Genomic DNA, 56,020 nt, shown 5'->3' on the forward strand with positions numbered 1-56,020 from the left:
AATTGGCGCGGTCGTCGTGATTGCCGAGACAGGGATAGACCGGGAACCGACAGGCGCCGAGCGCTTCGGCGAGGCGGGCATAGCTTTCGGCATCGCCGCGATCGGCCAGGTCGCCGGTCGCGACCATCAGGTCAGGGCGATTCCGGCCTGTCGTCAGTTCGGCCAGCACCCGGTCGAGGCGCTGGCGGTTGGTCTCGTCCGGATTGCCCGGATCGAAACCGAGATGGATGTCGGTGATCTGCGCGATCAGCATGATCCCCTCTCCCTGGTTGTTATGGCGGACCCGACGCAGGTACGGCGACCGGCAGCGTGCGGATGCGGGCCCTGATTGTCGAGGGCATCCAGGGCGCGCCGGCTTTGGCGTGATAGCTGTGGCACATGGCGCAGCCCGACGGCACCTTGGCCGCGGCGCCCTCGCCGGCGTGGCAGGTGCGGCAGGTCCTGATGCCCGGCAGGAGCAGATCGTCGGCCGAGCTGGATTGCCGGGCGGTGTGGCAGCTCTCGCATTTTTCGGTGCGGTGCGCGGCGTGATCGAACCAGCCGTGCATCATGTAGCGCATCGGCTGATGCACCGGCAGCACTGTCCAGTCGGCCGCCCCGCCCGCCCCTGGTGGCGTGACGACATGGCAGTCGAAACAGGCGCCGTTCTTCGTGAACACTGCCCTGATCGCGGCGTCGGCATTGCTCGGCCGGCCGCCCGGGCCGAAATAGGCGTGATAGACCTGGCCCGGGGCATAGACGCCGGGGCGGCGGCGATCGCCCGGGCCGGGCGCGCTGGGCGGGTTCGCGCGGTAGGTCGCGCGCAGATCGGCGATCATCTGCGGGACGTCGCCGTGGCGCAGGGTGCGTACCGTTCCGCCGATCCGGTCGAAGCCGAGGCTGTGGCACATCTGGCAGCTCTGCTCCATCCGGACGGGCAAGAAACGGACCCCGTCCGCGCTGGGCTTGTGGCAATCGGCGCAGACCAGCGCGTCGCCGAAGCCGTTCCGTGCCTTCATCGTCTGCGCCATGCGCGCGACGCCGCCGCGCGTGTCGAGGTGGAGATTGTGGGGGAATTTCAGGCCGTTGTGCTCGGTCGGCAGGCGATCGAGCGACGCACGCGCCAGCACGGGGGTGGCACCCGGCACGGTCGCGATCAGCGGCTGGAATTGCGGATGGCTGGTGCCGAAATCGCCGGCATCGCCGATTTTCGTGTCGGTCAACCGGATCTTCAGCGAACCATGGCAGTCAGCGCAAAAGGCCTGAGGCGTCGGCGGCATCGGCCCGGCGCCTTCATGTTCGGTGTGGCAATCGACACAGGCGCCGGGGCCGGGCTTGCCGAAGGTCCGGGCGACCTTGGCGAGCATCCGTCCGGTGAAGTCGGGCGCGGCGCGGGCGCCGGCGAGGCGCGCGGGCGGCGCATGATCGTGCACGTCCTTGTGGCAGGCCCTGCAGCTGTCGTCGCGCACCGAGACGAACGCCTTGACGTGGCAGGCCTCGCACTTGCCCTCCAGCGCATGATGCGCCTGACTGAGCGGGCCGCTCGACCAGCTATGGTCGGCCCTGAGCGCATAGGTGCTGCGCGTGTCGCCGCGGTCGCGGTTGAGATAGCTCCAGACCGGCCAGGCGAGGAAGCCGAGCAACACCGCCGCGACGAGTAGCCAGGCGGTCGAGCGCTTGCCCGGGAGCAGGCCCTTGAGCGAATAGGCGTTCGCTTCCTCGCGCTCTTCCGCGGTGTCGGAGATCGCCCCGACCCGCGCGACGGTCAGCACGATCTGCCCCCCGGCATCGCGCGTCACGGTGATGCGGTGGCCGCCGAAACCGAGCTCGGCGCCCCTGGCGGCGTTGATCTCGCCGCGCCGTACGGTGCGGCCGTCGATCTCGAAGCCCAGGGTGCCCAGCGCGACGACGGCGACATAACGGTCGTCGCGGCGCTCGATCCGGGCGTGGCGCGGATCGACGGCGAGATCGGGCAGCGCAATGTCGTTCTCGGCGCCGCGGCCGATCGTCACGGCATCGCTGTCGATCTGGGTCGAGCGCACGATCTCGCGGTGATCCGCGGTGAAGCTGATCTGGCGGAGCAGGAAGGTCACGCCGCCGTCACCAGTAGAAGAACACGCTGACGATATGCGCGGTGAGCGCGGCGATCAGCGCGAACGTGAAGGGCACATGCACATAGAGCCAGATCTCCAGCATCGCCTTCAACCGCAAATGCCGCCGGACTTGCGCCAGCATCGCCATTTTGCGGTCGAGCAGGGCATCGACCCGCTCGAGCGGGTCGTCGCCCATATCAGGGCGTGGGCCGGTGCGTTCGCGAATGGTGTCGAAGGTGCGCTGGGTGGCGCAGCGCGGATAGCGGCCCGACAGGCGCGCGATCAGACCGCCGCCGAACGGGTCCTGTTCGAGCGAGTGGCGGACGAGTTCGGCCTGGCGCTGGCCGAGCGGCTGGGCGGCGTCGTGGAGCTGGCGGTCGATCGCGCGGAGCGCGTCGAGCATCTGGGTCTGAGTCATCTCCTCGCGATTGGTGCTGAGATAGCCCGGGATCGCGGCATAGACGGTGATGCCGTAGAGGCCCGACAGGATGACCAGCATCATCAGCGCATAAGCGAGGGTGTGCACGTTCCAGCCGAACTGGAAGCCGGTGTGCAGGGTCGCGATGACGATCAGGCTGAGCCCGAGATAGACATGCGCGCTGGTCCAGGCCTTTAACGACCATCGGCCGCTGGTCATCGCGCGTTTGCGCACCCCCAGCAGACTGAGCCAGAGGATCAGCAGCACGCCGATCGTGCCGAGCGTATAGCCATAGGGCGAGCCGCCATTGGGGCGCGGCGTCACGTCGATCAGGGCATAGCCGAGGATCGCGATCAGGCTGATGACGAGCGCGATCTTGAGCCAGCGGAAGCTCTTGTGGCGCAAGAATCCCTCGTGCAGCGCGACCTTGCCCGGGCGCGTCGCTCCACGGGAGGCGCGGCTGGCTATGACTGAGTCCCCTGTTCGAGCCGCGCGACGGTGAGGAACTCCTCGGGCGCGACGCGGATCGCGGCGCCGGTCGGGCAGGCACGGACGCAGGCCGGGCCGCCATCGATGCCCGAGCACATGTCGCACTTGATGGCTTTCTTCGGCTTCTCTACGCCCGGTTTGGCGTGTTTGTTGCGCCATTTCTTGGTCGGCTCGCCCGGGCCGGGGCCGATGCCGAGGAACATCCAGCTGAGCAGGCTCGGTTTCTTCGGCGGCACGCTGTCCATGCGGATCACGCCATAGGGGCAGTTGCGCTGGCAATTGCCGCAGCCGATGCAGGTGTCGTCGATCACCACCTCGCCGTCCGGCCCGCGATGGATCGCGTTGGGCGGGCAATCGGCCATGCAATGCGGATGCTCGCAATGCCGGCAGCTGGTCGGCACATGGAGATGGGCATAGGTGCGTCCCGCCTCGCGATCGAGCCGCGACAGGCCCTCATGACTGTCGGCACAGGCCTTTTCGCAATTGTCGCAGCCGACGCACAGATTCTCGTCGATCAGCAGCACGTCGGTCGCCTCGCCGATGCCGTTTTCGACCAGGAAGGTCGCGGTCTGCGAATACATGTCGACCACGCCGGAGAAGCTGTCCTTGCGGCTCTCGACAAAGGCGTTGACGTTCTGGCGCTGCGCCATGTCGGCACGGGCCTTTTCGAGCAGGCGCGGCTTGGCCTCCATCAGCCGGCGGAAGGCAGCGCCGGGGAGCTTGATCACTTCGGACTTGATCGCGGCCTTGACCGTCGCGGTGCGCCTGCCACCGCCGATCAGCGCCATTTCGCCGACATAGGAGCCGGCGGGGAGATAGGAGAGGAAGACGGGTTTGCCGCCGACATTCTTCTCGACGATCATGCTGCCCACACGAATGACGAAGATGTCCTCGCCCGCCTCCCCTTCGGTGATGATCGGCTCGCCGGCGCGCACCGTCTGGATTTCCGACGCGTCGAGAAGCTCGGCGATATCGGACGAGGTGAGGCCCGAGCCGAACAACTGAAGCAATTGGCGCTCGACCGAGATGCGGGTGACCGCGCGCTTGGCGGCAGGGACCGATGCCATCAGCTTGAGCGCGGCGGTGCGCGAGACCTCGACCGCGATCATGTCGGTGCCGGCGCGCACCGTGGCGCCGCGGCGGCGGCCGGAGATCAGGCCGACCTCGCCGAAGATCGAACCCTGTTCGATCGGGACGGTGATCGAGGGATCGCCCCTGTCGACCTGAACCAGCGCGGTACCCTCAGCGATCGCGAACAGCGAGGAGCCGGGATCGGCGCGTTCGACGATCACTTCGCCCGCCTTGTAGGAGCGCACTTCGGAATCGAGCATGAACTCGCGCATCTGCAGCGGCGACAGGTCGTGAAGAATGGTGATGTTGGCGCGCAGCATCTCCAGCCAGTCGTCGACCGAGCGCTTCGCCTTCAAGCGGGCGAACTTGGCCTGGAGGATCGGCTCGTCAGCGGGTTTCAGGCTGCTGTTGCCGTTGATGAACTCGACGACGTCATAGCCCTGGTTCATGCAATGCTTGATCAGCGGATAGCCGGCGAGCGCGCCGATCACGAAGATGCCGGGCTTGGTCGATTCGAACACGGGCGAGAGCCTGGGAAAAGCCTCGCGGTCGGCGCTGCTGAACTCGATGCCGCAGCTTTCGACAAAAGCGCGGGGTGCGGCCGAGCCCATGCGAGCGATGATCCGGTCGCAGCGGATCGTCTCCTGCCCGTCGCGGGTTTCGAGCACCAGCTCGCCTGGGCGTACCTCGGCGGGGGTGGTTTCCAGCCGGATCGAGATGCGCCCGGCGTCCGCCGCCTCATTGAGCAATTTGACGTTGGCGGCCTTTGACCGGGCGAAATCGGCGGAGCGGTTGAGGATGGTGACGATATTGCCCTGCGCCATATCGGCCGCGAGCCCGAGCGCATTCTCGATGCCCGCATCGCCCGAGCCGATTACGGTGATATGCTCGTCGACATATTCGCCGGGATCGTCGAGCTGATACTGGACGTGCGGCAGGGTCGATCCGGTGCAGCGCATCAAATTGGGATTGCCCTGTGTGCCGATCGCCAGCACGATCGTCTCGGCATTGACGGTCGACCCGTCCGTGAGCGCGATGCGGAAATCGCCGCGCTCGCCTTCGATCGCCTTCACCTCGCTGCGGTAGCGGACATTGATGCCATGGCTCGCGGCGAGCTTGTCCCAGATGCCGAGGATGACCTCACGCTTGCCCGCGTCGAAGTCCATGTCGGAGCGGAGCACGAGCTGGCTGGGCGTCGCCATGACGTGCTTGCCCTTCTGGTATTTGAAGATCGTGTCCGAGAGGTGGTCGGTCTTTTCCAGCAGGACATGGCTGAGCTTGAGCTGGGCGGCGCGCGCGGCGGCGCTCAGCCCCGCGGGACCCGAGCCGATGATCGCGATGCGGACCCGGTCCGTCACGCACACTCCCCCAAAGCACCGGCCGCGGAGGATGCAGGCCCGTTCAGGATTGCATTTGCCGCTGGCCGGTACACACTAGCATGATGCGCGCTCGGCGCCAGCCTCAACAAGGTAAAGCCAAAGGATAGCGATGGAACCGGGCAAGCAAAAGTCGAGGACCGGACTGATCCTGCTGGTATTCGCGGTGGTGATTCTGGTCGTCGCGATAGGCTGGTCGGTGTTGGGCAGCGGCGGTCTCGAGAAAAAAGGCCCTTCTTCCGTGGCTTCGCCTGCGCTCGGCGGGCCGCCAACACTTGCCGCGATCGAGGAACGGACACGAACGACGCCGAATGATCCTGAGGCATGGCTCGCGCTCGGGCAGGCGCAGACCGATCTCGGCCGCCATGCCGAGGCGGCACAGGCCTATGAGCGCGGCACCCGGATCGCCGCAGGACGCGCCGATCTGTGGTCGGCGCTGGGCGAAGCGCGAGTGATGGCCAGCGCCGACAGCCCGATGCCGGCGCCGGCGCTCGACGCGTTCCGCAAGGCAGCGGCGATCGACCCGAAGGACCCGCGCGCGCGTTATTTCCTGGCGGTGGCGCGCGACCTGGCGGGCGACCACAAAGGCGCGATCAATGACTGGTTCGCCCTGTTGCAGGACACGCCGCCGGGCGCGCCCTGGGAGCGCGACCTGCGCCGGACGATCGAGCAGGTCGGCAAGATCAACGGGATCGACGTGGCCGGCCGGCTGGCGGCAGTGAAGCAGCCGGCGCCGCATCCGCTGGTGCCGGGCAGCGCGACCGCTACGGCGCCGATCCCCGGGCCGAACGCCGAGCAGATGCGCGCCGCCGCCGCGCTGCCGCCGCACGAGCAGGATGCGATGGTGCAGAACATGGTCGCGGGGCTGGAGGCAAAGCTCCAGGCCAATCCGGACAATGTCGATGGCTGGATCATGCTGATGCGCAGCCGGATGACCCTGGGCGAACCGGCCAGGGCAAGCGCGGCGCTGAAGGCGGCGGTGGCGGCCAATCCGGGGGCGACGGCGCGGTTGCAGGCCGAAGCGACGGCGCTCGGGGTACCGGGCGCTTGAAGCGCGGAGATGGGAAAAAGGGGTCAGAGGGGAAAAAGGGGTCAGAGTGATTTATCGGTTGCGGGCGGCCGGAAATTCACTCCGACCCCTTTTTTGCGCCCCTATTTCTCGGTCGCCGAGAACACCCCATCCCAAGCCTCACCCGGCGGATTGGCCGCGAAATGGGCGATCCGATCGCGGATCAGCAGATAGAATTTGCGCAGGCCATAGCTGGTCGCGGACCCCTGCCCCGTTTCGGCCAGCGCGTCGGCCTTTGCCCAGTCCTGCGCTCGATAGGCTTCGAGCATGGCCTGATGGCGTAGCGCGAAGTTGCGGAAGCTTGCCTCCTGCTCCAGGCTTTCGTCGCCGAGCAGGGCGAAGATCTCCTCGGGCGCGTCACGGCCGACGACGCGGACATGATCGAGTGCGACGATGGCGAACTGGGGCAGATGGCGACGCAGGTCCTCGCCGATCGCGATCTGCACGCCGTAATATTTGGTCAGCCCCTCGATGCGCGAGGCGAGATTCACCGTGTCGCCGATCAGCGAATAATTGAGCCGCTGCGCCGAGCCCATATTGCCGACGCAGCAGGGCCCGGCGTTGAGGCCGATGCCGATGCAAACCTCGCCCGGCCATACGCCCCCGGTCTGGCCGCGCATCGCGAGATTGATCTCGCGCAGCCGCCTGGTCATGCCGAGCGCGCCGCGGGCGGCATTGGCATATTGATCGGGGTCGTCGAGCGGGGCGTTCCAGAAAGCCAGCACCGCATCGCCGATGAACTTGTCGATCGTCGCCTTGCGGGCGAGCAGGATGTCGCACATCGGCGTCAGGAACGCGATCAGGAACTGGATGATCTCCTGCGGAGTCAGCTTCTCCGACAGCCTGGAGAAGCCGCGGATGTCGCAGAACAGCACGGTCATCTCGCGCTCCTCGCCGCCAAGCTCGAGGCTGCCGGGATCGGCGACGATGCGCTTCACCATGTCGGGCGAGAGATAGCGGTCGAACGCCTGGTGAATGTACGCGCGCTGCCGTTCCTCCCGGTAATAGGTCAGCGCCGTCTCGATGACATAGACCAGGGTAAGGCCGAGCACCGGCCAGGTCGGATCGAGCAGCAGCTGGTCGCGGCTGAACGCCATCCAGCTGCCGCCGGCCAGGCCTCCCACCATCACCATGCCGAGGACCGCGCCGCGCGTCGCGCCCAGCCAGGGCAACGAGAAAGCCATGACCAGGCCGAGGACGAGCAGTGCCGCGCGCTCGGCACCCCGCGCCCAGTCGGGCTGGCGCAGGAAGCTCTTCGTGATGATCTGCTCGAGCGCCTGGGCATGGATCACCACGCCCAGCTCCGTCTCGGCGAGCGGAGTCGATTTCAGGTCGTAGAGGCCCTGCGCGCTGGTACCGACAAAGACCACCTGCCCCGCGAAGTTGCGCTGCATCTCGGCCGCCGACATCCGGCCCGTCATGACCTTCCACGCCGGCACGATCCGTTCGGGATGCGGCGCCGTGTAATACATTACGAGCTGGCCTGACCGAGTCGTCGGCACCTCCGAATCGCCGACCTTGAGCGACACGACGTTCGGGCCGCCGCTTCCCAATTCGCCGCTGGCATCGCTGGATTTCACGATCACCGACTGAGTCCGATAGGCAGTGCGGAGCGCCTCGAGCGAGAGCGCGGGCAGCAGCTGGCCGTTCTGAGTCGAGATCAACGGCGCCTTGCGCACGATGCCGTCGCTATCGGGTGGCAGGCTGACGAAACCCAGGCCGGCGGCCGCGTCGCGCAGCACGGGCAATGGCTGGATCGCGCCCGTATAGGTCGCCTTGCCAGTGCTCGGCGGCGAGCCGGCAACCGCGAAGCCCATCTTCGGCTCGACCTGACCGCCCTTCTTCTCGCCGGTCAGGAAAAAGGCCAGCGCGACGGTCGACTTCCTGAAGGTATCGGCGAGCACGGCATCATTGTCGGGCAGCGTGTCGAGCGCCGCGACGACTCGCGCATCGCCGCCCTGCCGCTTCACGCGCTCGGCCAGCTGAGTCGGCGAGGTGCGGTCGGGTTCCGAAAAGACGATGTCGAAGGCCACCGTGGCGGCGCCGGCATCGGTCAGGCGCCTGGTCAGCTCAGCAATGTCAGTGCGGGGCCAAGGCCATTGGCCCAGCCGGCGCAGGGTCTCGTCATCGATATCGACGATACGGACGCCGGCATCCTGCCAGGGTCGCGGCTTGGCGCGCTGATAACTGTCGAACAGCAAGGACCCGATTCGGTCGATCGCCGGCACCCCGACCATCTGCAGGCCCAGCATGACCGCGAGCACGGCAAGCCCGGGCAGAATCACCCAGGCCTTTGCCCGCAGGCCCTTGAGCAAAGGCCGTCCCGCCATTCTCCCTCCCCCGGGGGTTCGCCCGCCTGTGTGTATCACAGAATACGGATCGGCCCCAGTTTCGGACGCCTTGCTCAGACCAGCGCCATCAGCCGCCCAATCAGCGGCAGGTCAGCGGGCGGCATGTCGAGATCGTGCAATGCCTCCGGCAGGCACCATAAAAGTTCCTCCGCATGCAGCGCGCGCGGCGTGCCGTGCCAGGCCCGGCAGATATAGAGCAGCAGCAGCAGGTGACGGCCGGCAAGGGGCTCGCTGGCAAAGGCAGCGGGTTCGAGCTGAGCCGGGTTCACGACGATGCCCAGTTCCTCGGCGAGTTCGCGGATGAGTGCCGCTTCCGGCGTCTCGTCCGGCTCGACCTTGCCGCCGGGGAACTCCCAAAGGCCCGCCATCATCTTGCCCATGGGTCGCTTCTGCACCAGCACCCGGCCTTCACGATCGATCAGCGCCACCGCGACGACCGGAAAAAGCCCTGCCATGACAACATCTTCCATGGCCTTCGCCATTCATTAACGCTCCTACATTAACGTTCGGGGGATTTTTCCAGCCGGGACCAACCATCAATGGCGCGCAACATGATCAGGACGCTGGTGAAGAACCGCAAGGGCGCCACCGCAATCGAATATGGCCTGATCGCGGCGCTCGTCGTCATCACCATGATCGCGTCCTTCACCCAGGTCGCGCGGACCACGACCGACATGTGGGGCAACGTCAACACGAAAATGGAAAACGCGCGCTCGGGCCGCTGACCGGCCCCGTAAAATTTCCTGGAGCGGCTTAAATGTTTCTCAACCTTGCGATTCTAGTTTGAGCTTGCTGGCCCGGTTCACCGGATCAGCCGGGTACTGAAGCTTTAGACCATTGGAGACCGGAATCATGCAGACCATCCGCAAGTTCATCAAGAACAGCAAGGGCGCCACCGCAATCGAATACGGCCTGATCGCCGCACTGATCGCCGTCGCCGCGATCGCCGCGATGCAGGGCCTGGGCAACCAGCTGCGCACCACCTTCGAGAACGTCTCGTCGAACATGAAGGCTTCGTAAGCTCTTACCAGCTTGACGAAATGGGGGCGGCGGAACTTCGGTTCCGCCGCCCTTTTCGTGGTGCCATCGAAAATATACTTCTTTCCTTCAGCTCCCGCTCGCGGAAAGAGGGGGGGATTTTAGAGCCTGCCGATCGCCAGGAATTTGTCGCGTCGCCCACGGCGCAGCTGATCGGCACCCTGATTGCCCAATTCAGCCAACGCGCCATCGAGCGCATCGCCCAGGCTGGCGATGGCAAGCGCGGGATCGCGGTGCGCGCCGCCCAGCGGCTCGGGCACGATCGTGTCGATCACGCCCAGTTCCTTCAGGTCCTGCGCCGTCACCTTCATCGCCTCGGCCGCCTCGGCCGCCTTGTCGGCGGTGCGCCACAGGATCGAGGCACAGCCCTCGGGCGAGATCACTGAATAGACCGCGTGCTCGAACATCAGCACCTTGTTGCCGGCGGCGAGCGCGATCGCGCCGCCCGAGCCGCCCTCCCCCACCACCGCCGAGATCAGCGGCACACCGAGCGCGAGGCATTGTTCGGTCGAGCGGGCGATCGCTTCGGCCTGGCCGCGTTCCTCGGCCTGGACGCCGGGAAAGGCACCCGAGGTATCGACCAGGGTCAGCACCGGCAGGCCGAACCGGTCAGCGAGCTGCATCAGGCGGATCGCCTTGCGATAGCCCTCGGGCTTGCCCATGCCGAAATTGTGGCGGAGGCGGCTGGCGGTATCGTCACCCTTTTCATGGCCGATCACCATGACCTTGCGCCCGCGGAAGTTCGCGAAGCCGCCAAGGATCGCCTGATCGTCGCCGAACGCGCGGTCTCCGGCGAGCAGCATGAAATCGTCGAACAGCCCGGCGACATAGTCCCTGAAGTGCGGACGCTCGCCGTGACGGGCGACCAGCGTCTTCTGCCAGGGCGTCAGCCGGGAATAGGTGTCGCGCAGGAGCTTGTCGGATTTCGCCTGGAGCCGGGCGACCTCCGAATCGATATCGACCGCGCCATCGGCGGCGGTCTCACGGAGTTGGTCGATCCGGCCCTGAAGCTCGGCGATCGGTTTCTCGAAATCGAGGAAGCTTGCCATCGGCCGCGTCGGTTAGGCCCCGCGCCTCTTCACGTCAACGAGGGGATGGCGGGTGTTAACCAACTCTACCAGCCGACTGGCATCGACATGGGTATAGATTTCCGTCGTGGCGATATCGGCATGGCCCAGCATCGACTGAAGCGCGCGCAGATCGGCGCCACCCGCGAGCAGATGAGTCGCAAAGGCATGGCGCAGGACGTGAGGGCTGACCCGGTCGGGCGGGATGCCCGCCTCCGCCGCGAGCCCCTTGAGCAGCTGGTAGAGCCGAACGCGCGACAGGAAGCTCTTGCCCGAGGGGAAGAGCCACGGGCGATCGGTCGCGACATGAGCGCGCCACGCCGCCACCGCGGCACGGGCGCGATCCGAGATCGGCACCAGCCGTTCGCGACCGCCCTTGCCGCGCAGGATGAGATAGGGGCGATCGGGCGCTATCGCGTTGCGCGGGAGCGAGACCAGTTCCGTGGCGCGCAGGCCCGAGCCGTAGAGCAGCTCGACCAGCGCGGAGAGCCGGAGATCGTTGGGATCGGGCGGCACGCGCTCGATCCGCTCAGCGATCGCCGCGAACAGCCGGTCGACATCGTCATGACCGAGCACCTTGGGCAAAGCGCGCTGCGCCCCCGGCCGGGGCAAGGCGGCGCCGGGATCGTCGGTGCGGTGGCCTTCATCGGCAAGAAAGGCGAAGAAACGGCGAAGCGCGGCCGATTTGCGCGCGACGCTCGATCGGGACAGATCGAGCCACTGATCACCGAGACGGGCGAGATCGGCCGCCGAGGCGGCCGCGAGACCGCCCGCCAGGAAGGAGGACGCAAGCGCCAGGTCGCTGCGATAGGCAGCGATGGTGTTCTTCGCGGCCCCGGCCTCGGCGGCCATCATCTCGAGGAAGCGCTCGATCAGCGCTCGGTCGCTGCCCGGGCCGGGCGTGCCGGTCAAAGTCGCGCCAGCGCCTCGGCGGCGATCATCCGTGCCTCCGCCTCGAGCCCCACCACCCTCAGCGCGGTGACGATATGATAGAGCGCCTCGGGCGGCACCCCCCGCCACAGCCGGGTCTGCATGCCGACCGCGGCCAGCAGCAGCACCGTTCCGGGCTCACGCCCGCGCGCGGCACGGCTGAGCGCGCGAGTCCAGGCATTGTCGACCCCGATCGCCACATCGAGCGAGCGCGCACCGCGCTCCACGTCGTCCGCCGACAGGCGGCCCAGCCCCGCCATGCCGGCGAAGAACAGGCGCTTCTTCAGGCCGCTCGACTCGCCAGCACCCGCGTAGCGGTTGACGTCCGACCAGCTCGACGAGGCCGATGCCGGATCGGCCAGGGCAAGCATCGCCCAGGCATCGCCGCCGGCAGGCACGCTCGCCCGCCAGCGCATCGCACCACGATCGATTCCGGCCGTGAGCATCGAGGCGACGATACGGTCGGCGTCAGCGCCCTGCGTGCCGGCGGGGATCCGCGCCGCGGCGCGCGCGGTCAGGATCAGGCGAGCGAAACGCGCGTCCGCCGTCTTCGGCTGATCCCAGAGCTGCTTCAGCGCGTCGAGCCGGCCCTGCATGTCGGCCGCGGAATAGGCGCTGCGCAGATCCCGGGCGACGCCATTCTCGGCTGAGGACTGATCGTCCTCGTCGATCTCGCCGTAGAGGTCGACCAGCGCCGCATTCGAGAAGACGCCGCGCACCGCGGCCTGCTCGGCGGGCGCCGCGCGCATGCGGGCCACCAGCACAGGGGATTGCGCGCGCCACGCCTGGACGTTGGGGGAGACGGTGGCGAACAAGGCTTCGGGGATCTCGACCGCCGTCGCGCTGGCGAGGCCGTAGCGCCACGCGGTAAGGCGATCGACACTGTCCCATTCGATCGTCACCGCCTGCTGCCCGCGCGCGCCGGTGCCGGCGACCTTCTGGGCCAGGAACAGGTCGATTCCGTTGACGAGACCGTTGTTGCGCGCCGCCTTCATCAGTGCCTCGGCCTTGCGCGGTTCGCCAGCGAGACCGGCACAGATTGCCTGCGCCACGACCCAGGCGCGCTCGCGGCGCAGCTGGGCGCCGCCGTCAGCGACTGGACACAGGGCGCCGGGATCGCCCGTCGCCAGCGCGGCCTGCATCGCGATTTCGTAGAGTTTGGGCGTGAAGTTGTCGCCATCGACGCTCTGCACCACGCCGCGTGCCGCGACCGATTCGCCCATGCGCAGCAACAGCCAGGCGCGCTCGGCGGCGAAATCGGCGCCATTGATGCCGCGCGGCGTGTCGACGCGCGAAACCAGCGCGCGCCTGAGGGCAATCGACAGCCAGCGCGACGCGATCGGCACATCGAGACGGCGCATCAGCGTTTCGAGATAAGGACCATCGGCATTGCCGAAGGCGCGCGGCGTCAGGCCCCCGCCATCGGGGCCGACCGGACCGACCGATGCCAGCGACCGGCGCGCATAATCGGGCATGTCGTAGCGCGCGAGCAATGCCGGATCGACCGGCGCGGGAACACCCGGCGTGGCGGACGGTGTCGGACTTGGTGTGACACCGTCCTCCGGCGTCAGCGTCGTCGCCGCAGGGCGCGGCGTGGCAGACCCCGAAGGCGTGGCCGCGGGGGTCGGCGCGGGCGCCGCGACGGGATCGCCGAAGCCGGGCGGCAACAGCGATTCGGGCTTGTCCTGACCCAGCGCGGGAAGCCCCACGCCGACAAGTACCGCGGCGATCGCGCCGAGCGCGACGCTAGTTCGAGAGATTCGCAAGCGGCACTACCTTCTCGACGCGGGTCAGCGGCTTTTCGTTCGTACGCCCGGCCAGGAAAAACAGGCCCCCAACCACGACGACCAGGATGACGATGAGCGCTATCAGCGAACGGGACATGAGCGAACCTTGTACAGACGCGTTATTACGGACGTGAGAAAATCTACTGCGCGCGGCCTTTTGCCCGAGACGCGGGCTCGCTGTATAGCCCCCGCTTCCATGTTGCAAAGACACACCCCTCTCCCGGACTGGACCGGCCAGCCGATTGTCCTCGTAGGGCTGATGGGTGCCGGCAAGTCCACCGTCGGCCGCCGCCTGGCGACGCGCCTGCGTCTGCCCTTTGTCGACGCCGATTCGGAGATCGAGGCCGCCGCCGGCATGTCGATCACCGAGATCTTCGAGCGATTCGGCGAAGCGCATTTCCGCGACGGCGAACGGCGCGTGATCGCCCGGCTGATCGACGGCACGCCGAAGGTGATCGCGACCGGCGGCGGCGCGTTCATCAACGACGACACCCGCACCCTGATCCTGAACCAGGCGCTGGCGATCTGGCTCGACGCGAATCCGGCCGTGCTGGCCGACCGGGTGGGCCGCCGCGACACGCGGCCGCTGCTGCGCGACCGCGATCCGCGCCAGGTGCTCGACGAACTGGCCAGGATCCGCAATCCGATCTACGCGCTCGCCCATATCCGTGTGCCGAGCCATCACGCGCCGCACGAATCGACCGTGAACTCGATCCTGAAAGCCCTGCGTTTATGACCAGCATCACCGTTTCCCTCGGCGCGCGCAGCTATGAGGTGGTGATCGAGGACGGGGTGCTGGCACGGGCGGGAGAGCGCCTCGCGCCTTTGTCACGCGGGCGGACCATGGCGATCGTCACCGACGAGAATGTCCTGCCGCACCTCGCCACCTTGCAGGCGTCGCTGACAGAGGCGGGCGTGGCGAGCGAGGCGATCGTGCTGGCGCCGGGCGAAGGCTCGAAGAGTTGGGCGACGCTCGAGCAGCTTACAGACCGGCTGCTCGACCTCGGCGTGGAGCGGGGCGACCATGTGATCGCGCTGGGCGGCGGCGTGATCGGCGATCTGGTCGGCTTCGCCACCGCGATCGTCAAGCGTGGCTGCGGGTTCGTGCAGATCCCGACCACCTTGCTGGCGCAGGTCGATTCCTCGGTCGGCGGCAAGACGGCGATCAATGCGCGCGCCGGCAAGAACCTGATCGGGGCCTTCCATCAACCGGCCGTGGTGCTGATCGACCCGCAGGTGCTCGATACGCTGCCGCTGCGCCAGGTCCGCGCGGGATATGCCGAAGTGGTGAAATATGGGCTGATCGACGATTTTGCCTTTTTCGAGTGGTGCGAGGCCAATGCGGCGGCGCTGCTCGCCGGCGACCCGGCGGCGCGCGAACATGCCATTGCCCATTCGGTCGCGGCCAAGGCGCGCATCGTCGCCGCCGACGAGCGCGAGACGACCGGCGTCCGCGCGTTGCTTAATCTCGGCCACACCTTCGGCCATGCGCTGGAAGCCGAGGCCGGTTTTTCGGACCGGTTGCTTCACGGCGAGGCAGTCGCGGCGGGCATGGCACTGGCGTTCGGCTATTCGGCGGCAAGGGGCCTCGCGCCGGGCCAGGACGCGGAACGGGTAGCGGCGCACCTTCGCGCTGTCGGCCTGCCCGACAGCGTCGCGGCGGCCGGCATTAGCGCCCACAGCGACACGCTGGTCGGGCATATGCTCCATGACAAGAAGATGGATGCGGGCACCCTGCCCTTCCTGCTCGCGCGCGGGATCGGCCGGACTTTTCTCGACAAATCGGTGGACCTGAAGGACGTCGCCGCGTTCCTCGATGCGGACGCAGGCCGGGCCGGATGAGCACGAAAGTGCGATGCCGGCCATGATGATGATCCTGGCGCTGGCGCTTGCGGCCCAGGAGGGTTCACCCTCCTGCTCGACCCGGGTGGGATGCGATGCGGCAATGACCGCCGTCATCCGCGCGTCCGACTCCGATCGCGACGGTCGGCTGAGCCGGGCCGAATGGACCGCCATGGGCGAACGTGCGCTGGCGCCGCTGCCGGCCATTCCGGGTGAGATCGCGCGCCTGAGAGGCGATATCGCGGCGGATTTCCGCGCCGAGGATGCGGATAACGACGGCTATCTCACGCATGACGAGATGCTGAAGGTGCGGCTGGCGGCCTTTGCCTGCATCGACGCCGATGGCGACGGAACCCTTTCGAACGAAGAACGGGAGCGCGTTTCGCTATGCGCGCCCGAAGCGCGCCGCTAGCCGGCTCGCGACGGTGCTGCCGAATCGGCGCGGCGATGGATCGCGAAACAAGGGAGATATGGGACACCAGCTTGTCCCATATCCCTTGTCCCACCGATGCGGATGATTCAAAATATCTTATAAATCAAATACTTGAAGAAATACCGGCAACCCAAATTGGGTCGGCTGGCGGGACATGCGAGACGGGCGTGAGCCTCAGACCCTGCGCGTGGCCAGCCAGGCGAGCCATAGCCAGCCGGCGATCAGCAGGGCGCCGCCGATCGGGGTGATCGCGCCCAGCCAGCGCGGCAGGCCGAGCGCCATCAGGTAGAGCGTGCCGGCAAAAATTGCCCCGCCTGCGAGGAAAAGGACTGCCGGCCCCTTTGCGTCGAGACGGAGGATCGCGAGCGCGGCAATGGCGTGAAGCAGCTGATATTGCGCGCCGGTCTTCAGCCAGTCGGCCGCCGCCCCGCTTGCACCATGGGCGCCGAACGCCCCCGCGGCGACGGCGAGCGCCCCGGACAGCGCCGCGAAAAGGACGATCGGGTTCATGGCATTTCCTTCAACTTTCCAGCGCGAGCAAATGCGCCCAGACATAGGCGGCTCCAAGCACGATCGCCCCGAATAGCGCGGCGCAGCTGACCGCCAGCACGGCACCCGCCAGCATGTCCTTGATGATCTTGATCTCCGGATGGACCCCGGGATGGAGCAGGTCGATCAGCGCCTCGACCGCGCTGTTGATCAGTTCGAGCGCGAGCACGAGGGCACAGGCGAGCATGACGAACGCCCACCAGATCGGCGGCGGCTGAAGCAGGAACAGGGCGAGCAGGGCGAGCAGCGCGCACCATGACTGAGTCCGGAAGCTCCGCTCGCGCGCCCAGGCCGCCTTCCAGCCCGCCAGGGCGAAACCGACGCGCGCGGCGAGCGACCGGTTCTTCATCCGGCGTCTTCCGCGCCGCGCAGCGGCTGAGTGATGACCTTCTCGACCGCGGCGCGAAGATCGCCGGCCTCGACCTGGGCCTTCAACCGCTCCTTGTCGCGCGCCCGGTACATGTCCTCGGCGCGGGAAATCTCCTCATCCTCGATGCCGAGGCTGGACAGCGCCATGCGCGCCATCTTGATCGCGGATTCGAGCACTTCGCGCACCACGCCGCGCACCGGCGCACCCTTGAGCTTGATCAGCGAGCGCCGATCATAGGCGCGCACGAAGATCGCCGCCTGGGGGAAAGCCTCATGCACGGCCTCGATCATCTCGGGCGTGATCTGGTCGCCGTCCGTGCAGAACAGGATCAGTTCCGCATCGGCGCCGCCTGCCTGGCGCAGCATGTCCAGCCTGGTGCCGTCGCCATAATAGACCTTGGCGCCGAAGCTGCCGGCGATATCGATCATCTCGATATCGGTATCGATCAGGGTCACGGGCACGCCCTGCGCGATCAGCATCTGGCCGACCGTCTGGCCGAAACGGCCGTAACCGACGATCAACGCATTCGCGCCGTCCGACATCGGGCCTTCGCGGGTGCCGCCGTCGGTCTGCGGCTCGGTGCGGATCCGCTCGGTCGCCTTCATCAGGAACGGCGTGGTCGCCATGGACAGCGTAACGATCGCGCCGAACAGGCTGGCGGCCTCGGGCGCGATCAGCATCGCATTCTGCGCCTGGGCGAACAGCACGAAGCCGAATTCCCCGCCCTGGCTGAGCAGCAGGCCGAGCGCGAGCGCACCGCGCCAGGTCATCTTGAAGATCAGGCCGATGCCCATGATGATCACGAGCTTGGTGACGATCAGCGCCACCGCCATGCCGAGCACGAAGAGGGGCCGCTCCGCAATGGCATGAAGATCGAGCATCATGCCGACCGCGAGGAAGAACAGGCCGAGCAGGATCGAGCGGAACGGCTCGACATCCGCCTCCAGCTCGTGCCGGTACGGGCTGTCCGCGAGCATCACGCCCGCCACGAACGCACCGAGCGCGGTCGACAGATGCAGCGCCTCCATGAGCGCGGCGGCGGCGATGACGGTGAACAGGCCGGCGAACACGAACATCTCGCGCTCACCGAGATTGCCGATGGTCCGGAACAGCGGGCGGAGCGCATAGCGGCCGATCAGCACCAGTCCCACCACCGCGAGCACGGTGTAGAGAAACAGCTGCCAGCCGGGAGGCCCCGCGGCGTCGGCCGGGTTGCGCGACATCACCGCGACGATGGTGATCAGCGGGACGATCGACAGATCCTGGAACAGCAGGATCGAGAAGGCGCGCTCGCCGAAGGGCGTGCGCAGGCGGCCGGCCGATTGCAGCATCGGCAGCACCTGCGCGGTCGAGGACAAAGCGAGCGGCAGACCGAGCGCGAGCGCGGCGGCGGGCGAGAATTGAGTGATGACCCACACCACACCCGACACCGCGATACCGCACAGCACGACCTGCATCAGGCCGAGCCCGAAAATCTCCTTCTTCAGCTGCCATAGCCGCTGCGGATTGAGCTCGAGCCCGACGATGAACAGGAGGAGGGTGATGCCGAGCTCGGCGACGCCGATCTTCGACTCCGCGCCGCCGACCAGGCCGAGCGCCTGCGGCCCGACCACCGCGCCCGCGACGAGATAGCCAAGGGTCGCGCCGAGCCCGAAGCGACGGAAGATCAGCACGAAGACGAGCCCGAAGCCGAGCAGGACGACCGCGTCGAACAGCAGCGATTCGCTCATGCGTGGAGCCTTGCGCGCGCGGCCTCGGCGGCGTCGGCGGCGGCCTCGAACGCGAGGCGGATCGAGGCGTGGCGCGCGCTATGCGGCAGCGCGGGCGTGAACAGCTCGAAACCGGGCCAATCGGGCAAGGGCCCCTCCCCCGCGAGCCAGGCGGCCAGCGCGTCGCGGGCGGTGGCCAGTTCCTCGGGTGTCTTGCCGATCACGCTGGCACCCATCAGCGACGAGGATGCCTGGCCAAGCGCGCAGGCGCGCACCAGCAGGCCGACCTCGCTGACTCGGCCGGATTCGTCGACATTGACGTCCACGGTCACGCGGCTGCCGCACACCGGCGAACGCTTCTCCGCGCTGCCCATCGGATCGGACAGGCGATCATGATACGGGATGGTCGCGGCGAGGCGCAGGATTTCGGCATTATAGAGTGGCGCGTTCATGGCCGCTCCTCGCTGCTATTGGTGGGTGTGGCGGCATTGTCCGCCGGGCCGAACACCGGTTTTCCCTTGCGCCTGCGGTCGACGAAGTCGGCGATGCTCGCGCTGGTCGTGTTGAGCAGCGGGTAGGTTCGGGCGGCGGTCAGCCACTCGGGCCGATGACTCGGGCCGCCGCTCATCGTGTCGGTCACCAGCGCGACGAGCAGGAAGCCGAGGCTGGCAAGGATCAGGCCTTTCACCGCGCCGAAGCCGAAGCCCAGCGCGCGATCGACCGGGCCGAGGATCGAATCGCGCGTGCGCGAGCCCAGCGCATTGGCCACCGCGCGTCCGGCGAAATAGGTGATGCCGGCGATGAGCGCGAAAGACAGCACCGCAGCGCCGGTGACCGTCCCGACCGACCCCGACAGGAGCAGGGTGAGCGGCGCGTGGAACAGCTTGATCGCGAAGACGATCGCGACCCAGGCGAACAGCGACAGGATCTCGGTCACGAAGCCGCGCATCAGGCCGAGGATGGCGGCGCCGCCGACCGCGATCAGTACGAGGATGTCGAGTGCGGTCAGTCCCATCAGCGTCCGTTACCTGCCCATTCCGTTCGTCCTGAGTAGCCGTTGAGCTTGTCGAAATGGCGTATCGAAGGACAATGCCCCAAGCGAGGGCGCTTCGATACGGGTCTTCGACAAGCTCAGCCCCTACTCAGCACGAACGGGGTTTTGGTTGGCCGCCTATGTGGCGACGATTTGCACCGTCGCTAGCCGCGCCCCAGCATATGGTCAACGAACTGACCGAGCGTGCGGAATCCCGACAGCTTGAGCGGGGTCTTCTCGCTGGTGATCGCGGCCGGCACCAGCGCGCGTTCGAAGCCGAGCTTGCCTGATTCCTTGAGCCTGAGCGCGCCGTGCGCCACCGGCCTGATTTCGCCCGACAGCGCGATCTCGCCGAATGCCACCGCATCGGGCGGCACCGGACGCTCGGACAACGCGGAGACGAGCGCCGCCGCCACGGCCAGGTCGGCCGCGGGATCCTGCACCCGGTAGCCCCCGGCGATGTTGAGATAGACTTCGCAGGACGAGAAGCTGAGGCCACAGCGCGCCTCCAGCACTGCGAGCACCATCGCCAGCCGGCCCGAATCCCAGCCGACCACCGCGCGCCGCGGCGTGGCGCCGCTGGCGAGGCGGACAACCAGCGCCTGGATCTCGACCAGCACCGGGCGCGTGCCCTCCAGCGCGGGAAACACCGTCGTGCCGGTCACGCCTTCGTCGCGCTGCGTAAGGAACAGCGCGCTGGGGTTGGAGATTTCGGCCAGCCCCTCCGCCACCATCGCGAACACGCCGATCTCGTCCGTGCCGCCGAAGCGGTTCTTGATCGCGCGGAGGATGCGGTACTGGTGGCTGCGCTCGCCTTCGAAGCTGAGCACCGTATCGACCATATGTTCGAGCACGCGCGGGCCGGCGATGCTGCCGTCCTTGGTGACATGGCCGACCAGCACCACCGCGGTGCCGCGTTCCTTGGCGAAGCGGATCAGTTCCTGCGCCGACGCGCGGACCTGGCTGACGGTGCCGGGGGCGCCCTCGATCAGGTCGGAATGCATGGTCTGGATCGAATCGATCACGAGCAGCGCGGGCGCGGGCCCCTGGCGCATGGTCGTCAGGATATCGCGCGTAGAGGTGGCAGCGGCCAGCTGCACGGGCGCATGGCCCAGGCCGAGACGCCGCGCGCGCAAGCGAACCTGATCGGCGGCCTCTTCGCCGGAGACATAGGCGACCGAAAGACCGGCCAGCGCCATTTTTGCCGCCGCCTGAAGCAGCAGGGTGGACTTGCCGATACCGGGATCGCCGCCGATCAGCGTTGCCGAACCCTCGACGAAACCACCGCCCAACGCCCGATCGAATTCAGCGATGCCGCTCGGCAGGCGTTCGGGCAAGGCGACTTCAGCGTCGAGGCCGACCATCGTCATCGCGCGGCCGCCGGACTGGAGGTTATGCTTGGCCTGGAAGGGCGTAACGGTACCGCCCACCTCCTCGACCAGCGTGTTCCATTCCGCGCAATCGGCGCACTGCCCCGCCCAGCGGTTCGCGACCGATCCGCAGGCCTGGCAGACATAGCGTTTCTGGGGTTTCGCCATGTGCGAGGCCTTAGCGGGAAAAGAACGGGAGGGGAACAAACTTTTCTTTTTTCCGACCGCCGGCGACGCTGGTGGTGGAGGGGCATGCCACGACCGCCAACGCCTGTGGCCTTCCCCTCCACCACTCGCTGAAGAAGCGAGTGGTCCCCCTCCCCATGTTCCATGGGGAGGAAAAGAGGGTCAGGCCGGTTTTGCCGGAATAGTCAGTCCGCGTTGCACCGCGGGGCGGGCGAGGCCGCGCTCAAGCCAGGCCGCGACGTTCTCGAAGTCATCGAAGCCAACCAGATCGCGCGCTTCGTAGAAACCGATCAGGTTGCGGACCCAGCCGAGCATCGAGATGTCGGCGATGGTATAGTCGTCGCCCAGGAACCAGTCCTTGCCCGCCAGCGCGGCATCCATCACGCCGAGCAGGCGCTTCGATTCATCGACGTAGCGGCCGAGCGGGCGCTTGTCCTCCCAGTCCTTGCCGGCGAATTTGTTGAAGAAGCCGAGCTGGCCGAACATCGGCCCGACGCCGCCCATCTGGAACATCACCCATTGCGTCGCCTCCCAGCGGCCGGTGGGATTGTTGGGGATGAACTTGCCCGTCTTGCCCGCGAGATAGAGCAGGATCGCCCCGCTTTCGAACAGGCCGAGCGGCTTGCCGCCCGGCCCGTTGGGATCGATCATCGCCGGAATCTTGCCATTGGGATTGAGCGAGACGAATTCCGGCGATTTCTGATCATTGGTGGCGAAATCGACGAAGTGCGGCTCATAGGCCAGTCCGGTTTCCTCGAGCATGATCGATGCCTTCACGCCATTGGGCGTTGGCAGCGAATAAAGCTGGATGCGGTCGAGATGCTGCGCAGGCCAGCGTTTGGTGATCGGGAAATCGGACAGATCGGTCATGAAGGTCTCCTTTGCGGATGAACGTAGGGGCCTGCGGCCACGATGCACCTCTCGCCATGAACTGAATTTAACGCGAATGCGACCAGAGCAGAGATTGGCGTTTGGCTCCGGGGGGTCTATGCGCCCGCCATGCAAGCGAAAGACCTCCGCGTCGCGCTGTTCAGCGGCAATTACAATTATACGCGCGATGGCGCGAACCAGGCGCTCAATCTCCTCGTCGGCCACCTCCTGAAACAGGGGACGACGGTGCGCGTCTACTCCCCGACCAGCCGCCGCCCAGCCTTTGCCCCGACCGGCGATCTGGTCAGCGTACCCTCGATCAAGCTTCCCGCCGGGCGCGCCGAGTACAAGCTCGCGCGCGGCATGCCGGCGAAGACCCGGGCCGATGTCGACGCCTTCGCACCGAACCTGATCCATGTCTCGGCGCCCGACTTGCTGGGGCATGCCGCCGTGCGTTATGCCGAGCGGAATAATATCGCCTCGGTCGCGTCGTACCATACGCGGTTCGAGACCTATGTCCGTTATTACGGCATCGGTTTCCTCGAACCGATCATCATCAACGCCCAGCGCAAATTCTATTCGCGCGTGGACGAGGTGCTGGCGCCGAGCCAGATGATGGGTGAGATCCTGCGCGACTGGGGCGTGACGGCGCATATCTCGCGCTGGTCACGCGGGGTGAACCACGACCGATTCAATCCCGGTCGCCGCGACATGCAATGGCGACGCGGCCTGGGCATCGCGGACGACGAGATCGCGGTCGGCTTTCTCGGTCGGCTGGTGAAGGAAAAAGGCCTCGACGTATTCGCCCAGGCGATGCACGCGCTTGATGCGCGGGGTGTGCGGCACAAGACTTTGGTGGTGGGCGAAGGCCCGGCGCGCGACTGGTTCGCGCAGGAAATCCCGGATGCGGTGTTCGCCGGATTCCAGTCGGGCGACGATCTGGGCCGGGCGGTCGCTTCGATGGACGTGTTCTTCAATCCCAGCGTGACCGAAACGTTCGGCAACGTCACGCTGGAGGCAATGGCGGCAAAGGTGCCGGTGGTCGCGGCGCGAGCATCGGGCGCGGTCGGGCTGATCGATGACGGCGTGACCGGGCTGATCGTCGATCCAACCGATATCCAGGGTTATGCCGATGCCCTGCAGCGTTTCTGCGAGGATGATGATTTCCGCCATTCAGCCGGGGAAGCCGGACACGCCAAGGCCGCCGGTTATCGTTGGGAGACGATCAACCAGGCGGTGCTGGATACGTATCTGGCGGTGCTGGAGCGGCGGGGGAAATAGCCCCAGCCCGGGTTACTTCCAGTCGAACGTGAGAGGCGCTTCGCGGAAGGCGAAGCGATCGAGGTGCCGGGCGACGGCGCCCTTCAGGCCTTCGAGCTGTTCCGGCGAGGTCGCATCGATCCGGACGTCGAGTGCCTCGGCACGCGCATCGAAGGTGACCAGCCCGTCGCCGGGATGATCGGCACCGCGCGCGTCTTTCGGGAACACGACGGTGCCGTGTTCGGGCGTAAACTCGACGGTCAGGTTGTGCTGCCAGTGCTTGCACAGCTGCTGGAGATATTTGCTGCCGCTTGTGGTGGGCACGCTGGCGGTTGCGCTGTCCATGAGCGCTGTCCTTTCTTCATTCGGTCGTCGGTGCCGGCGGCCGGGCCGATGCCCAGCCGCCGGCGCAGGAGTTGCAAACGCGTCACGCGTTATTTCAGCCGCTCGATATTCTGCGCGGCTTCGTCGATCAGCGCCGCGATATGGTGCAGCGTGTCGCCATCGACCTCGCCGGCACCGAGCTTCTGCTGGAGCACTGCCTTGAGGTTGCCCATGGCACGGCGGACCGGGCCGCCGCTGGTGCGCTCGCGCATCGAGCCGAGGTCCTCGAGCCGGGCGAACAGCGCCTCGACCTCTTCCTCGCGCTCCGTGAGCAGCGCCTGGCCCGCATTGGTGATCGCGAAGAGCTTCTTCGCGCCTTCTGACTTCTGCTCCTCGATCAGGCCCATATCGTCGAGCATGGTCAGGGTCGGGTAGATCACGCCGGGGCTCGGCGCATAGGCGCCGCCGGTCCGCTCCTCGATGTCGCGGATCAGGTCGTAGCCGTGACGCGGCTGCTCCTCGATCAGCTTGAGCAGGACGAGCCGCAGCTCGCTGCCATCGAACATCCGGCGGCTCCGGCCGCCGCGTTCGCCATGGCCGTGCACTTCCCATTGGAAGGAGAAGGGACCGCGCGTGAAGCGTCCGCCCCGGGGACCGCAATCGCGGCCGCGCATATGATGAAACATGAGTCTTCCTTTGTGTGTATCACGATGCGTCTAAGATATATCTTGAGTCGGTTTTGACAAGAGGGAATTTTTCACGGGGTGCAGCGCGCCATGGCGGGGTGGCACCTTCCGGCCGTCCACCCTATGTTCCGGGCATGGCCGACCTTTTTGCCACCTATGATCCCCCTGCCCGCGAAGCGGTTTCCGAGAATGCGCCGCTGGCCGACCGGCTGCGGCCGCAACGGCTGGAGGAGGTCGTCGGGCAGGAGCATCTGACCGGGCCCGAAGGCGCGATCGGGCGGATGGTCGCGGCGGGGCGGCTGTCGTCGATGATCCTGTGGGGACCGCCGGGCACGGGCAAGACGACCATCGCGCGGTTGCTCGCCGATGCGGTGGATTTGCGGTTCGTGGCGATCTCGGCGGTGTTCTCGGGCGTGGCGGACCTCAAAAAGGCGTTCGCCGAGGCGCGCGAGCATGCCCGGATCGGCAAGCGCACCCTGTTGTTCGTGGACGAGATCCACCGCTTCAACCGCGCGCAGCAGGACGGTTTCCTGCCTTATGTCGAGGACGGCACGGTGACGCTGGTCGGCGCGACGACGGAGAATCCGAGCTTCGAACTCAACGCCGCGGTGCTCAGCCGGGCGCAGGTGCTCATCCTCCATCGCCTCGACGCGGCAGCGCTCGGCAAACTGCTCGACCGTGCCGAGGAGACGATGGGGCACCCCCTGCCCCTCACCCCCGAAGCGCGCGACGCGATGATCGCCAGCGCGGACGGCGACGGCCGTTTCCTGCTCAACCAGGCCGAGACGCTGTTTTCGGTGAACCTGCCCGAACTGCTCGACCCGGCCGGTCTCTCGGCGTTCCTGCAACGGCGTGTCGCCGTCTACGACAAGGATCGCGAGGGGCATTACAACCTCATCTCCGCCCTGCACAAATCGATGCGCGGGTCCGACCCGCAGGCCTCGCTTTATTATCTCGCGCGCATGCTGACCGCTGGTGAAGAGCCGCTTTATGTGCTCCGGCGCATCACGCGTTTCGCCAGCGAGGATATCGGGCTGGCCGATCCCAATGCGCTGGTGCAGTGCCTCGCCGCCAAGGATGCCTATGATTTCCTCGGGTCGCCCGAGGGCGAACTCGCGATCGCGCAGGCCTGCCTCTATTGCGCCGTCGCGCCCAAATCCAACGCGGCCTATGCGGCACAAAAGGCCGCCTGGCGCAGCGCGAAGGAAACCGGATCACTGATGCCGCCGCAGAACATCCTCAATGCGCCGACCAAGCTGATGAAGGATATCGGGTACGGCAAGGGCTATGCCTATGACCACGACACGTCGGAAGGGTTCTCCGGGTCCAATTACTGGCCGGCCGAGATGAGCCCCCAGACCTTCTACACCCCGACCGAGCGTGGCGTTGAGAAAAGGATCGCGGAACGCATGGCCTATTGGCAGGAGCTGAAGGAGCGCGGCGAATGAGTTTCGACTGGAACAGCATCACCGCGTTCGCGCTCGGCCTGCCCGACACGGAAATGTCGACCAGTTATGGCAGCCCGGCGGTCAAGATCGTGTCGAACGGCCGTGCCTTTCTCCATCCCAGCCGGGAAGCGGATTCCTTCGTGCTCGCGATCGACCAGGACACCAAGGAAATGCTCATGGAAACCGATCCGGAGACCTTCTGGCAGACGCCGCATTACCAGGGCTGGCCCGGAGTGCTGGTGCGTTATGACAGCGCCGATCCCGAGCGAGTCCAGGCGATGATCGAACGATCCCGCGACTGGAGCGCCGCGCGGCCGCGATCGAAGCCGCGCAAAGCCAAGGCATGAGCTTCAGCTGGGACGAGGCGGTGGCCTTCGCCCTGACCTTGCCGGGCGTGTCGATGGGTGCGGGCGCGCGGGGATCGGCCTCGCCACAGGTGCGCGGGCGACAGATCGTCTCGCAGGGGCGGACACCGGGTGATTTCGTGCTGCGCGCGACGCGCGAGGAAATCGGGGTGCTGATCGGGACCGACCCCGAATGCTTCTGGCAGACGCCGCAATATGAGGGCTGGCCTTGCGTGCTGGTGCGATCGGCGGCGGCCGACCCGGAGCGACTGTGCTTGCTGATCGAGCGCGCCTGGTGGGACCGCGCTTCCGGTGCGCAGCGAGCGAGGCGTGGTGGCGCGCGCCCCTGACCATTTCACCCGTTTCGCCGCGATCGACTGGTCGGGCGCCAAAGGCCAGTCCCATCCCGGCATCGCGCTGGCGCTGTGCGAGGCGGGCGACGCCGCGCCGGTGATCGTCGATCCGCCGGGCAAGGCCTGGTCGCGCACCGAAATCCTCGAATGGCTGCGCGCCCGTGCCGACGAACCGTTGCTGGCCGGCTTCGATTTCAGCTTCTCGCCGCCGATCATCGAACGCGGCGCCTATCTGCCCGGCGAGGAAACGCCGGTCACCTCCCGCGCCTTCTGGGGTTATGTCGACGCCTCCAGCCCCGACATGGACCTGGGCGCCGCCTCGTTCCTGGAGAGCCGGCGGGGACGGCATTTCTATCTCGGCGCGGCGGACGGGGCGAAGGCGGGCTTCATCCATCTGCGCCGCAGCGAGATGCACTACAAGGCCGGGGGCGGACACAAACCCTCGTCGCTCTATGATGCGATCGGGGCGGCGCAGGTGGCGAAGGCGAGCTTCGCCGGCATGCGATTGCTGCACCATCTCGGCACGGCAATTCCCGTCTGGCCGTTCGACCCGGTGCCCGACAAGGGCGCGATGATCGTCGAGATCTACACCTCGATCGCCGCGCGCGCGGCGGGCAAGCGCAAGGGCCTGAGCAAGTTCCGCGATGGCGAGACGCTGGACGTGGCGCTGGCCATGATGGGCTCGAAACCGCATGCGCCGCTCGTCCGCTATACCGATCACGCGACCGACGCGATCCTCACCGCGGCCTGGCTGCGCGCCAATGCAGGACGCGCCGATCTGTGGAATCCGCCTGATCTGACGCCCGATATCGCACGGCGCGAGGGCTGGACGTTCGGTGTGGTTTGACGCATGGAGCGCCCGGACGCCGGTTTAGCTCAGCTGGTAGAGCAGCGGTTTTGTAAACCGAAGGTCGCGGGTTCGATTCCTGCAACCGGCACCACATACGAGTCCTCGTGTTCTCATGGCCGATCGACCACCGGCGCTCTCGAACGGTTGCAGCAATGCGACGAGCGCCAGTTCACGGTCGCCTGTCTCACACCACCATGAGGACGTCGGTCGCCAGTTGGCAGCCTGAAGAGCAATTATATGCGACTAAAGGTGCTTGCATTAAATCAGAGCCACCACCACCCGTTCGTCCTGAGTAGCCATCGAGTAGCCGCGCAGCGGCGTATCGAAGGACAGGTTCCGCGCGACAACCTGTCCTTCGATACGGGCTCTCGATACGCCTTCGGCACCTCGATCCCTACTCAGGACGAACGGATCAGATTTAACGCTCGCCGCTCTAAGGGCCACGAGCCTACCACGCCGCCCCCATAGGCTTCGAAGCCCGTACCGGCGGCGTCTTTTGCTGCCAGCAATGTCGTCGATCGATGACAGCACCGCTCACCCAATATGAGTCACAAACGGCCGCGAATCCCGAAGAAAAAGGAACGACCCGAATATTCGTAGAAATTGGGTACGTTGCTATAGGTGTTGAAGCGCTTGATCGCCGAACCGAGCAGGTTCGAGCCTTGCACGTAAACCGACACATTGTCGGTCAGGTCATAGGACAGGCTGGCCGACATCTCGTGATAGCCGTCTTCCTTGACCGGCAAATAGCCCAGGTTGCCCGACTGGGCGTAGGTGTAACGCGACTGAAAGCTGTACGAGACCTGTGCGCTGATGCCGTTCTTCTCATAGAAGAGCTTGGTGTTGGCCGAGAAAGGAATCGCGCCGGGCAGGCCAGTCGTCACCTCCCCGGATGTCGCGCGCGAATGGTTGTAGGTCAGGTTCGCCTGGACGCCGAAACCATTGTCGAGGAAATATTGACCGCCAACCTCCAGGCCATACACCTTGGCGCTGTCGCCGTTGATCACCTGATACTCGACGAAGTCGAAATTCTGCTGCTGGTTGGCGGGCTGCGCCGTCGGCGTGATCACGACATCGACCGGAACGGTCGAGACGAAACTGGTGATGTGCTTGTAAAACGCCGCCGCGGTAAGCGCGAGGCGGTTGGACGGGTAATATTCGAACGACACGTCGAACTGATCGGCGCTGGTCGGCTTCAGATTGGGATTGCCGGCATCGTAGATGATGAAGGTGCCCGACTGCGCCGAGGTCGCGTCCTTGGCTGGGGACAGTTCACCGAAGCTCGGCCGCGAGATCGCCCTCGATGCGGCAAGCCGGACACGGAAGCCGTCCGCGATGTCATAGGCGAAATTGACCGCCGGAAGGAGGCGCAGATAGTCGCCGCCGCCATTGATCGCATCGACCGGATTGAAATTCACGTCATTGTCCTGCGTGCCGACGCGCTGGATGATGCTGGCGATGCTGGCGCCATAGCCCGTCGACGACACTTTGGTCGACACGAGGCGCAAGCCGATGTCGCCGCGCCAGCGCTGTCCGGCCAGGTTGAACTGCACATAGCCCGCCCAGGTCCGTTCCTTGATCAGATAGGATGCGGGAAGGTCGGGCTCGACCAGCTGAGTCGAATAGCCGGCGGGATAAGGCGACAACGCGCAGCCCGGGATGGGCGTGCCGGTCGCATCGAGGCAGCTGTTGGGGTCGAGGATCGCCGGGTTGTTGTCCGCGCGCGGAAGCGCCGCCAGGTACGTATCGATGTCGAAATAGGGAAAGTTGCGCGGGAAATCGCCCTGCAGCTTGGTCAGGATCGTGCCGTTGCCCGGCCGCACCACTGACGCGCCCAGCTGGCCGAAGGTGAAGGGATAGCCGCAATAATTGCAGGAAGTGGTATATTGGTTGTCGATCGTCTCGACGTTCTTGCGGCGATCGGTCCAGGCACCGCCGAAGGTGATCGACTTGAACGTGTCATTGTCCACGTCATAGGTGACATCCAGCTTCACGCCCTGCGTGCGATCCTCGATATTCTGGCCCTGGATCCCGATATAATGCGCCCGGAAATCGTCATTGGTCGCCTGATCGAGCGTGCGTCCGCCGGGAATCGTGATGGCGAGGTCCGGGATGCCGCCCGCACGTGTCGCGAAAACCGCTGACGCGCCGGGAATGCCGGCCACGACGAACCGGTTCTGCCCGCCCGTATTGTCGCGCGCCTTTCCGTAATAGCCGTCGATCGCGACCTTCAACCGGTCCGCGGCCTGCCAGTCGACATGGCCGCCGATCTGATAGGTCTGGCTGTTGCGCGGCTCGTCAGTGGTCAGCACCTCGCTGACGAGATCATTGATCGCAAAGCCGGTGACGACATTGTGGGCGTCGACCTTGATCGACGCCGGATCCCAGCGCAGCGACCCGTCATCGCCCAGCGGATTGAGATAGTTGGACGAGCGATAATTGTGCTGCGTAACATTATACCGGCTGTAGATACCGTCGATCGTCAGCTCGAATGCGCTGGACGGCTTCCACTGGAACGCCCCCGCCGCGCCGATCCGCTCACGCTCGCCCTGCACGGTGCCGACGCTGTAATAGTCGGGCCAGATATAGGCTGGACCATCGGCGTCGGGATTGATCTTGCCGTCCCGGTTGAAGTCGACGCCATAGGCGGCCTCCGTCCCGTCCGTGATCGAATATTCGCCCAGATTGTCGGTGCGGAACTTGTACCTGTTGTAGCTCGCGCCGGCGATGATGCCCATCGTGTCGTTGGCGAAGGTCGCGCTGACGACGCCAGTGACCTTGTAGCCGCCCTTCTCGACGAAATCATTATACTGGCCTTCCACCGAGCCGGTGGCGTGAACCCCTGGGCGGTCGAGCGGACGCGCGGTGCGCAAGTTGATGTTGCCGCCGATGCTGCCCTCCAGCTCCGACGATCGCACCGCCTTCTGCACTTCGGCGCCCGAAATGATTTCCGATGGCAGCACGTCGAAGGCGAAGGATCGATCGGTGCCGTCGGTCGGGAGAATGCGGCCGTTGAGCGTGGTAATGGCGAAATTCTCGCCAAGCCCGCGGATCGTGACCGAGCGTCCTTCGCCGCGGCCGTCGCGGCCGACGGTCACGCCCGGAATGTTGGCGAGTGCTTCGGCGACGTTGCGGTTGGGAAACTTGCCCAGTTCCTCGGCGGAAATGGCGTCCACGATCGTATCCGCGCTGCGCTTGGCCTGGATCGAGCGCAGCAAGCTGCCGCGGACACCGCGCACGACGATATCGGGGGCGTTGTCCGACGCGTCGGTATCGCCGGCCTGCTGTGCCGGATCCGGTTCGGCCGTTACGGATGTGGCTTCCTGAGCATAGGCCGATGCAGTGGGAACGGTCAGCAAGGCCGCTGCGCTGACCCCGGTAAGCACCACATTCCGCAAAATGCGTCGTTGCGTCATCGCCATTCCCCTTATCAGCTGCACGATCCTTGGAGCCTGAATGGATTCGCGCGATTTATTGCGATTTGGTATCCCCACCGTAGCGAAACTGTCAAATAGAAAAGAAACGAAACTTCCGCTTTGTTGTGCGAGCAATTTTAGGCTGATATGCAGGGCCGGAACGGGAGGAAGCCAATATGTCCGTCACGCGGGACACCAGTGGTAGGAGACAGCAGATCAGTGCCTTGGTGCGGGAGCGCGGCAGCGTGCAGGTCGTGCCACTCGCCGAACGCTTCGGCGTATCGATGCAGACGATCCGAAAGGACCTTCATTACCTGGCGAAGCGCGGCATCGCCGAGCGATCCTATGGCGGCGCGATCGCGACCGATGCCGTCAACGTCGCGGCGGAGCCTCCGGTCGAGGCCAAGCGCGCGATCAACGTCGACGAAAAGGCGCGCATCGGGGCGCTGGCGGCGGCCATGGTGATGCCGGGCGATTCGATCGTGCTCGATTCAGGCACCACCGCGCTGCAGATCGCGCTGCACCTGGCTGACAGCGACGAGGTTACCGTGCTGACCAACGATCTGGATATTCTCTGCGCGCTGGCGAGCAAGGAGCGCATCAACGTCGTGATGCTGGGCGGCACGTTGCGGCGGCGCAACCGCGCCTTTTACGGGGCACAGACCGAGAGCGCGTTCGACGACCTGCATGTCGACAAGCTGTTCCTCGGCGTGGACGGGTTCGATATCGAGCGTGGCATCACCACGCATTTCGAGCCGGAGGCCGTGCTCAACCGAAAGATGGTCAAGGCGGCGGGACAGGTCATCGCGGTCACCGACCGGTCCAAGTTCGGCCGAGTCTGCCTGCACCGAATCATGAACGTGGCCGAGATCGACGATCTCGTTACCGATACCGCCGATGCCGGAATGCAGGCAGCCGCCGACCGCCTGGGCTTCCGCCTTCACATCGCCTGAGCTTAGCCTCCGGTTCAGCTCTTGAGCTTGAAAAAGCGCTGGGCGTTTTTCCAATAGATCTTGTCGATCACCGCACGGGGCAGGTTCAGCCCCCTGGCGTCGGCGCTGATCGCATCGACCCGCTGGCTGAGCGGGGTAGCCAGATAGCGCCAGTCGGCGCGCCACACCTGGTCCGCCTCTCTGGGAAAATCGCTGGTGGCGGGCGGGTTCTGGGCGCGTGCGGCTGGATCGGGCGGGCTGTCCGTCAGGTCGGTGCCATACAGGATGCGGTCCTGATATTTGACGAAGAAGGCGCGCACCTTGCCGATATCGGCATTGGACTGGACCTGCAGGTTGGACATTCGTGCCGCGAGATCCACGACCGTGTTGGGATAGCGATCGAAGAACCGCGCCAGTTCGTCCACGCTCCATTCGAGGCTCGCCATATGCGCGCCGTCAAAGGCCAGCCCGGGATGGCGGGCGACGAACCGGTCGCGCGCCGCCATCAACGCCTCGTAGCGTGGCTCCTCGGGGTGGAGAAACATGTAATATTCGGGATGCTCCCTGAAATAGGAGCGATCATTCTCGGTCGTCATCTGCTCGAGCGGCAGCCAGCAATTCTTCGGCTCGGCCTGGTGCGCGATCAGCGGCACGCCGCGCTTTTCGATGTGCGCCATCACGCCGTCGAAGCGCGGATCGTCCAGGAAGACCCGCTTCCCCTGCGCATCGGTAGCGACCATGCCGATATTTTTCCACACCTTCACCGCCACCGCGCCCCGCGCGAACGCATCGTCGAGCGCACGGTTGGTGCGCTCGGTCCAGCCCGGGGTTCCGAAACCCCGCATGGAAAATGTCGTCGCAAAGTGGAAGCGCCCGGCATCGATCGCCTGCATCTGATGCGCGGCCACTGCCTGCATCGGCAACGGCGGGAAGTCGGGATAATCGACATTGATCGACAGCAACGCCATCCCGTCGCGTCGCGCCACGTCCAGGAACCGCGGATCCGTCACATTGGCATGGACATGGGCGTCGAACTTGGCGACGCGCGCGAAATCCGCCTCGCCATAGCCCGGCGCAGGCGCAGGCGCGGCTGCGCCGGCCAGCAGTGCCGAGGTCAGCGCCATCATGGCCTTCAGTGAGCGCATCTCGACCCTCCAAAACAAATGAAACGAAAGAAAACGATCAATAAAATTGCGAATATGGTTTGCGCCGCCGCTGCGGTTCGTGCAACATCTTTCTCCAAGGCTGCGCGTTTGCGGTATCAGCCGATATCAGGGGAGCCCTTCGCCATGCTGTCCAACCTTGTCGATCGCCGCGGCCTGCTCGGCCGCCTGATGACCGGCGCTGCCCTGGTGTCCGGCCCGGCGCTGACGGGGCGCGCACGGGCCGCCGGACCGGCGGGCGTGACGCTGTCGGACGGCATGCTGACGATCGAGTTCGATGCCGCGATGCGGTCGCGCCTGTCCTATGGCGGCAAGCCGGTGACCCCGATGGCGGCCGGCGAGGCATTGTTCCTCGCCGGTCATCGCCCGCTGGATCGCTTCCTGCTGCTCGACCGTGAAGAGACGTCGATATCCGGCCCGCACGGCCCGGGCCGGCGGCATCGGTTGCGCGCGACCGCCAGCGGCGCGGTGGAGCAGTTGCTCGACATCATTTTCCTCGATCGTTATCCCGGCCTCGCCCTGTACGAGCTGCGCTATCGCAACACCGGAGACCTGCCGCTGGCGGCCGTCGGCTGGCGCGTCGCGACGCATGACCTGCTGGCGGACCCGGCGGGCGCATGGACCTTCGCCGGCGCTTCCTATCCCGATCGCCGCGACTGGGTGCAGAAGGTCGCGCCCGGGTTCGAACAGCGCAACTTCATGGGCATGAACGGTTCCGACTATGGCGGCGGCACCCCGGTCGCGGTGGTGTGGCGGCGCGATGTCGGCCTCGCGGTCGGCCATATCGAACCGGTGCCGCGGCTGATCTCGCTGCCCGTCGCGGCGCAACCGGATGGGACGCGCATCGGGCTCTCGGGCGACGAACCAGCCTTGCTTGCGCCCGGCGCCACGCTGGCCCTGCCGACCGCCTTTCTGATGGCGCATGGCGGTGACCATTTTCGCCCTCTCGACGCCTATCGCCGCATCATGGCCGAGCGCGGCCTCGCCGCCCCCGCCATCCCCGAATCGAGCTATGGTCCGATCTGGTGCGCTTGGGGCTATGAGCGCAATTTCACCCCCGAACAGGTGTACGGCACACTGCCCAAAGCCAGGGAATTGGGCTTCGAATGGGCGGTCCTCGACGACGGCTGGCAGACGTCCGAGGGTGACTGGAAACTGGATCGCCGGAAATTCCCGCGCGGCGACGCGGACATGAAGGCGTTCGCTGACCGTATCAAGGCCGACGGCATGCGTCCGCGCCTGTGGCTGGCCCCGCTCGCGGTCGATCCCGGCACTGACCTTCTGCGCGACCATCCTGACATGCTGATTCTCGACCGCGACGGCGCGGCGCAGAATGTCAGCTGGTGGAGCGCTTTCACCATGTGCCCGGCCTATCCGCCGACGGTCGAGTTCTTCCGCGCGCAGGTACGGCGCATCATCGGCGACTGGGGCTTTGAGGGGCTGAAGCTCGACGGGCAGCACCTGAACGGCGTCGCGCCCTGCTACAACCCAGCGCACAACCATGCGCGACCCGAGGAATCGTTCGAGAAACTGCAGGATTTCTGGAAGGCGGTTTATGACGAGGCGATCGCCATCAACCCGCAAGCGGTGATCGAGATATGTCCGTGCGGCGACAGCTTCGCCTTCCACAACATCCCGGCGATGAACAACACGCCGGCATCCGATCCCACCTCATCATGGCAGGTCCGGCTGAAGGGCAAGACGTTCAAGGCGCTGATGGGACCGTCCGCGCCTTTTTCCGGCGACCATGTCGAACTAAGCGACGGGCGCGACGATTTCGCCTCCACCTACGGGATCGGCGCGATCCCTTCGACTAAATTTACCTGGCCGAAGGACGTGCCCAATCCCACCGATCCCCTGCCGCCCGGCGGCTATCTGCTCACCGCGGAGAAGGAGGCGCTGTGGCGCAAGTGGATCGATCTGTACCGCGCCAACATGCTCTCCAAAGGCCGCTATCTCGGCGATCTCTACGATATCGGTTTCGACAAGCCGGAAGCGCACGCGATCGAACGTGACGGCGTGATGCATTACGCCTTCTATGCCGAGAAATGGGATGGCCCGCTCACGCTGCGTGGCCTCGGCACCGGGCGCTATGTCCTCACGGACGGTTTTACCGGCAGCCCGCTCGGGACCGCCACCGCGGCACGCAACAGCCTCCAGGCGAGTTTCCGGCACTTCCTGCTCGTTCGAGCCAGCCCGGCGCGGGAAGACAAGGCATGAGCGGGGCGGTTGTGCCCTCGGGTCGCGCCTGGCTGATCAACGCGTTGGTCACCGTCATCCTCTGGGGAATATGGGGCGCTTTTTCCGGTCTTTCCGCTCAGCACGGCTTTCCCGAGACCCTGGTCTATTGCGTCTGGGCACTGACGATGATTCCGCCCGCGCTGGTGGTGCTGGGGCTGGCCGGCTGGCGGCTCGACGCCTCGCCACGCGCGATCGGCTATGGTCTGGCGATCGGGCTGCTCGGCGCCGGCGGCCAGATGGTGTTGTTCTACGCCGTCGCGCGCGGGCCGGCCTATCTCATCTTTCCGATCATTTCACTGTCGCCGATCGTGACGATCGCCTTGTCGTTCGTGCTGATGCGCGAACGCACCGGGCGGCTGGGCGCGTTCGGCATCCTGCTCGCGCTGCTCGCGCTGCCGACCTTCGATTTCGCGCCGGGCAGCGGAGGCGGCGCATCGGCCGCCTGGCTCATACCGGCGATGATCGTGATGCTGTGCTGGGGCGTGCAGGCCTATTTCATGAAGGCAGCCAATCACGTCATGTCGGGCGAAAGCATCTTCGTCTACATGACGCTCTCCGGGCTGGTGCTGATCCCGGTGGCCTGGGCGATGACGGACTGGGGCCAGCCGATCAATTGGGGGGTGGATGGTCCGTGGCTCGCCGCGCTGATCCAGGTGCTCAACGCGATCGGCGCGCTGACGCTCGTCTTCGCGTTTCGCTACGGCAAGGCAATCATCGTCGCCCCGCTCGCCAATGCCGGCGCGCCGCTGGCCACTGCCTTGCTGTCGCTGGTGATTCTCGGCGTGGTGCCTGGCCCCCTCAAGACGATCGGCATTCTGCTCGCGCTCGTCGCCTCGCTGCTGCTGGCGATCGAGCCCGACGCGAAGGATCCGGACGCCATTGTCGAAACAAATTAGTTTCGTTATATTTCGTTTCGTTGCTTTTATCCGGACGCCGCGATAAAGGCCTTCCGAAGGAGCCGATGTGCAGGCGATTCTAGAGATGGTGCTTCGGCACAAGGCCGGCGAGCGGATCGGCGTGACCTCGGTCTGTTCGGCGCACCCATTGGTGATCGAGGCAACGTTGCGCCACGCGCTCGTCACCGGCCAGCCGATCGCATTGATCGAAGCCACCTCGAACCAGGTCAACCAGGACGGCGGCTATACCGGCATGGTCCCGGCCGACTACCGGGATTTCGTCCGGGCAATCGCGACCGCGGTCGGATTCCCGCTGGATCGCCTCGTGCTCGGCGGCGACCATCTCGGCCCCAACGCATGGGTAGCCGCGCCGGCCGCCGAGGCACTGGACAAGGCAGAAGTGATGGTTGCGGATTATGTCCGCGCGGGATTCCGCAAGATCCATCTCGACTGCTCGATGAGTTGCGCCGACGATCCCGTGCCGCTGCCCGAAAGAACCATTGCCGAGCGCGCGGCACGGCTGTGCCGCGCTGCCGAGGACGCGTTCGACGGCGATCCGGCCGACGCACCGGTCTATGTTATCGGCACCGAAGTACCGGTTCCGGGCGGCGCCGCGGAGGACCTCGGCGACCTGGCCGTCACCGCCCCTGAAGCGGCGATCGCGACGATCGGCATGCATCAGGACCTGTTTCGCGCATCCGGCCTGGAGAGCGCCTGGGACCGCGTCATTGCCACAGTCGTGCAGCCCGGTGTCGAGTTCGACCACGATAAGGTGGTCGATTACCGGCCCGAACGCGCCACCGCGCTGAGCCGTTCGATCGAGCAGTTCGATCATATCGTGTTCGAGGCGCATTCCACCGATTATCAGACCCCGGACGCGCTCACCGCCCTGGTACGCGATCATTATGCGATCCTGAAGGTTGGTCCCGGGGTTACTTTCGCGTTGCGCGAGGCGCTCTGGGCGCTCGACGCGATCGAGGCGGAGACGGTTCCCGCCGGCGACCGCGCTGCGTTGCGCGCCGTTGCCGTGTCCCGCATGCACGCAGAGCCGAAGCATTGGCGGAAATATTACCATGTCACCGGCGCGGCGCTGGATCTCCAGCTGCAATACAGCCTGTCCGACCGGATCCGCTATTACTGGCCCGATCCGGAGATCGCCGCGGCGCAGGAGGCGCTGTTCGCCAATCTGCGCCAGACACCGCCTCCCCTGGCGCTGGTCAGCCAGTATCTGCCGCTCGCCTACGCCGCGGTACGCGCCGGCCAGACGACACTCGACCCGGCGGCGCTCACCATGGCGCATATCGCCGCCACGCTCGACGCCTATCATGGAGCTTGCTTTCCCAATGCCTGATACCCTGCTCGCCCCCGAGACCGACGGCCTCGGCAGGTCCTGGACTCGTCGCGAAATCGACCAGCAGCCCGACACGCTCCGCGCCACCCAGGCGCTGCTGCGCGACCGGAAGCGCGAGATCGAAGCGTTCGTCACCCCTTTGCTTGCCCGGCCCGATCTCCGTATCGTGCTGACCGGCGCGGGAACCTCGGCGTTCATTGGAGAGTGCCTCGCGCCCTGGTTGTCGGGCGTGCTCGGTCGCCCGGTCGAGGCGATCGCCACCACCGACATCGTTAGCGCGCCATCGCTGTACTTGCGCCCAGAAGCGCCGACGCTGCTGGTGTCGTTCGGCCGCTCGGGCAGCAGCCCGGAGAGCGTCGCCGCGGTCGACCTGGTCGAGGCGATAGTGGCCGAAGCCTATCACCTCATCGTGACCTGCAATGTCGAAGGCGATCTGGCCAGGCGCGCCGAGGACAACACCTGCGTCGTGGTACTGCCGGAGGCGACGCACGATCGCGGTTTCGCCATGACCTCGAGCTTCAGCGCGATGATGCTGGCGGCGTTGTCCATCCTTGGCGGGATCGAGGCGGTCGAGGCGCGCGGACCCGCGATCGCGGCGGCAGTGGACGACGTGCTCACGCGGTGCGAGCCGCTTGTCGCCGACCTTGCAACGCGTGGGTTCAAGCGCGTCGTCTATCTCGGCAGCGGCGTATTCAAGGGCCTCGCCCGCGAGGCCGCGCTCAAATTGATGGAACTGAGTGACGGCGCGGTCGTCACCGCGTTCGACACCGCGCTCGGCTTCCGCCACGGGCCCAAGACGATCGTCGATGCCGACACGCTTGCCGTCGTGTTCGTCTCGAACGATCCGCTCACGCGCCGCTACGATCTCGACATCGTCGAGGAACTGCGCAGCGACGGCCATTGCGGCGCGCTTGCGGTGATCTCCGCTCAGCCCGGCGACGGCGCGGACATCACGGTCGCCGGCATGGCCGATGCAGTCGATGCCGATCTGCTGTTTCCGTTCATCGTGCCGGCGCAAATGTTCGGCCTGCACGTCTCGCTCGCGCAGGGCCTCGCCCCCGACCGCCCCAATGCCAGCGGCACCGTCAACCGCGTCGTGCAGGGCGTGCGGATCTACGCCGCGCAAGCATGACCGGCGCCACATATTTTCTGGGCGTCGACGGGGGCGGCACGAAGACCGAGTTCGTCTGCATTGACGCCGCGGGCGCGACGATCGCGCGCGCGGTGACCGGCACGACCTATCATCTCGAAGTCGGGATGGACGAGGTGCTGGCACGGCTCGAGCAAGGCATCGCCGCGATTTGCGGTCAGCTCGAGATTCTGCCCGACGCGCTGAGCTTCGTCTTTTTTGGCCTGCCCGCCTATGGCGAAGACAAGCTCGTCGACCCACAGCTTCATGCGGCCTGTGGCCGCCTGCTCGGCCATGAGCGCTATGCCTGCGGGAACGACATGGTGTGCGGCTGGGCGGGCTCGCTCGGCTGCCAGGATGGGATCAACATCGTCGCGGGCACGGGCTCGATTGCCTATGGGGAACGGCAGGGCAAAGCGGCGCGCGCGGGCGGCTGGGGCGAAATAGTCGGCGACGAAGGTTCGGCCTATTGGATCGCGATTCAAGGCCTCGCGCTATTTTCGCGCATGAGTGACGGCCGCGCGGCAAAGGACCTGTTATACGGCCGGATCGTCGAGGCACTGTCGCTCGACGACGATCTTGACCTTTGTCAGCGTATCATGGGGCCAGCGGCGATGAGCCGGGGCGAGGTGGCCGGTCTGGCGGGTTTGGTGTCGGGCGCCGCAGCCGATGGCGATGCCGGCGCCAACGCGATCCTGCTGTCAGCAGCCCGGGAACTCGCGGCACTGGCGATCGCCTTGCGCAACGTGCTGGGTTTTCCGCCCGATGTCAGGGTGCCGCTGTCCTGGTCGGGCGGCGTCTTGTCGCGAGAGCCCCTGGTTCGGAACGCGTTCATACAGATCGTCAGCGAAACCGGCCGCTTCGCGCTGGCTGACCCACTTCACGCACCGGGCTATGGCGCCGCCCTGTATGCCGAACGGCTAGCGCATAGCCGAGGCGTGGGAAGACTCCGGAACCGCCCGTAGCGGTCGTGAAGTAGCGGGGTGTAGACAGGACGGCGTCTGGTCGATGGAACATTTGTTTCCAGATTTGTGACCTAGTTCCTCTTTGACGTCGCTTGGACAAGATTAGATAGTTGCGAAAACCGCAGATTTCTGCGGGTCTCGAATATGTGCCGGTTTAGGCCCTTCATCCTCCCGTAGCCCGCCGGGTGGGCGGGGTCCCACGCTGCGGTGGGATCGATTGTGGTTTACGGCAGCCACCACTCCGGAACATCTCGCCCCTCAGACGGCCCGGCTGGCACAGAACTGGCCCGCCATAGGGAATGAGGCGATGGCGATGAAAAGCGACGACCTGCAGCGCACCGATGAGATCGCTGACGCAACAACAGCTGCGGAAGGCTCGCAAGAGCCGAATTTCCGCTTCTACGACAACCGACAGAAATATCTGATGTTCGTGAATACCTGCTCTGAAAAGTGGGTCGTGGCTGAACGCGTCGCCCGTGAACTCAAGAAGCTGAAGCCCGTCCCGCCGGCCGTGCGCTTCTTCGATGCCGGTATGGGCGACGGTACGGTCCTTGCCCGGGTGATGCGCTCGATGCACGAGGCTTTCCCGCGTTTTCCATTCCTGATCGCCGGCAAGGAGATCAGCCTTGAGGACGTCCGCCTGACCCTGGACAAGATGCCGGACCGCTTCTTCGAGCATCCGGAGACCGTTCTGGCGCTCACCAATATTTCTTATGCCGAGGCGCCGCACCTGGTACCAGCGAAACCGGAAGTGCGAGAGCGCATGACCTGGCAGGCAGTAGCCCTGAAGGGCACCACCACGGCCGAGTTCGAGCGCCAGATCCTGGAACTGCAGCCGTTCCTCGCTCAGAACTGGCGCACCCGCGTCTCGGAAAAGACAGGCAGTCTCATCCCGGAAACACCAGCGACATTGATCCTCTACCGCGAGGATTGCGCCTTCATGCTGGAGGATGTGATCCCCAAACGGGACGAGCCGGTCGCCAGCTACGACCTGGTCGTGGCGAGCCAGCCCTTCCGTCTCAGCGCCTCCACCGAATTCAAGGCGAAGCGAGTGCTGGCCCCGCTCGCCCGCGCCCTTCGGCAGGACGGCAGGCTCCTTGGCATCCATTCCGCCGGCAATGATCCGGGACTGGACATCATTCAGCTCGTCTGGCCCGCCGAAGATCCCTTTACCATGTCACGCCACGCCTTGCTCGATGCGACGCGCAAGGCGATGGGCGATGAAGCGCGCGACTTTCGGTTCGACGCCCTGCCGACGTCGGAAGCGCTCTTCAGATACGAGATGCACACCTTGCCCGACGAGCTCGATAGCGAGCGAGCGTCGATCGGCACCTCGACTCTGCTCGCCGCCTGGAATGCCGCAACCTATGTCGCCCAGATCGACGATGAACGCCTGTCCGAGGCGATGAGCAACTCCGCCTATCTCGAGGCGACGCGAAAAGTGCTCCGGAAGAATGGCGAGCTTTGGTTCAACGACGAAAGCTACGTCATCGTCCGCAATCCGCGCGCGGCCTGACGCCGCCACCTGCGATCATATCGAAAGAAGGGGAGCCACATGGCCCGCAATGATTTCCTGTTCACGTCCGAATCCGTTTCCGAAGGCCATCCCGACAAGGTCTCCGACCAGATCAGCGACGCGATCGTCGATCTGTTCCTGTCCAAGGATCCCGAAGCGCGGATCGGGTGCGAGACTCTGACGACCACTCAATTGGTCGTGCTGGCGGGCGAGATCCGCTGCAAGGGCGTCTATGAGGACGGCCAATGGGCACCCGGCGCGCTCGAGGAGATCGAGCAGACGGTGCGCAATACGGTTCGCGAGATCGGCTATGAGCAGGAAGGTTTCCACTGGGAGACGCTGACCTTCTACAACAAGCTGCACGGTCAGTCGGCGCACATCGCCCAGGGCGTGGATGCGAGCGGCAACAAGGATGAAGGCGCGGGCGACCAGGGCATAATGTTCGGCTTCGCCTGCGACGAGACGCCCGATCTGATGCCGGCGACACTCTATTACAGCCACAAGATCCTCGAGCGCATGGCAGCCGACCGCCATGCCGGCACGGCGGCGTTCCTCGAGCCGGATGCCAAGAGCCAGGTGACGCTGCGGTTCGACGAGAACGGCAAGCCCCTGGCCGCGACCGCGATCGTCGTGTCGACCCAGCACGCACCGGGTTATGACAGCGGCGCGAAGGAAGCGGAGCTCAAGAGCTATGTCCGCTCGGTCGTGGCCGAGATATTGCCCGCCACCTTGTTGTCCGATGCGACCGAATATCACATCAACCCGACCGGCAGCTTCGAGATCGGCGGGCCGGACGGCGATGCCGGGCTTACCGGCCGCAAGATCATCGTCGACACCTATGGCGGTGCGGCGCCACATGGCGGCGGCGCGTTCAGCGGCAAGGATCCGACCAAGGTCGATCGATCGGCCGCCTATATCACGCGTTATCTCGCCAAGAACATCGTTGCCGCCGGTCTCGCCACGCGCTGCACGATCCAGCTCGCCTACGCGATCGGCGTGTCGAAGCCGTTGTCGCTCTATGTCGACACGCATGGCACCGGCACCGTCAGCGACCGGGCGCTCGAAGCGGCGATCGGCAGCATCGCGAAGCTCGGCGGGCTCACCCCGCGCGGCATCCGCACCTATCTGAGCCTGAACAAGCCGATCTATCGCAAGACCGCTGCCTATGGCCATTTCGGCCGCGCGGCGGAGGGCGATCTGTTCCCCTGGGAACGCACCGACCTGATCGACGACCTCAAGGCCGCCATCGCCTGACCGGCTTCCTCCCCTTCATGTCACGGACCTCATCATGACCCTCACGCTCGATACCGCCCCCACGCCTGTCACCCAAGACTATGTCGTTGCCGACATCGATCTCGCCGATTTCGGCCGCAAGGAAATCAACATCGCCGAGACCGAGATGCCCGGTCTCATGTCGCTGCGCGAGGAGTTCGGGGCGTCGCAGCCGCTGAAGGGCGCGCGCATCACCGGCTCGCTGCACATGACGATCCAGACTGCGGTGCTGATCGAGACGCTGACCGCGCTCGGCGCCGATGTCCGCTGGGCGACCTGCAACATCTTCTCGACCCAGGACCATGCCGCCGCCGCGATCGCTGCGACCGGCGTGCCGGTGTTCGCCGTAAAGGGCGAGAGCCTGGCGGAATATTGGGACTATGTCGGCGACATCTTCAACTGGGGCGCCGGCACGGATGGCACCACCGCCAACATCATCCTCGACGATGGCGGCGACGCCACCATGTTCGCACTCTGGGGTGCGAAGATCGAGGCCGGCCACACGCTGGGCGAGCCCGAGAATGAGGAGGAAGTCGAGTTCCAGCGCGCGCTGAAGGCGTTCCTTGCCAAATATCCCGGTTACCTGACCGAGACGGTCAAGAACCTGAAGGGCGTCTCGGAAGAGACCACCACCGGCGTTCACCGGCTGTACGAGATCGCGAAGAAGGGTGAGCTGCCCTTCCCGGCGATCAACGTGAACGACAGCGTGACCAAGTCGAAGTTCGACAACCTCTATGGCTGCAAGGAATCGCTGGTCGACGCGATCCGCCGTGCCACCGACGTGATGCTCGCCGGCAAGGTCGCGACCGTCGCCGGCTTCGGTGACGTCGGCAAGGGCTCGGCCCAGTCGCTCCGCAACGGTGGCGCGCGCGTGATGGTGACTGAAGTCGACCCGATCTGCGCACTGCAGGCAGCGATGGAGGGCTTCGAGGTCGTGACGATGGAAGAGGCGGTGACGCGCTCGGACATCTTCGTGACGGCGACCGGCAATGCCGACGTCATCACCGCCGATCACATGAAGGCGATGAAGCCGATGTCGATCGTGTGCAACATCGGTCACTTCGACAGCGAGATCCAGATCGCGGCGCTCAGCAATTACGAGTGGACCGAAGTGAAGCCGGGCACCGACCTGGTGAAGTTCCCGGACGGCAAGCAGATCATCGTGCTGGCCAAGGGCCGCCTGGTGAATCTGGGCTGCGCGACCGGCCACCCGTCCTTCGTCATGTCGGCCAGCTTCACCAACCAGACGCTGGCGCAGATCGAGCTCTTCACCAAGGGCGAGAACTACAAGAACGACGTGTACGTCCTGCCGAAGCATCTCGACGAGAAGGTCGCGGCACTGCACCTCGAAAAGCTCGGCGTGAAGCTGTCGACGCTCACCGCAAAGCAGGCCGGCTATATCGGCGTGCCCGTCGAGGGCCCGTTCAAACCCGATCATTACCGCTACTGAACCGGAACGATGGAAAGCTCGCTCACGGTGCCCAGCGCCGGCCTGCCCAGTGATCCGGCGACGATCGTGCGCGAACGCATTATCGATCTCGCGCGCGAGGCCTCCTATGAGGTCTCCGCGCGCGATGCCAAGGGTCTGGATGCGGCGATCGCGCTACTGCCACCCGGAACGCAGATATCGGTCACGTGGCTGCCTCAGGATAGCGACGACGATCGGGTCGGAACCGCCCGCCGTCTGCGCGACGCCGGCTTCGATCCCATCCCGCACATCGCCGCGCGGATGATCAACGACACAGCGCAGCTTGAGCGGCTCCTGGGTCGGCTGTGCGCCGCCGGCGTCGCCCAATTGCTGGTGATCAGCGGCGATGTGAAGCAGGCGGCGGGCCCCTTCGAGGATGGCACCGCGCTGATCCGCAGCCCGGCCTTCGCGCAACCCGGACTGCGCCATATCTGGCTCGGAGGTTATCCCGAAGGTCATCCAAAGGTGGAATACGCCGTGTTGCGCGCGACTCTGGATGCCAAGATCGCGGCGATCCGTGGGCTAGGAATGACTGCCGGCGTCATTACCCAGTTCTGCTTCGACGCCCGTCCGATTTTGACCTGGATGGACGATTTTCGCGTACGCCATGCGGACACTACCGTTCGGGTCGGGCTCGCCGGACCAGCGGGCATTCGCACACTGCTTCGCTACGCCGCGATCTGCGGGGTAGGCACCTCTACCAAGGCGATCGTCTCGCGGGGGGCGTCGATAGCGCGGTTGCTCAGCGACGCCGCGCCCGATCCCATCATCCGCGATCTGGCGGAGACCGCCGCGTTCCACGATCTCCAGCCACTGGGTTTCCATCTATTTCCCTTTGGCGGGCTGGACCGCACCGCGCGCTGGATGGGCGCGATCGCCGCGGGGCGCTTCCGGCTGCGCGACTCCGAATGGGGTTTTCAGGCGCTGGACCAGTGATGATCGACTCCTATCTCCTCACCCTCTCCTGCACTGACAGGCCCGGGATCGTTGCCGCGATCTCGACCTATCTCACCGAGTGCGGCGGCAATATCCTCGAGGCTCAGCAGTTCGAGGACGCCGAGACCGGACGGTTCTTCATGCGCGTCGAATTTGCGCTGGACGGGCGAGCACCGTTCGAACAGGTGCGCGAGCAATTCCAGCCCCTCGCCGCCAGGTTCGCGATCGACTGGCAGATGCGCGCTCGGGCTGAGCGTCGGCGCGTCCTTATCCTCGTTTCCCGGCCCGACCATTGTCTGGTCGATCTGCTGTATCGCCTGCGAACCGGCGATCTCGCGATGACAGTGGTCGGCGTGGCTTCCAATCATCCGCGCGAGGCGTTGGCGACACCCCTTCTCGATGACCTGCCCTTTCACCATCTGCCGGTCACGACCGCGACGAAATCGGACCAGGAGGCCCAACTCCAGGCGCTTATCGAGAAAACCGGTGCCGAACTGATCATCCTGGCGCGCTACATGCAGATTCTGTCGAACCGGATGGCGGCTTATCTCTCCGGTCGTTGCATCAACATCCACCACAGCTTCCTGCCGGGCTTCAAGGGGGCCAAACCCTATCATCAGGCCTATGCCCGGGGCGTGAAGATGATCGGTGCCACTGCGCACTATGTCACTTCGGACCTCGATGAAGGGCCGATTATCGCTCAGGATGTAGAGACGATCACGCATGCAGACCGGCCCGACGACCTGGTGGCGAAGGGGCGCGACATCGAACGCCGCGTGCTCTCCAGGGCGGTAAAGCTCCACCTCGAGGATCGCGTGCTCCTCAACGGCGCGAAAACCGTCGTGTTTCGCAATTGAGCCGGGGCTTGTCGCAAATGACGGGAACTCGCGCCCCTGCCGAGCGCATCGACGGGCGTGCGATCGCCAACAGGCTCGATGCGAACACTCAAGCCGCAGTGCAAGCCATCGTCGCGCGCCACCGGGCTCCGCCAGGCCTCGCCGTGGTTCTCGTCGGAAGCGACCCCGCGAGCGAGGTTTATGTCGCTCGCAAGGTGGAGGCTTGCCGACGCGTCGGCATCGCCTCAACTGAGCATCGCCTCCCCGCGGATTCGTCACAGGACAGGCTTCTCGAGCTGATCACGCAACTCAACGCCGATCCCACACTACACGGTGTCCTGGTTCAGGTGCCGCTTCCCGCGCATATCGACGAAGGCGCGATCCTTGATGCGATCGATCCAGCCAAGGACGTGGACGGATTCCACCCGGTCAATGTCGGGCGTCTCTCGACGGGGACTGGCGGACTCGTCCCCTGTACGCCGCTCGGCGTGATGATGCTGCTCGACAGTGTACTCGACGATTTGACCGGGCTTCACGCCGTGGTGATCGGCAAGTCGAACATCGTCGGAAAGCCGATCGCGATGCTGCTGCTCGAACGCGAAGCGACCGTGACGATCACGCATATCGAGACACGTGGTCTTCCCGACATCGTCCGCAAGGCCGACATCGTCATTGCAGCGGCGGGCGTCCCGCGGCTCGTACGCGGCTTCTGGATCAAGGAAGGTGCCGTCATTATCGACGTCGGCATCACGCGAATTATCCAGCGTGACGGCAAGACGAAGCTCGTTGGCGATGTCGCGTTCGACGAAGTCCAGCATGCTCGCGCGGTCTCGCCAGTGCCGGGCGGTGTGGGGCCGATGACGATCGCGTGCCTATTGGCCAATACGGTCAAGGCAGCGAACCGGAAGCAATGGGCCTGAACATGCGGAGCGCGCAATCGAGCATCCATTGGCCTCGAATGCCGTTCGGTCGCGGCCCGCTTCATGCCTCCCTCTCACCCCGCCGCAGGCACGAAGATCGATAGATCAAGCGGAGGCGATTATAGCAAACGTCGTTTGTCACTATCGAATTTTATGCTTGCCGGTCTGTCCATATGTGTCATAAGCAACTACCATTCGTCATTTCAGGATGACGATTCAGGGGACTGCGTAACACGCGGACGCCGGCAGAAGATGACCGAAGCGCCAGCGTGAAATGATGAACGGCCATAAGGTCGCATCGATAAGGGGAGGCAGAATGCAGAACTCATCGTCGGTTCCCGGTCGCCGCCGGGTTGCAGCGCGGCTTAGCGGGTCCAGCCTTGCGACCATGGCGCTGATGCTCACGGCCGTCGCCGCTCCGGCCTTCGCCCAGAGCGGTCCTACGCCGGTGCCCGCCCCCCAGGCGGAGGCGGACCCAGCCGCACAGGACGTGCCAGCCGAGGGTGAGGTTGTCGTCACCGGCTCACGCCTTGGCGCGGGGTTCACCGCCCCCACACCGGTCACGTCCATCGGCCAGGCCCAGATCGAGGATCGCGCACTGACCAGCGTCGCCGAACTGGCGTATGATATCCCGCAATTGCGCATCAATCAGAACGTCGGCAAGTCGAGCGAGCCGGTTGGCCAGAGCGTCGCGGATCTTCGCGCGCTTGGCGGTGCGCGTACGTTGCTCCTGCTCGACGGACGTCGCCTTGCGGCAACCAGTCCGTTCGGCGGAATAGACACCAATATATTCCCGTTGTCGCTGATCAAGGGCGTCGAAGTGGTGACGGGCGGCGCCTCTGCGGCCTACGGCTCCGACGCGGTTGCCGGCGTGGTCAACTTTTCACTCGAAAAGCGGCTGGAGGGAGTCAAGATCGACGCGTCCTACGGCATTTCCGGATATAACGACTTCAAGCGCCCCGTAATTTCGGCCGCTGCGGGACATTCCTTCCTCGACGGCCGGCTCAACGTCACGGTGGCCGGTGACTTCTATCGCAACACCGGCCAGACCACGGTGGCGACACGCCCGTGGGGCCGCGGCAACCCGATCCTGTTCAACAACCCTACCTATACTGCCACCAACGGCCAGACGAAGAATTACGTCGCCTATAACGGCCTTTACTCGCGCATGACCTTCGGCGGTCTTATCGTAGTGCCGGCAACGAGTCCGCTGTACGGCACTCAATTCGGCATCAACGGCACCCCGCAGCCCTTCGTCTATGGCACGCCCGTCAACACCACCTTCATGCTGGGCGGCGGCGGCGTCTCGATCGAGGACGAGGGCAATCTCCTTCCCTCGATTACGCGCTATTCGGGCTATGGGCGGGTCAGTTTCGACGTCTCCGACAACATCACACTCTGGTCCGACATGCTATGGTCGCACGTCGAGGTGAAGTCGGATCTCGCGCCGAACTACGATCTCGGCACGCTGACGATCCAGCGCGACAACGCGTTCCTGCCCGCCTCCATCCGCACGACGATGATCGCCAATGGGATCAACTCGTTTGCCTTCGGCCGCATGAACCTCGAGGACGGCTATTCGCAGAACAACAGTAAAGCGCGAGCGATGCGTTACGCCGCTGGTGCCGAAGGCAAGATCGGCACCTGGTCCTGGGACCTGCACGTTCAGCGCTCGGAGAACACGTTTCGCCAGGAAAGCCAGAACAACCGCATCCAGTCGCGCTGGTTCCAGGGAGTCGATTCGGTGATCAGCCCGACGACACAGCAGCCGGTATGCCGAATCAACGCCAATGCCAGTACCGCTGACGACAATCCGGCCTGCGTACCGATCAACGTGTTCGGCGCGGGCTCGATCAGCCAGCAGGCACTCGCCTGGTATCGTGGCACTTCCTTCTATGACGCGAAGATGAGCCAGGATTCGGTCGGTCTGAACTTTTCGGGGTCGCCCCTGAAGACCTGGGCCGGCGACATCAAGCTCGCGGTCGGGGGCGAATATCGCAACGAGAACATCAAGAGCATCTCCGATGCAGTCTCGATGGTCTCGGGCTGGCGCTCCATCAACCAGCAACCCTTCGCGGGCAAGCTCCATGTCGCGGAAGTCTATGCCGAGACCGCCGTGCCGCTGGCCAAGGACACACCGTTTCTCCAGGATCTCGAGGTGAGCGGCGCGGTGCGCTACGCCGACTATAGCTCGAGCGGCGGCGTCACCACCTGGAAGGTCGGCCTCAACTATTCCCCGATCAAGGACATCAGGTTCCGCGGAACATTGTCTCGCGACATCCGCGCCGCGAACATCAACGAACTGTTCTCGGGCCAGAACCAGGTGATCAACACGATCAACGACCCGCGTACGAACGTTGCGGCTTTCGCCACGCAGCTTACCGGCGGCAACCGCGATCTCAATCCCGAAAAGGCGGACACCAAGGCATTCGGCGTGGTGCTGCAGCCGACGTTCATTCCCGGCTTCAACGCCTCGATCGACTATTATTCGATCAAGATCGACAATGCGATCACCGCGGTCCCGCCACAGACGATCGTCAACAACTGCTTCATCGCGAAGATCGCGTCGTTCTGCCCGCTCATCACTCAGAACGCCTCGAACCAGATCACGACAATCCAGGCGACACTGATCAACGCGCAGACGGTTGAAACGAGCGGGGTCGATTTCGAACTCTCCTACCGCCTTCCGGTTGACTGGTTTTCGACTAGCGGCTCAATCGGCTCGCGCCTGCTCGTCAACTATGTCGACAAGCTCTCTCTCACCACATCTGGCGTCACGACCAGTTCACTCGGCGACCTCGCCACCGATCCGGGCGGTCAGCCGCGCTGGAAGGCGAATTTCGACCTGACTTATACTGGCGGACCGGTCCGTCTGGGCGCGTATGTCCGCTACATTGGCGGAGGCAAGTTCCGCACGATCTACGTCGACGACGTCGATCTGCCAGCCGACCAGAACAATGTGAAAGGTCGTGCCTATCTCGACCTGTCGGCCTCCTACAAGATCACCGAGAATGTCGAAGTCTATGGCAAGATCGACAATCTGCTGGATACCGCGCCACCGATCATCCCGAACAACATCGTCCAGCCGACCGTGTCCAACTCGCAGATGTACGACAAGATCGGCCGTTATTTTGTCGGCGGCGTGAGGTTGCGCTTCTGATCCGCCGTTTCGCCCCAAAAAGAGTGGAAACCCGGCGTCCGCAATGCGCCGGGCTTTCAATCGGGGCGCCAAAAAGTGAAGCCGTCCAGCGTCGTTGGAACATTGCAGCGGGCGTTCGTAACTACTGAATTGGGCTGACATTATTCGAGGGTTTGCATGCCGAGACGACAGATCGCCAGATTGCAATACCGCCTCGCAGGCGAAAGGCCCTCAGCATGAGCCAGGACGGGACGCCCAACGACCTCATCAAGCAATCGCCGATGGGATGGTATCAATATGCCATCGTGGCGATCTGCGTGCTGACCTATGCCGCGGACGGCCTCGACGTCGTCACGCTGTCTTACGCAGCGCCGTCGCTCATCAAGGAATGGGGAATTTCGACCGAGGCGTTCGGCTGGGCTTCCACTGCAACCCCGATCGGCATCGCCATCGGCTCGATCTTCATTTCGCCCTTTGCCGATCGCATCGGCCGTCGCGTGCTGACGTTGTGGCTGCTCGGCATCCTGATCGGATTACTCGTCGCCACTGCCCTCAGCCATTCGATCGTTGCCTTGATGAGCTTTCGATTGCTGACCGGCATGTGCCTGGGGGCGCTGGTGGTCTGCCTCAACGTCACCGTTTCCGAATTCAGCAACGCCCAGCGTTCGAATTTCTTCATCGGAATCCTCCATACAGGCTATTCCGCGGGGGGCATGCTGTGCGGCGCGCTCGCGGCCTTGCTGATCGAACCCTATGGCTGGCGCTCGATCTTCATGGCCGCCGCTGTGCTGAACATGCTCAGCTTCATGCTCGCGCTCTTCCTGCTCGCCGAATCGCCGACCTTCCTCGCGGGCCAGCGCAAGCCCGGCGCTCTCGACCGGCTGAACACATTGATGCGTCGGCTCGGCAAGCCCGTTCTGACAAGCCTGCCCGAGGTCGCGGCGGCCGCCAGGACGAAGCGCACTGGCGTGTCGATCATCCCGCGCGCCATGTGGTTCGGCACCGGGCTGCTGTGCCTGGCGGGATTCGTCTTCACCATCTCCGGTGGCTTCATGGCCGGATGGCGACCGCAGATCCTCGCCATCGGCGGGCTCACCATGACCTGGAACGGCATTGCGGGGATGACGACGTATGGCGCGGGCATCATCGCACATCTGACCGTGGGCAGCCTGGCGCGCCGGGTCGGTGAAGTCCGCATCGCGGTCATCTTCTTGCTTGCCATGAGCGCCGCGTTCACGCTGCTCGGCGCGGTCCCGACTGGGGCCACATGGGCATTGATCGGCGCATCGACGCTGTGCGGCTTCTTCAACGTCGGCAGCTATACGTCACTGGTTCTGGTCACGCTCAACTATCACGATGTGACGACGCGCAATGCCGGGCTCGGAATCATGATGGGCTTTTCACGCGTCGGGGGAATCATCGGGCCGTTATTGGGCGGCTATGCGATCGGGGCGGGACTCGGTCGATTCTGGGTGATGCTATTGTTCGGCGGCCTGATGGTGATCCCCGCAGCCGCCGCCTTCCTCGCGCAGCGGCGCCCCGGCACAGGATCGGCGGGTCAGGGCGCCGAAGCGCTTCACTGAGCTGCGAAAGCGCGGCCGGTCAGTCACCTGACCGGCCGCCCAGGCTCATTTCCAGAGTTGCGTCGACGCCAGCGCCGCGCCCTCGACCAGCGCGCTCAGCTTGGCCCATTGCACCTCGGGGTGGACACGCGCCATGTTCCAGCCCTGGGAGAAGCCACAATCGGTCCCGGCAATCACATTCTCGCGGCCCACTATCCCGGCATAGTTGGCGATGCGCCACGCGACGAGCTCGGGATGTTCGACGACATTGGTCTGATGGCTGATGACACCCGGAACCAGGATCTTGCCGTCCGGCAGCTTGACGTCCTTCCAGACCATCCATTCATGCTCGTGCCGCGGATTGGCACCCTCGATCACATAAGCCTGTGCCTTGATCTTGAGAATGAGGTCGACGACCTCCCGCAGGGGCACGTCGGTCGTGTGCGGCGTGTTCATACTGCCCCAGCACATGTGATAGCGCACGCGATCCTCCGGGATGCCGCGTAATGCGTGGTTATAGGCCTCGACCTGCATTTCCGAGGCGCGACGAAGATCTTCCAGGGTCGGATTGGGATTGCCCGGCAGTACCTGATTTCGCGACGGCAGACCAAGGTCCAGCTGCACCACGAAGCCAGCATCGACGATCGCCTGATATTCGACATGCATCGCGTCGGCGAGTGCATAGAGATAGGCCGACACAGTGGGATAAACCGTGCCTGCATCGGCATCGTCGCGCGCTGGTGTGGCAGACGGCATGAAGGCCTCGACAAAGTCCTTGCCCGCGAGCGCTGCCTTGTAATTGTCGATGTCGGTCTGGAGCGCGCCCTGGCCGATATAGGTGATCGGCGCGGCGACGCGAACGCGCGCGGGAGGCGTGTCGCCCGCCTTTCTTACCTTGTCCGCGTCGAGTTCCGGCGGCATCCACATGGTTTTGTACATGGCATTGTACTGTTTCATGAAGCCGGGAAATTTTTCAGTGAGCTGGGTGTAATAGGCGCCGCGGGTTTCCGGAGGTATTTTCTCCAGGCCACCCAGGCGCTCCACGACGTAATTGTGGAAACTGGGCTTGGAGATTTCGCCGTCGCTTGGAATGTCGATCCCGATTTCGGCCTGTTTTGCTACAACGTCGATGACGCCCTGCCTGACGCTCTGCTGAAACTGCGCCTCGTCGACCGGCTCGCCCAGCACCTTGGCCATCATGCCCTGAAGCACATCGAGCGGACGGATCAGGCTACCGACATGCGTTGTCAGAATGCGGTCTGTGCTGCGTTTCATATCCTGTCCTATCTCATTGAGCGAAGGGTAGAAATTCTGGCGATCGAGCTATGTCGACCATCCCCGCGACGGTGCCGGCGGCATCCTCTAACCGGATGTCGGGACAATGGCGCCGCGCGGGACGGGAACGCCGGGTATTTCGAGGCGGATGCGGTTGAGCGATCGGGCGCCGGTGAAATAAAGCGTGCACCAGTCCTGATCGCCCCAGTTCATGTTGGAGACGCGGCCCTCCATCGCGATCGTGCCGAGATGCTTGCCCGCGACATCGAGGATCCAGATGCCGCCAGGGCCGGTGCAATAGACATTGCCCAGGACATCCACTTTCATCCCGTCCGGGCCACCTACGCGGGTGTCCGCGCGCATGTCGCAGAACAGCCGCGCGCTGCCGAGGTCCAGCATGCCGTCGGCCTCGACATCATACGCCATGATCAGCTTGCGGTGCTGGTTGCTGTCGTTGACGTAGAGGATTTTCTCATCGGGCGAGAAGCACAGCCCGTTGGGATTGACGAGGTCACGCACGACCATGTTGATCCGCGCTCCGTCCGGCGAGACTCGGTAGACGCCGGCACAATCGATTTCGGGTGGATGGTCGGCCGGTGTAAACGGAACCTTGGGCGGCGGATCGGTAAAATAGATCGCACCATCGGATTTCACCACCACGTCGTTCGGCCGGTTCAGCTTCATGCCGCGATAGCGATCGGCGATCACCGTGATGCTGCCATCGGCTTCTTCGCGATCGACGCAGCGGCTGAAATGATGGCATACGACCAGCCTGCCCTCGCGATCGAGCGTCTGGCCGTTGCCGTTCGCGGTGCCTTCCTTGTCGATCGTGATGCCATCCCGGGGATGCCAACGCATCCGGCGGCTGTTGTGGATGTCGCTGAACAGCAGATACCCCCCGCCGGAGTCGGTGGCAGCGATCCATACCGGGCCCTCGGCCGGTCCCGTGGGTCCGCCGAAGCCGCTGCCGAGTTCCTCCCATTCGGCATCGCGTGCCACGATGAGGTCCAGCTGCGGATCGAGTCGTTCGACAGGCATCGCCCTTTTTCCTCTCCCCGCTTCACGGTCTGGCGCCGTGAATCCGATTTATTATGACAGCCTATCTTATAACAGCGTCACTGATAGCATGAAAGAGGTTTGAACCGTTGACAGACAGCCAGGCTTATATTCTTATGATTGCCAAAGGTCGCCCGTTGAGGCCGGCCGGATAATGCATGAGGGGGCCGCGCGTGGACCGACCGACGATTGGAATCGACGCGCTCCTCGATGGCGTAAAGTTCCGTCCCTTCCACGTGCGCGTGATGGTAATCGGCGCGCTCGCGATGCTGGTCGACGGCTTCGATCTCGGCGTGCTGAGTTGGGTGCTTCCCAAGATATCCGACCAGTTCGGCGTCGCGCGGACAGCGCTTACCTGGGTGTTGTCGATGCAGCAGGTCGGCATGGTGCTCGGCGCCTTTCTGATCGCGCCGTTCGCTGATCAGATCGGGCGCCGACGGCTGCTGATGCTGTGTCTCCTCGCCGTGGCGGGAAGCTGCTTCGTCACGATCTTCACCGACAGCATTTGGGCACTTGCCGTCTGCCGGCTGTTGACCGGCATGTTCGCGAGCTCGGTGATTGCCAATATGGTCGCCCTCGCCTCGGAGCTGGCGCCGGCGCGCCAACGCGCGACGATGGTGACCGTCGTGCTCGCCGGCTCGATGCCGGGCGCGCTGCTAGGCTCAGCGATGCAGGCATTCCTGCTGGAGCCCTATGGCTGGCATATCGCTTTCTGGATCGGCACCGGGATGCCGCTGTTGCTGCTCCCGCTGATCTATCTGTACCTGCCCGAATCGCCCAAGTTTCTCGCGGCGCGCAATCCGGACGACCCGCGACTCCAGGCAATCGTCACTGCCCTGATGCCGGAGAACGAAGGCGAACCGGTGATATTGGATAGGCCCGCCGCGCAGGAAAAACGCGCGAGCAGCCTGAGATTGGTCCGTGACCTGTTCCAGCCGGGCCTCGCGCTGCCCACGGTGCTGCTCTGGCTGAGCTTCGTGAGCAGCTTCGGCTTCATCAGCGCAGCCGTCTGGAAAACCACAGTGTTCCACGACATCATTGGCCTGGGCTGGGGTCAGGTAGGCCTCACCACCGCGATCGGCACTGGCTTCGGCGCGGCCGGCATGCTGACGATCGGCCTCATGATCGACAGGTTCGGTTTCAAGGCGATCGTCCCATCCTATTTCATCGTCGCGGCCGGTGCAGCGATCGGCATGGGATTGTTCGCGCCAGGCTGGGGCATGTTCGCAGCCCTCGCGCTCAACGCGCTCGCCCAGCACGCCGCACACGCCGGCCTCGCCTCGATTGCGTCGACACTCTATCCCACCCGCAATCGTGCCACCGGCGTCGGCTGGGCCTATGGCGCGGGTCGCGCCGCCTCGATTGTCGGGCCGATGTACGGCGCGCTGGCGCTGGAGCATGAGCTCGGCGCCATTGGCTATTTCTTCCTCCTGGCCGCACCGCTGGCTCTGGCGGGAGTGGTCATCTGGATTCTGCTGACGATCTACCCGCTCAGCTCGGGCAGGCATGCCGCTGCGCACTAGGTTCGTTGCTCACCTCGGACGAGGCGCGCTGGCCAGCGCCTCGAAAGCGGCGATCTGCATCTCGACGTCAAGTGCGTCGTCCAGCCCGAGCGCCTGCGCCAACCGATAGCGGTCGCGACCGCGCTCGACGATCTTTTCCTCCAGCACGTCGCCGCGCGCCCATAAGGCATCGCGCTTGGCGCGCGACATGCGCCCGAGAGCCTTGAATGTCCGGGCACAATGGAAGCGCCGGCAAATCGCAGGGGCGCGGTCATGAATCGCGCAGCCCTGGGCCTGCAGATAGACGCAATTCCCGGTGCGCGGATCGCGTTTGAGCGCGGGCACCCGCTGCCCGGGATAGAGCGCGCTGCCGATATATTCAAAGTCGAATGTCGAAAGATCATCGCCTGCTTCGGGGCGCAAGATCACCTGTTCGGACTTGCAGCACTCCGTGCAGCCGTCGCAAGGAATGGCGTTCTGATCACGCGCCTCGCTCATGGCCCCCTCCCTGACAACCGCGCATGCGCCGACCACCCTGGCGGGCGCAGGGGCAATTGCGCGGCATCACTCGGCTGCCGGATGCCATCCCAGCACGCGCTTGACTGTGCCACCGAAGATCGCGGCCTTCGCTTCTCGATCGATCTCGCCGCTGTGGAGCAGCATGTCCCGGCTCTCGCTGTACAGGCAACCACGGTTACGCAACGGACCGCCAGCCCTTGCCATGCGCAGTCGCGTGTAATCGCTCGCCCACATCAGCCGCTCGGGGCCGAACGCGGAGATCACCCGGTGGAGATTTTGCCACACATCGGCGAATGGATAGGCCTGGTCCGACAGCAACGGCAGGCCGCACAGTTTCACCGATACGTTGTCGAACTCGGCAAGGGCAAGGAGATCATCGATGCGGTCCCAGGGATCGTCCCTGGGGGGCGACACCGGATGCTGACTGAGGCCAAGGTGATCGATGATGATCGTCAAATCGGGATGCCGCTCGATCACCGGGCGCATCGCCGCGGACTGGCCGTGCGTGGACAGGAAAAGCGGCAACCCCACCGCTTCGGCCGCCGCGAAGCCCGGATCCATGGCGCCGCTGGCGAAGGCGCCGGACAAGTCGGTCGTCCGGAAATCCGAAACGAGCAGTCGGCCCGCCGCC

51 protein-coding genes and 1 tRNA gene (2 of these 52 only partly in view) are annotated in these 56,020 nt (G+C 65.2%); 27 read left to right on the forward strand and 25 right to left on the reverse strand.

Going from position 1 to position 56,020, the window contains the following annotated elements:
• The 4 genes in view from ACZ1I2_RS16420 to ACZ1I2_RS16435 are tightly spaced (at most 19 nt apart) and all read right to left on the reverse strand, a layout consistent with a single transcriptional unit that may run on beyond the window.
• On the reverse strand, positions 1-253 hold the 5' end (the start) of the coding sequence (locus ACZ1I2_RS16420; RefSeq protein WP_465176527.1) for a phosphodiesterase. 596 nt of this gene lie to the left of the window's left edge; the window shows 253 of its 849 coding nt (coding positions 1-253); the start codon lies at positions 251-253; its stop codon lies off the left edge, out of view.
• 19 nt (positions 254-272) lie between these two features.
• On the reverse strand, positions 273-2,072 hold the full coding sequence (locus tag ACZ1I2_RS16425) for a cytochrome c3 family protein (RefSeq protein ID WP_465176526.1): 1,800 nt from the start codon (positions 2,070-2,072) through the stop codon (positions 273-275).
• Positions 2,073-2,079: 7 nt separating this feature from the next.
• Complete coding sequence (locus ACZ1I2_RS16430; RefSeq protein WP_465177126.1) at positions 2,080-2,958, reverse strand: hypothetical protein; 879 nt, start codon at positions 2,956-2,958, stop codon at positions 2,080-2,082.
• Positions 2,955-5,408, reverse strand: coding sequence for a cyclic nucleotide-binding domain-containing protein (locus ACZ1I2_RS16435; RefSeq protein ID WP_465176525.1), 2,454 nt, complete (start codon positions 5,406-5,408; stop codon positions 2,955-2,957). Before ACZ1I2_RS16435 ends, ACZ1I2_RS16430 begins: the two co-directional genes overlap by 4 nt.
• 130 nt (positions 5,409-5,538) lie before the next feature.
• On the opposite strand from ACZ1I2_RS16435, the gene ACZ1I2_RS16440 reads away from it, so the two are divergent.
• Positions 5,539-6,477 carry a tetratricopeptide repeat protein gene (locus ACZ1I2_RS16440; protein ID WP_465176524.1) on the forward strand — a complete coding sequence of 313 codons (939 nt, stop codon included), beginning with the start codon at positions 5,539-5,541 and terminating at the stop codon, positions 6,475-6,477.
• Between the two features lie 101 nt (positions 6,478-6,578).
• On the opposite strand, the gene ACZ1I2_RS16445 is transcribed toward ACZ1I2_RS16440, so the two are convergent.
• Both ACZ1I2_RS16445 and ACZ1I2_RS16450 read right to left on the reverse strand, forming a co-directional pair.
• On the reverse strand, positions 6,579-8,825 hold the full coding sequence (locus ACZ1I2_RS16445) for a CHASE2 domain-containing protein (protein WP_465173082.1): 2,247 nt from the start codon (positions 8,823-8,825) through the stop codon (positions 6,579-6,581).
• Between the two features lie 74 nt (positions 8,826-8,899).
• Positions 8,900-9,301 (reverse strand): (deoxy)nucleoside triphosphate pyrophosphohydrolase, encoded by a 402-nt coding sequence (locus ACZ1I2_RS16450; protein WP_465176523.1) that lies wholly within the window; start codon positions 9,299-9,301, stop codon positions 8,900-8,902.
• Positions 9,302-9,397: 96 nt separating this feature from the next.
• On the opposite strand from ACZ1I2_RS16450, the gene ACZ1I2_RS16455 reads away from it, so the two are divergent.
• On the forward strand, positions 9,398-9,571 hold the full coding sequence (locus ACZ1I2_RS16455; RefSeq protein ID WP_465176522.1) for a Flp family type IVb pilin: 174 nt from the start codon (positions 9,398-9,400) through the stop codon (positions 9,569-9,571).
• Positions 9,572-9,698: 127 nt separating this feature from the next.
• Entirely contained in the window at positions 9,699-9,866 is a 168-nt protein-coding gene (locus ACZ1I2_RS16460; RefSeq protein ID WP_465173079.1) for a Flp family type IVb pilin, read from the forward strand.
• Between the two features lie 119 nt (positions 9,867-9,985).
• On the opposite strand, the gene ACZ1I2_RS16465 is transcribed toward ACZ1I2_RS16460, so the two are convergent.
• Genes ACZ1I2_RS16465 through ACZ1I2_RS16480 form a run of 4 tightly spaced genes read right to left on the reverse strand, consistent with a single transcriptional unit; the run spans position 9,986 to position 13,765 of the window.
• Positions 9,986-10,933, reverse strand: a complete 948-nt coding sequence (locus ACZ1I2_RS16465; RefSeq protein ID WP_465176521.1) for an acetyl-CoA carboxylase carboxyltransferase subunit alpha — start codon at positions 10,931-10,933, stop codon at positions 9,986-9,988.
• A 12-nt stretch (positions 10,934-10,945) separates the two neighbouring features.
• Positions 10,946-11,806 (reverse strand): tyrosine-type recombinase/integrase, encoded by an 861-nt coding sequence (locus ACZ1I2_RS16470; RefSeq protein WP_465181667.1) that lies wholly within the window; start codon positions 11,804-11,806, stop codon positions 10,946-10,948.
• A 53-nt stretch (positions 11,807-11,859) separates the two neighbouring features.
• On the reverse strand, positions 11,860-13,647 hold the full coding sequence (locus ACZ1I2_RS16475; RefSeq protein WP_465173076.1) for a hypothetical protein: 1,788 nt from the start codon (positions 13,645-13,647) through the stop codon (positions 11,860-11,862).
• Positions 13,628-13,765, reverse strand: a complete 138-nt coding sequence (locus ACZ1I2_RS16480; protein WP_465173075.1) for a hypothetical protein — start codon at positions 13,763-13,765, stop codon at positions 13,628-13,630. Before ACZ1I2_RS16480 ends, ACZ1I2_RS16475 begins: the two co-directional genes overlap by 20 nt.
• A 99-nt stretch (positions 13,766-13,864) precedes the next feature.
• Between ACZ1I2_RS16480 and ACZ1I2_RS16485 the strand changes: the two genes are divergently transcribed.
• The 3 genes from ACZ1I2_RS16485 to ACZ1I2_RS16495 are packed head-to-tail and all read left to right on the forward strand — an operon-like array spanning position 13,865 to position 15,922.
• Entirely contained in the window at positions 13,865-14,404 is a 540-nt protein-coding gene (locus tag ACZ1I2_RS16485) for a shikimate kinase (protein ID WP_465176520.1), read from the forward strand.
• Positions 14,401-15,510 (forward strand): 3-dehydroquinate synthase, encoded by a 1,110-nt coding sequence (gene aroB, locus ACZ1I2_RS16490; protein WP_465176519.1) that lies wholly within the window; start codon positions 14,401-14,403, stop codon positions 15,508-15,510. Before ACZ1I2_RS16485 ends, aroB begins: the two co-directional genes overlap by 4 nt.
• 13 nt (positions 15,511-15,523) lie before the next feature.
• Positions 15,524-15,922: an EF-hand domain-containing protein gene (locus tag ACZ1I2_RS16495; protein ID WP_465181482.1), complete on the forward strand. Its 399-nt coding sequence runs from the start codon at positions 15,524-15,526 to the stop codon at positions 15,920-15,922.
• Positions 15,923-16,117: 195 nt separating this feature from the next.
• Here the strand turns inward: ACZ1I2_RS16495 and ACZ1I2_RS16500 are convergent, their stop codons facing one another.
• From ACZ1I2_RS16500 to ACZ1I2_RS16530, 7 genes are all read right to left on the reverse strand, one after another.
• Complete coding sequence (locus ACZ1I2_RS16500; protein WP_465173071.1) at positions 16,118-16,453, reverse strand: DUF423 domain-containing protein; 336 nt, start codon at positions 16,451-16,453, stop codon at positions 16,118-16,120.
• Between the two features lie 10 nt (positions 16,454-16,463).
• A complete protein-coding gene (locus ACZ1I2_RS16505) occupies positions 16,464-16,841 on the reverse strand; it encodes a diacylglycerol kinase (protein WP_465176517.1) in 378 nt (125 codons plus the stop codon).
• Positions 16,838-18,592, reverse strand: coding sequence for a cation:proton antiporter domain-containing protein (locus ACZ1I2_RS16510; protein WP_465176516.1), 1,755 nt, complete (start codon positions 18,590-18,592; stop codon positions 16,838-16,840). Before ACZ1I2_RS16510 ends, ACZ1I2_RS16505 begins: the two co-directional genes overlap by 4 nt.
• Positions 18,589-19,023: an iron-sulfur cluster assembly scaffold protein gene (locus ACZ1I2_RS16515; protein WP_465176515.1), complete on the reverse strand. Its 435-nt coding sequence runs from the start codon at positions 19,021-19,023 to the stop codon at positions 18,589-18,591. The genes ACZ1I2_RS16510 and ACZ1I2_RS16515 overlap by 4 nt, the downstream gene beginning before the upstream one ends.
• Positions 19,020-19,586, reverse strand: coding sequence for a CvpA family protein (locus tag ACZ1I2_RS16520; protein ID WP_465173067.1), 567 nt, complete (start codon positions 19,584-19,586; stop codon positions 19,020-19,022). Before ACZ1I2_RS16520 ends, ACZ1I2_RS16515 begins: the two co-directional genes overlap by 4 nt.
• Positions 19,587-19,768: 182 nt before the next feature.
• The gene (gene radA, locus ACZ1I2_RS16525) at positions 19,769-21,142 is read right to left on the reverse strand and encodes a DNA repair protein RadA (RefSeq protein WP_465173066.1); all 1,374 of its coding nucleotides are present in this window, start codon (positions 21,140-21,142) and stop codon (positions 19,769-19,771) included.
• A 180-nt stretch (positions 21,143-21,322) separates the two neighbouring features.
• Positions 21,323-22,030, reverse strand: a complete 708-nt coding sequence (locus ACZ1I2_RS16530; protein ID WP_465176514.1) for a glutathione S-transferase family protein — start codon at positions 22,028-22,030, stop codon at positions 21,323-21,325.
• A 129-nt stretch (positions 22,031-22,159) separates the two neighbouring features.
• Between ACZ1I2_RS16530 and ACZ1I2_RS16535 the strand changes: the two genes are divergently transcribed.
• Positions 22,160-23,311, forward strand: a complete 1,152-nt coding sequence (locus ACZ1I2_RS16535; RefSeq protein ID WP_465173064.1) for a glycosyltransferase family 4 protein — start codon at positions 22,160-22,162, stop codon at positions 23,309-23,311.
• A gap of 12 nt (positions 23,312-23,323) precedes the next feature.
• Here ACZ1I2_RS16535 and ACZ1I2_RS16540 read toward each other — a convergent pair whose 3' ends face one another.
• Both ACZ1I2_RS16540 and ACZ1I2_RS16545 read right to left on the reverse strand, forming a co-directional pair.
• Complete coding sequence (locus ACZ1I2_RS16540) at positions 23,324-23,635, reverse strand: DUF2218 domain-containing protein (RefSeq protein ID WP_465173063.1); 312 nt, start codon at positions 23,633-23,635, stop codon at positions 23,324-23,326.
• 89 nt (positions 23,636-23,724) lie between these two features.
• Positions 23,725-24,300: a PadR family transcriptional regulator gene (locus ACZ1I2_RS16545; protein ID WP_465176513.1), complete on the reverse strand. Its 576-nt coding sequence runs from the start codon at positions 24,298-24,300 to the stop codon at positions 23,725-23,727.
• Positions 24,301-24,434: 134 nt separating this feature from the next.
• On the opposite strand from ACZ1I2_RS16545, the gene ACZ1I2_RS16550 reads away from it, so the two are divergent.
• The 5 genes from ACZ1I2_RS16550 to ACZ1I2_RS16570 all read left to right on the forward strand — a co-directional run bounded on the left by ACZ1I2_RS16550 (position 24,435) and on the right by ACZ1I2_RS16570 (position 27,386).
• On the forward strand, positions 24,435-25,748 hold the full coding sequence (locus tag ACZ1I2_RS16550) for a replication-associated recombination protein A (RefSeq protein ID WP_465173061.1): 1,314 nt from the start codon (positions 24,435-24,437) through the stop codon (positions 25,746-25,748).
• A complete protein-coding gene (locus ACZ1I2_RS16555) occupies positions 25,745-26,095 on the forward strand; it encodes an MmcQ/YjbR family DNA-binding protein (protein ID WP_465173060.1) in 351 nt (116 codons plus the stop codon). The genes ACZ1I2_RS16550 and ACZ1I2_RS16555 overlap by 4 nt, the downstream gene beginning before the upstream one ends.
• Positions 26,092-26,442 (forward strand): hypothetical protein, encoded by a 351-nt coding sequence (locus ACZ1I2_RS16560; protein ID WP_465173059.1) that lies wholly within the window; start codon positions 26,092-26,094, stop codon positions 26,440-26,442. The genes ACZ1I2_RS16555 and ACZ1I2_RS16560 overlap by 4 nt, the downstream gene beginning before the upstream one ends.
• On the forward strand, positions 26,423-27,292 hold the full coding sequence (locus ACZ1I2_RS16565; RefSeq protein ID WP_465177125.1) for a hypothetical protein: 870 nt from the start codon (positions 26,423-26,425) through the stop codon (positions 27,290-27,292). The genes ACZ1I2_RS16560 and ACZ1I2_RS16565 overlap by 20 nt, the downstream gene beginning before the upstream one ends.
• Positions 27,293-27,310: 18 nt before the next feature.
• Positions 27,311-27,386: transfer RNA gene (locus tag ACZ1I2_RS16570), tRNA-Thr, on the forward strand.
• A 457-nt stretch (positions 27,387-27,843) separates the two neighbouring features.
• Here ACZ1I2_RS16570 and ACZ1I2_RS16575 read toward each other — a convergent pair.
• Positions 27,844-30,711 (reverse strand): TonB-dependent receptor, encoded by a 2,868-nt coding sequence (locus tag ACZ1I2_RS16575; protein WP_465176512.1) that lies wholly within the window; start codon positions 30,709-30,711, stop codon positions 27,844-27,846.
• A 176-nt stretch (positions 30,712-30,887) separates the two neighbouring features.
• Between ACZ1I2_RS16575 and agaR the strand changes: the two genes are divergently transcribed.
• Positions 30,888-31,664: a transcriptional repressor AgaR gene (gene agaR, locus ACZ1I2_RS16580; protein WP_465173057.1), complete on the forward strand. Its 777-nt coding sequence runs from the start codon at positions 30,888-30,890 to the stop codon at positions 31,662-31,664.
• Positions 31,665-31,678: 14 nt separating this feature from the next.
• On the opposite strand, the gene ACZ1I2_RS16585 is transcribed toward agaR, so the two are convergent.
• Positions 31,679-32,788: an amidohydrolase family protein gene (locus tag ACZ1I2_RS16585; protein ID WP_465176511.1), complete on the reverse strand. Its 1,110-nt coding sequence runs from the start codon at positions 32,786-32,788 to the stop codon at positions 31,679-31,681.
• 144 nt (positions 32,789-32,932) lie between these two features.
• Between ACZ1I2_RS16585 and ACZ1I2_RS16590 the strand changes: the two genes are divergently transcribed.
• The 13 genes from ACZ1I2_RS16590 to ACZ1I2_RS16650 all read left to right on the forward strand — a co-directional run bounded on the left by ACZ1I2_RS16590 (position 32,933) and on the right by ACZ1I2_RS16650 (position 51,058).
• Positions 32,933-35,026 carry a glycoside hydrolase family 36 protein gene (locus ACZ1I2_RS16590; protein ID WP_465176510.1) on the forward strand — a complete coding sequence of 698 codons (2,094 nt, stop codon included), beginning with the start codon at positions 32,933-32,935 and terminating at the stop codon, positions 35,024-35,026.
• A complete protein-coding gene (locus ACZ1I2_RS16595) occupies positions 35,023-35,943 on the forward strand; it encodes an EamA family transporter (protein ID WP_465176509.1) in 921 nt (306 codons plus the stop codon). The genes ACZ1I2_RS16590 and ACZ1I2_RS16595 overlap by 4 nt, the downstream gene beginning before the upstream one ends.
• Before the next feature lie 67 nt (positions 35,944-36,010).
• Entirely contained in the window at positions 36,011-37,294 is a 1,284-nt protein-coding gene (locus ACZ1I2_RS16600; RefSeq protein WP_465176508.1) for a D-tagatose-bisphosphate aldolase, class II, non-catalytic subunit, read from the forward strand.
• Positions 37,287-38,426 (forward strand): SIS domain-containing protein, encoded by a 1,140-nt coding sequence (locus tag ACZ1I2_RS16605; protein ID WP_465176507.1) that lies wholly within the window; start codon positions 37,287-37,289, stop codon positions 38,424-38,426. The genes ACZ1I2_RS16600 and ACZ1I2_RS16605 overlap by 8 nt, the downstream gene beginning before the upstream one ends.
• Positions 38,423-39,388, forward strand: a complete 966-nt coding sequence (locus ACZ1I2_RS16610) for an N-acetylglucosamine kinase (RefSeq protein ID WP_465176506.1) — start codon at positions 38,423-38,425, stop codon at positions 39,386-39,388. The genes ACZ1I2_RS16605 and ACZ1I2_RS16610 overlap by 4 nt, the downstream gene beginning before the upstream one ends.
• A gap of 313 nt (positions 39,389-39,701) precedes the next feature.
• Positions 39,702-40,904: a hypothetical protein gene (locus tag ACZ1I2_RS16615; protein ID WP_465176505.1), complete on the forward strand. Its 1,203-nt coding sequence runs from the start codon at positions 39,702-39,704 to the stop codon at positions 40,902-40,904.
• A 39-nt stretch (positions 40,905-40,943) separates the two neighbouring features.
• A complete protein-coding gene (metK, locus tag ACZ1I2_RS16620; protein ID WP_465176504.1) occupies positions 40,944-42,158 on the forward strand; it encodes a methionine adenosyltransferase in 1,215 nt (404 codons plus the stop codon).
• Between the two features lie 34 nt (positions 42,159-42,192).
• A complete protein-coding gene (ahcY, locus tag ACZ1I2_RS16625; RefSeq protein ID WP_465176503.1) occupies positions 42,193-43,626 on the forward strand; it encodes an adenosylhomocysteinase in 1,434 nt (477 codons plus the stop codon).
• Between the two features lie 9 nt (positions 43,627-43,635).
• Positions 43,636-44,580, forward strand: a complete 945-nt coding sequence (locus ACZ1I2_RS16630; RefSeq protein ID WP_465176502.1) for a methylenetetrahydrofolate reductase — start codon at positions 43,636-43,638, stop codon at positions 44,578-44,580.
• A complete protein-coding gene (gene purU / locus ACZ1I2_RS16635; RefSeq protein WP_465177124.1) occupies positions 44,580-45,437 on the forward strand; it encodes a formyltetrahydrofolate deformylase in 858 nt (285 codons plus the stop codon). The genes ACZ1I2_RS16630 and purU overlap by 1 nt, the downstream gene beginning before the upstream one ends.
• A 17-nt stretch (positions 45,438-45,454) precedes the next feature.
• A complete protein-coding gene (gene folD / locus ACZ1I2_RS16640; RefSeq protein ID WP_465176501.1) occupies positions 45,455-46,336 on the forward strand; it encodes a bifunctional methylenetetrahydrofolate dehydrogenase/methenyltetrahydrofolate cyclohydrolase FolD in 882 nt (293 codons plus the stop codon).
• A 388-nt stretch (positions 46,337-46,724) separates the two neighbouring features.
• Positions 46,725-49,496: a TonB-dependent receptor domain-containing protein gene (locus tag ACZ1I2_RS16645; RefSeq protein ID WP_465181483.1), complete on the forward strand. Its 2,772-nt coding sequence runs from the start codon at positions 46,725-46,727 to the stop codon at positions 49,494-49,496.
• A gap of 215 nt (positions 49,497-49,711) precedes the next feature.
• Positions 49,712-51,058 carry an MFS transporter gene (locus tag ACZ1I2_RS16650; protein ID WP_465176499.1) on the forward strand — a complete coding sequence of 449 codons (1,347 nt, stop codon included), beginning with the start codon at positions 49,712-49,714 and terminating at the stop codon, positions 51,056-51,058.
• 45 nt (positions 51,059-51,103) lie between these two features.
• On the opposite strand, the gene ACZ1I2_RS16655 is transcribed toward ACZ1I2_RS16650, so the two are convergent.
• Both ACZ1I2_RS16655 and ACZ1I2_RS16660 read right to left on the reverse strand, forming a co-directional pair.
• Positions 51,104-52,234 (reverse strand): cobalamin-independent methionine synthase II family protein, encoded by a 1,131-nt coding sequence (locus ACZ1I2_RS16655; RefSeq protein ID WP_465176498.1) that lies wholly within the window; start codon positions 52,232-52,234, stop codon positions 51,104-51,106.
• A gap of 165 nt (positions 52,235-52,399) precedes the next feature.
• Positions 52,400-53,350, reverse strand: a complete 951-nt coding sequence (locus tag ACZ1I2_RS16660; protein ID WP_465176497.1) for an SMP-30/gluconolactonase/LRE family protein — start codon at positions 53,348-53,350, stop codon at positions 52,400-52,402.
• Between the two features lie 191 nt (positions 53,351-53,541).
• Here ACZ1I2_RS16660 and ACZ1I2_RS16665 point away from each other — a divergent pair, with 191 nt between their 5' ends.
• A complete protein-coding gene (locus ACZ1I2_RS16665) occupies positions 53,542-54,891 on the forward strand; it encodes an MFS transporter (RefSeq protein ID WP_465176496.1) in 1,350 nt (449 codons plus the stop codon).
• Between the two features lie 9 nt (positions 54,892-54,900).
• On the opposite strand, the gene ACZ1I2_RS16670 is transcribed toward ACZ1I2_RS16665, so the two are convergent.
• Together ACZ1I2_RS16670 and ACZ1I2_RS16675 are read right to left on the reverse strand one after the other, a co-directional pair.
• The gene (locus ACZ1I2_RS16670; protein ID WP_465176495.1) at positions 54,901-55,368 is read right to left on the reverse strand and encodes a YkgJ family cysteine cluster protein; all 468 of its coding nucleotides are present in this window, start codon (positions 55,366-55,368) and stop codon (positions 54,901-54,903) included.
• Between the two features lie 66 nt (positions 55,369-55,434).
• A protein-coding gene (locus ACZ1I2_RS16675) for an amidohydrolase family protein (protein ID WP_465176494.1) crosses the window boundary here: on the reverse strand, positions 55,435-56,020 show its 3' portion. It continues 290 nt past the right edge of the window; the window shows 586 of its 876 coding nt (coding positions 291-876); its start codon lies off the right edge, out of view — the gene reads right to left on this strand; it ends in the stop codon at positions 55,435-55,437.

The organism is Sphingomonas sp. BL-S-29, assembly GCF_055521495.1.

Coding starts and splice junctions, on each gene's coding strand:
- ACZ1I2_RS16440 (WP_465176524.1), top strand. CDS start 5,539: ATGGAACCGGGCAAGCAAAAGTCGAGGACCGGACTGATCCTGCTGGTA.
- ACZ1I2_RS16445 (WP_465173082.1), bottom strand. CDS start 8,825: ATGGCGGGACGGCCTTTGCTCAAGGGCCTGCGGGCAAAGGCCTGGGTG.
- ACZ1I2_RS16450 (WP_465176523.1), bottom strand. CDS start 9,301: ATGGCAGGGCTTTTTCCGGTCGTCGCGGTGGCGCTGATCGATCGTGAA.
- ACZ1I2_RS16455 (WP_465176522.1), top strand. CDS start 9,398: ATGATCAGGACGCTGGTGAAGAACCGCAAGGGCGCCACCGCAATCGAA.
- ACZ1I2_RS16460 (WP_465173079.1), top strand. CDS start 9,699: ATGCAGACCATCCGCAAGTTCATCAAGAACAGCAAGGGCGCCACCGCA.
- ACZ1I2_RS16465 (WP_465176521.1), bottom strand. CDS start 10,933: ATGGCAAGCTTCCTCGATTTCGAGAAACCGATCGCCGAGCTTCAGGGC.
- ACZ1I2_RS16470 (WP_465181667.1), bottom strand. CDS start 11,806: ATGATGGCCGCCGAGGCCGGGGCCGCGAAGAACACCATCGCTGCCTAT.
- ACZ1I2_RS16480 (WP_465173075.1), bottom strand. CDS start 13,765: ATGTCCCGTTCGCTGATAGCGCTCATCGTCATCCTGGTCGTCGTGGTT.
- ACZ1I2_RS16485 (WP_465176520.1), top strand. CDS start 13,865: ATGTTGCAAAGACACACCCCTCTCCCGGACTGGACCGGCCAGCCGATT.
- aroB (WP_465176519.1), top strand. CDS start 14,401: ATGACCAGCATCACCGTTTCCCTCGGCGCGCGCAGCTATGAGGTGGTG.
- ACZ1I2_RS16495 (WP_465181482.1), top strand. CDS start 15,524: ATGCCGGCCATGATGATGATCCTGGCGCTGGCGCTTGCGGCCCAGGAG.
- ACZ1I2_RS16500 (WP_465173071.1), bottom strand. CDS start 16,453: ATGAACCCGATCGTCCTTTTCGCGGCGCTGTCCGGGGCGCTCGCCGTC.
- ACZ1I2_RS16505 (WP_465176517.1), bottom strand. CDS start 16,841: ATGAAGAACCGGTCGCTCGCCGCGCGCGTCGGTTTCGCCCTGGCGGGC.
- ACZ1I2_RS16510 (WP_465176516.1), bottom strand. CDS start 18,592: ATGAGCGAATCGCTGCTGTTCGACGCGGTCGTCCTGCTCGGCTTCGGG.
- ACZ1I2_RS16515 (WP_465176515.1), bottom strand. CDS start 19,023: ATGAACGCGCCACTCTATAATGCCGAAATCCTGCGCCTCGCCGCGACC.
- ACZ1I2_RS16520 (WP_465173067.1), bottom strand. CDS start 19,586: ATGGGACTGACCGCACTCGACATCCTCGTACTGATCGCGGTCGGCGGC.
- radA (WP_465173066.1), bottom strand. CDS start 21,142: ATGGCGAAACCCCAGAAACGCTATGTCTGCCAGGCCTGCGGATCGGTC.
- ACZ1I2_RS16530 (WP_465176514.1), bottom strand. CDS start 22,030: ATGACCGATCTGTCCGATTTCCCGATCACCAAACGCTGGCCTGCGCAG.
- ACZ1I2_RS16535 (WP_465173064.1), top strand. CDS start 22,160: ATGCAAGCGAAAGACCTCCGCGTCGCGCTGTTCAGCGGCAATTACAAT.
- ACZ1I2_RS16540 (WP_465173063.1), bottom strand. CDS start 23,635: ATGGACAGCGCAACCGCCAGCGTGCCCACCACAAGCGGCAGCAAATAT.
- ACZ1I2_RS16545 (WP_465176513.1), bottom strand. CDS start 24,300: ATGTTTCATCATATGCGCGGCCGCGATTGCGGTCCCCGGGGCGGACGC.
- ACZ1I2_RS16550 (WP_465173061.1), top strand. CDS start 24,435: ATGGCCGACCTTTTTGCCACCTATGATCCCCCTGCCCGCGAAGCGGTT.
- ACZ1I2_RS16555 (WP_465173060.1), top strand. CDS start 25,745: ATGAGTTTCGACTGGAACAGCATCACCGCGTTCGCGCTCGGCCTGCCC.
- ACZ1I2_RS16560 (WP_465173059.1), top strand. CDS start 26,092: ATGAGCTTCAGCTGGGACGAGGCGGTGGCCTTCGCCCTGACCTTGCCG.
- ACZ1I2_RS16575 (WP_465176512.1), bottom strand. CDS start 30,711: ATGACGCAACGACGCATTTTGCGGAATGTGGTGCTTACCGGGGTCAGC.
- agaR (WP_465173057.1), top strand. CDS start 30,888: ATGTCCGTCACGCGGGACACCAGTGGTAGGAGACAGCAGATCAGTGCC.
- ACZ1I2_RS16585 (WP_465176511.1), bottom strand. CDS start 32,788: ATGCGCTCACTGAAGGCCATGATGGCGCTGACCTCGGCACTGCTGGCC.
- ACZ1I2_RS16590 (WP_465176510.1), top strand. CDS start 32,933: ATGCTGTCCAACCTTGTCGATCGCCGCGGCCTGCTCGGCCGCCTGATG.
- ACZ1I2_RS16595 (WP_465176509.1), top strand. CDS start 35,023: ATGAGCGGGGCGGTTGTGCCCTCGGGTCGCGCCTGGCTGATCAACGCG.
- ACZ1I2_RS16605 (WP_465176507.1), top strand. CDS start 37,287: ATGCCTGATACCCTGCTCGCCCCCGAGACCGACGGCCTCGGCAGGTCC.
- ACZ1I2_RS16610 (WP_465176506.1), top strand. CDS start 38,423: ATGACCGGCGCCACATATTTTCTGGGCGTCGACGGGGGCGGCACGAAG.
- ACZ1I2_RS16615 (WP_465176505.1), top strand. CDS start 39,702: ATGAAAAGCGACGACCTGCAGCGCACCGATGAGATCGCTGACGCAACA.
- metK (WP_465176504.1), top strand. CDS start 40,944: ATGGCCCGCAATGATTTCCTGTTCACGTCCGAATCCGTTTCCGAAGGC.
- ahcY (WP_465176503.1), top strand. CDS start 42,193: ATGACCCTCACGCTCGATACCGCCCCCACGCCTGTCACCCAAGACTAT.
- ACZ1I2_RS16630 (WP_465176502.1), top strand. CDS start 43,636: ATGGAAAGCTCGCTCACGGTGCCCAGCGCCGGCCTGCCCAGTGATCCG.
- purU (WP_465177124.1), top strand. CDS start 44,580: ATGATCGACTCCTATCTCCTCACCCTCTCCTGCACTGACAGGCCCGGG.
- folD (WP_465176501.1), top strand. CDS start 45,455: ATGACGGGAACTCGCGCCCCTGCCGAGCGCATCGACGGGCGTGCGATC.
- ACZ1I2_RS16645 (WP_465181483.1), top strand. CDS start 46,725: ATGGCGCTGATGCTCACGGCCGTCGCCGCTCCGGCCTTCGCCCAGAGC.
- ACZ1I2_RS16650 (WP_465176499.1), top strand. CDS start 49,712: ATGAGCCAGGACGGGACGCCCAACGACCTCATCAAGCAATCGCCGATG.
- ACZ1I2_RS16655 (WP_465176498.1), bottom strand. CDS start 52,234: ATGGCCAAGGTGCTGGGCGAGCCGGTCGACGAGGCGCAGTTTCAGCAG.
- ACZ1I2_RS16660 (WP_465176497.1), bottom strand. CDS start 53,350: ATGCCTGTCGAACGACTCGATCCGCAGCTGGACCTCATCGTGGCACGC.
- ACZ1I2_RS16670 (WP_465176495.1), bottom strand. CDS start 55,368: ATGAGCGAGGCGCGTGATCAGAACGCCATTCCTTGCGACGGCTGCACG.